51 protein-coding genes, 1 tRNA gene, 2 pseudogenes and 2 riboswitches (1 of these 56 running past the window's edge) are annotated in these 57,671 nt (G+C 35.7%); of the genes and pseudogenes, 32 read left to right on the top strand and 22 right to left on the bottom strand.

The features are described 5' to 3' along the window. Nucleotides 1-164: 164 nt before the first annotated feature. Nucleotides 165-1,526, bottom strand: coding sequence for a sodium-dependent transporter (locus tag A9G40_RS08500; protein WP_218057109.1), 1,362 nt, complete (start codon nt 1,524-1,526; stop codon nt 165-167). 308 nt (nt 1,527-1,834) lie between these two features. Between A9G40_RS08500 and ubiG the strand changes: the two genes are divergently transcribed. Together ubiG and guaB are read left to right on the top strand one after the other, a co-directional pair. Beyond that, nucleotides 1,835-2,533, top strand: coding sequence for a bifunctional 2-polyprenyl-6-hydroxyphenol methylase/3-demethylubiquinol 3-O-methyltransferase UbiG (gene ubiG, locus A9G40_RS08505; RefSeq protein ID WP_065582699.1), 699 nt, complete (start codon nt 1,835-1,837; stop codon nt 2,531-2,533). Nucleotides 2,534-2,708: 175 nt separating this feature from the next. After that, entirely contained in the window at nt 2,709-4,175 is a 1,467-nt protein-coding gene (gene guaB, locus A9G40_RS08510; RefSeq protein WP_065582700.1) for an IMP dehydrogenase, read from the top strand. A gap of 369 nt (nt 4,176-4,544) precedes the next feature. Here guaB and pssA read toward each other — a convergent pair whose 3' ends face one another. Next, nucleotides 4,545-5,903 carry a CDP-diacylglycerol--serine O-phosphatidyltransferase gene (pssA, locus tag A9G40_RS08515; RefSeq protein ID WP_442902722.1) on the bottom strand — a complete coding sequence of 453 codons (1,359 nt, stop codon included), beginning with the start codon at nt 5,901-5,903 and terminating at the stop codon, nt 4,545-4,547. Nucleotides 5,904-6,099: 196 nt separating this feature from the next. Further along, complete coding sequence (gene ydiK, locus A9G40_RS08520) at nt 6,100-7,152, bottom strand: AI-2E family transporter YdiK (RefSeq protein ID WP_065582702.1); 1,053 nt, start codon at nt 7,150-7,152, stop codon at nt 6,100-6,102. 104 nt (nt 7,153-7,256) lie between these two features. Here ydiK and eco point away from each other — a divergent pair, with 104 nt between their 5' ends. The 6 genes and pseudogenes from eco to ribB all read left to right on the top strand — a co-directional run bounded on the left by eco (nt 7,257) and on the right by ribB (nt 13,728). Further along, on the top strand, nt 7,257-7,751 hold the full coding sequence (gene eco / locus A9G40_RS08525) for a serine protease inhibitor ecotin (protein WP_065582703.1): 495 nt from the start codon (nt 7,257-7,259) through the stop codon (nt 7,749-7,751). 339 nt (nt 7,752-8,090) lie between these two features. Next, nucleotides 8,091-9,200, top strand: coding sequence for an extracellular solute-binding protein (locus A9G40_RS08530; protein ID WP_065580074.1), 1,110 nt, complete (start codon nt 8,091-8,093; stop codon nt 9,198-9,200). Nucleotides 9,201-9,300: 100 nt separating this feature from the next. Continuing rightward, nucleotides 9,301-10,437: a putrescine ABC transporter ATP-binding subunit PotG gene (potG, locus tag A9G40_RS08535; protein ID WP_218057107.1), complete on the top strand. Its 1,137-nt coding sequence runs from the start codon at nt 9,301-9,303 to the stop codon at nt 10,435-10,437. Nucleotides 10,438-10,755: 318 nt separating this feature from the next. Further along, a pseudogene (gene potH, locus A9G40_RS08540) lies at nt 10,756-11,628 on the top strand (putrescine ABC transporter permease PotH); the annotation flags it as partial. Nucleotides 11,629-11,871: 243 nt separating this feature from the next. Beyond that, on the top strand, nt 11,872-12,630 hold the full coding sequence (locus A9G40_RS08545) for an ABC transporter permease subunit (RefSeq protein ID WP_081302218.1): 759 nt from the start codon (nt 11,872-11,874) through the stop codon (nt 12,628-12,630). Between the two features lie 110 nt (nt 12,631-12,740). Beyond that, a riboswitch (FMN riboswitch) is annotated at nt 12,741-12,920 on the top strand. A 163-nt stretch (nt 12,921-13,083) separates the two neighbouring features. Next, on the top strand, nt 13,084-13,728 hold the full coding sequence (gene ribB / locus A9G40_RS08550) for a 3,4-dihydroxy-2-butanone-4-phosphate synthase (protein WP_065582704.1): 645 nt from the start codon (nt 13,084-13,086) through the stop codon (nt 13,726-13,728). Nucleotides 13,729-13,836: 108 nt separating this feature from the next. Here ribB and A9G40_RS08555 read toward each other — a convergent pair whose 3' ends face one another. Genes A9G40_RS08555 through A9G40_RS08565 form a run of 3 tightly spaced genes read right to left on the bottom strand, consistent with a single transcriptional unit; the run spans nt 13,837 to nt 16,068 of the window. After that, nucleotides 13,837-14,937, bottom strand: a complete 1,101-nt coding sequence (locus A9G40_RS08555; protein WP_065582705.1) for an amidohydrolase — start codon at nt 14,935-14,937, stop codon at nt 13,837-13,839. Between the two features lie 14 nt (nt 14,938-14,951). Beyond that, nucleotides 14,952-15,419, bottom strand: coding sequence for a YjiG family protein (locus A9G40_RS08560; protein WP_065582706.1), 468 nt, complete (start codon nt 15,417-15,419; stop codon nt 14,952-14,954). After that, a complete protein-coding gene (locus A9G40_RS08565; RefSeq protein WP_065582707.1) occupies nt 15,412-16,068 on the bottom strand; it encodes a nucleoside recognition domain-containing protein in 657 nt (218 codons plus the stop codon). The genes A9G40_RS08560 and A9G40_RS08565 overlap by 8 nt, the downstream gene beginning before the upstream one ends. Nucleotides 16,069-16,630: 562 nt before the next feature. Here A9G40_RS08565 and A9G40_RS08570 point away from each other — a divergent pair. Together A9G40_RS08570 and A9G40_RS08575 are read left to right on the top strand one after the other, a co-directional pair. Further along, complete coding sequence (locus tag A9G40_RS08570; RefSeq protein WP_218057698.1) at nt 16,631-16,954, top strand: DMT family transporter; 324 nt, start codon at nt 16,631-16,633, stop codon at nt 16,952-16,954. Nucleotides 16,955-16,980: 26 nt separating this feature from the next. Continuing rightward, nucleotides 16,981-17,295: a DMT family transporter gene (locus A9G40_RS08575; protein WP_065582708.1), complete on the top strand. Its 315-nt coding sequence runs from the start codon at nt 16,981-16,983 to the stop codon at nt 17,293-17,295. A gap of 83 nt (nt 17,296-17,378) precedes the next feature. On the opposite strand, the gene A9G40_RS08580 is transcribed toward A9G40_RS08575, so the two are convergent. Continuing rightward, nucleotides 17,379-17,981 (bottom strand): peroxiredoxin C, encoded by a 603-nt coding sequence (locus tag A9G40_RS08580; protein WP_065567255.1) that lies wholly within the window; start codon nt 17,979-17,981, stop codon nt 17,379-17,381. 118 nt (nt 17,982-18,099) lie between these two features. Further along, nucleotides 18,100-19,410 (bottom strand): ATP-dependent RNA helicase SrmB, encoded by a 1,311-nt coding sequence (gene srmB / locus A9G40_RS08585; protein WP_065582709.1) that lies wholly within the window; start codon nt 19,408-19,410, stop codon nt 18,100-18,102. Nucleotides 19,411-19,759: 349 nt separating this feature from the next. On the opposite strand from srmB, the gene trmA reads away from it, so the two are divergent. The 3 genes from trmA to A9G40_RS08600 all read left to right on the top strand — a co-directional run bounded on the left by trmA (nt 19,760) and on the right by A9G40_RS08600 (nt 23,295). Continuing rightward, a complete protein-coding gene (gene trmA, locus A9G40_RS08590; protein ID WP_065582710.1) occupies nt 19,760-20,857 on the top strand; it encodes a tRNA (uridine(54)-C5)-methyltransferase TrmA in 1,098 nt (365 codons plus the stop codon). A 361-nt stretch (nt 20,858-21,218) separates the two neighbouring features. After that, nucleotides 21,219-21,905, top strand: a complete 687-nt coding sequence (locus A9G40_RS08595; protein WP_065567284.1) for a heavy metal response regulator transcription factor — start codon at nt 21,219-21,221, stop codon at nt 21,903-21,905. Then, a complete protein-coding gene (locus A9G40_RS08600; protein WP_081302209.1) occupies nt 21,883-23,295 on the top strand; it encodes a heavy metal sensor histidine kinase in 1,413 nt (470 codons plus the stop codon). Before A9G40_RS08595 ends, A9G40_RS08600 begins: the two co-directional genes overlap by 23 nt. On the opposite strand, the gene A9G40_RS08605 is transcribed toward A9G40_RS08600, so the two are convergent. The 6 genes from A9G40_RS08605 to A9G40_RS08630 form a co-directional block, all read right to left on the bottom strand. Continuing rightward, nucleotides 23,288-23,488 carry a YaeP family protein gene (locus A9G40_RS08605; RefSeq protein WP_065580077.1) on the bottom strand — a complete coding sequence of 67 codons (201 nt, stop codon included), beginning with the start codon at nt 23,486-23,488 and terminating at the stop codon, nt 23,288-23,290. The two genes, A9G40_RS08600 and A9G40_RS08605, sit on opposite strands and share 8 nt — an antisense overlap. A gap of 23 nt (nt 23,489-23,511) precedes the next feature. Beyond that, entirely contained in the window at nt 23,512-24,474 is a 963-nt protein-coding gene (gene rfaC / locus A9G40_RS08610; protein WP_065582712.1) for a lipopolysaccharide heptosyltransferase RfaC, read from the bottom strand. Beyond that, on the bottom strand, nt 24,474-25,523 hold the full coding sequence (gene rfaF / locus A9G40_RS08615) for an ADP-heptose--LPS heptosyltransferase RfaF (protein WP_065582713.1): 1,050 nt from the start codon (nt 25,521-25,523) through the stop codon (nt 24,474-24,476). Before rfaF ends, rfaC begins: the two co-directional genes overlap by 1 nt. Before the next feature lie 15 nt (nt 25,524-25,538). Then, complete coding sequence (gene rfaD, locus A9G40_RS08620; RefSeq protein ID WP_065582714.1) at nt 25,539-26,465, bottom strand: ADP-glyceromanno-heptose 6-epimerase; 927 nt, start codon at nt 26,463-26,465, stop codon at nt 25,539-25,541. A gap of 110 nt (nt 26,466-26,575) precedes the next feature. Then, nucleotides 26,576-27,346: a methyltransferase domain-containing protein gene (locus A9G40_RS08625; RefSeq protein ID WP_065567263.1), complete on the bottom strand. Its 771-nt coding sequence runs from the start codon at nt 27,344-27,346 to the stop codon at nt 26,576-26,578. Between the two features lie 3 nt (nt 27,347-27,349). Continuing rightward, nucleotides 27,350-28,081 (bottom strand): 1-acylglycerol-3-phosphate O-acyltransferase, encoded by a 732-nt coding sequence (locus A9G40_RS08630; RefSeq protein WP_065567264.1) that lies wholly within the window; start codon nt 28,079-28,081, stop codon nt 27,350-27,352. Nucleotides 28,082-28,169: 88 nt separating this feature from the next. Here A9G40_RS08630 and mnmD point away from each other — a divergent pair, with 88 nt between their 5' ends. Next, nucleotides 28,170-28,883 carry a tRNA (5-methylaminomethyl-2-thiouridine)(34)-methyltransferase MnmD gene (mnmD, locus tag A9G40_RS08635; protein ID WP_065582715.1) on the top strand — a complete coding sequence of 238 codons (714 nt, stop codon included), beginning with the start codon at nt 28,170-28,172 and terminating at the stop codon, nt 28,881-28,883. Nucleotides 28,884-28,934: 51 nt separating this feature from the next. Here mnmD and tamB read toward each other — a convergent pair whose 3' ends face one another. The 5 genes from tamB to dapB form a co-directional block, all read right to left on the bottom strand. Then, nucleotides 28,935-32,756, bottom strand: coding sequence for an autotransporter assembly complex protein TamB (gene tamB, locus A9G40_RS08640; RefSeq protein WP_065582716.1), 3,822 nt, complete (start codon nt 32,754-32,756; stop codon nt 28,935-28,937). Nucleotide 32,757: 1 nt separating this feature from the next. Beyond that, nucleotides 32,758-34,473 carry an autotransporter assembly complex protein TamA gene (gene tamA, locus A9G40_RS08645; RefSeq protein WP_065582717.1) on the bottom strand — a complete coding sequence of 572 codons (1,716 nt, stop codon included), beginning with the start codon at nt 34,471-34,473 and terminating at the stop codon, nt 32,758-32,760. 17 nt (nt 34,474-34,490) lie between these two features. Then, nucleotides 34,491-35,030 carry a hypoxanthine phosphoribosyltransferase gene (hpt, locus tag A9G40_RS08650; protein WP_065567268.1) on the bottom strand — a complete coding sequence of 180 codons (540 nt, stop codon included), beginning with the start codon at nt 35,028-35,030 and terminating at the stop codon, nt 34,491-34,493. Nucleotides 35,031-35,162: 132 nt separating this feature from the next. Beyond that, complete coding sequence (tadA, locus tag A9G40_RS08655; RefSeq protein ID WP_065582718.1) at nt 35,163-35,660, bottom strand: tRNA adenosine(34) deaminase TadA; 498 nt, start codon at nt 35,658-35,660, stop codon at nt 35,163-35,165. A gap of 7 nt (nt 35,661-35,667) precedes the next feature. After that, nucleotides 35,668-36,489 (bottom strand): 4-hydroxy-tetrahydrodipicolinate reductase, encoded by an 822-nt coding sequence (gene dapB / locus A9G40_RS08660; protein WP_065582719.1) that lies wholly within the window; start codon nt 36,487-36,489, stop codon nt 35,668-35,670. 130 nt (nt 36,490-36,619) lie between these two features. Here dapB and A9G40_RS08665 point away from each other — a divergent pair, with 130 nt between their 5' ends. After that, a complete protein-coding gene (locus A9G40_RS08665; RefSeq protein ID WP_065582720.1) occupies nt 36,620-37,849 on the top strand; it encodes an MFS transporter in 1,230 nt (409 codons plus the stop codon). A 60-nt stretch (nt 37,850-37,909) separates the two neighbouring features. On the opposite strand, the gene A9G40_RS08670 is transcribed toward A9G40_RS08665, so the two are convergent. Beyond that, nucleotides 37,910-38,521, bottom strand: a complete 612-nt coding sequence (locus tag A9G40_RS08670) for an FKBP-type peptidyl-prolyl cis-trans isomerase (protein WP_065582721.1) — start codon at nt 38,519-38,521, stop codon at nt 37,910-37,912. Between the two features lie 208 nt (nt 38,522-38,729). On the opposite strand from A9G40_RS08670, the gene bamE reads away from it, so the two are divergent. Next, nucleotides 38,730-39,152, top strand: a complete 423-nt coding sequence (gene bamE, locus A9G40_RS08675; RefSeq protein ID WP_065580089.1) for an outer membrane protein assembly factor BamE — start codon at nt 38,730-38,732, stop codon at nt 39,150-39,152. Between the two features lie 53 nt (nt 39,153-39,205). On the opposite strand, the gene A9G40_RS08680 is transcribed toward bamE, so the two are convergent. Further along, on the bottom strand, nt 39,206-39,574 hold the full coding sequence (locus A9G40_RS08680) for a DUF5362 family protein (protein WP_065582722.1): 369 nt from the start codon (nt 39,572-39,574) through the stop codon (nt 39,206-39,208). A 767-nt stretch (nt 39,575-40,341) separates the two neighbouring features. Between A9G40_RS08680 and dusA the strand changes: the two genes are divergently transcribed. From dusA to dinB, 16 genes and pseudogenes are all read left to right on the top strand, one after another. After that, nucleotides 40,342-41,304, top strand: coding sequence for a tRNA dihydrouridine(20/20a) synthase DusA (dusA, locus tag A9G40_RS08685; protein ID WP_065582723.1), 963 nt, complete (start codon nt 40,342-40,344; stop codon nt 41,302-41,304). 131 nt (nt 41,305-41,435) lie between these two features. After that, nucleotides 41,436-43,451, top strand: a complete 2,016-nt coding sequence (rep, locus tag A9G40_RS08690) for a DNA helicase Rep (RefSeq protein WP_065582724.1) — start codon at nt 41,436-41,438, stop codon at nt 43,449-43,451. A 70-nt stretch (nt 43,452-43,521) separates the two neighbouring features. Further along, nucleotides 43,522-43,773: a hypothetical protein gene (locus A9G40_RS08695; protein WP_065582725.1), complete on the top strand. Its 252-nt coding sequence runs from the start codon at nt 43,522-43,524 to the stop codon at nt 43,771-43,773. A gap of 216 nt (nt 43,774-43,989) precedes the next feature. Then, a complete protein-coding gene (locus A9G40_RS08700) occupies nt 43,990-44,292 on the top strand; it encodes a hypothetical protein (protein WP_141675233.1) in 303 nt (100 codons plus the stop codon). A gap of 235 nt (nt 44,293-44,527) precedes the next feature. Further along, nucleotides 44,528-44,604: transfer RNA gene (locus A9G40_RS08705), tRNA-Arg, on the top strand. A 1,494-nt stretch (nt 44,605-46,098) separates the two neighbouring features. Next, a complete protein-coding gene (locus A9G40_RS08710; RefSeq protein WP_065582727.1) occupies nt 46,099-46,782 on the top strand; it encodes an endonuclease in 684 nt (227 codons plus the stop codon). A gap of 192 nt (nt 46,783-46,974) precedes the next feature. After that, nucleotides 46,975-47,640, top strand: coding sequence for a hypothetical protein (locus A9G40_RS08715; RefSeq protein WP_065582728.1), 666 nt, complete (start codon nt 46,975-46,977; stop codon nt 47,638-47,640). A 251-nt stretch (nt 47,641-47,891) separates the two neighbouring features. Then, nucleotides 47,892-48,116, top strand: coding sequence for a phage holin family protein (locus A9G40_RS15880; protein ID WP_081302210.1), 225 nt, complete (start codon nt 47,892-47,894; stop codon nt 48,114-48,116). After that, nucleotides 48,076-48,612: a lysozyme gene (locus A9G40_RS08720; protein ID WP_065582729.1), complete on the top strand. Its 537-nt coding sequence runs from the start codon at nt 48,076-48,078 to the stop codon at nt 48,610-48,612. The genes A9G40_RS15880 and A9G40_RS08720 overlap by 41 nt, the downstream gene beginning before the upstream one ends. Before the next feature lie 67 nt (nt 48,613-48,679). Further along, nucleotides 48,680-48,847 carry a hypothetical protein gene (locus A9G40_RS15015; protein ID WP_176700467.1) on the top strand — a complete coding sequence of 56 codons (168 nt, stop codon included), beginning with the start codon at nt 48,680-48,682 and terminating at the stop codon, nt 48,845-48,847. Nucleotides 48,848-48,956: 109 nt separating this feature from the next. Further along, a pseudogene (locus A9G40_RS15505) lies at nt 48,957-49,118 on the top strand (transposase); the annotation flags it as partial. Between the two features lie 333 nt (nt 49,119-49,451). After that, nucleotides 49,452-50,642, top strand: a complete 1,191-nt coding sequence (locus A9G40_RS08725; protein ID WP_141675234.1) for a hypothetical protein — start codon at nt 49,452-49,454, stop codon at nt 50,640-50,642. Between the two features lie 498 nt (nt 50,643-51,140). After that, nucleotides 51,141-51,251, top strand: a riboswitch (TPP riboswitch). Between the two features lie 40 nt (nt 51,252-51,291). Next, nucleotides 51,292-52,296 (top strand): thiamine ABC transporter substrate binding subunit, encoded by a 1,005-nt coding sequence (gene thiB, locus A9G40_RS08730; protein ID WP_065582731.1) that lies wholly within the window; start codon nt 51,292-51,294, stop codon nt 52,294-52,296. 14 nt (nt 52,297-52,310) lie between these two features. Then, nucleotides 52,311-53,900 carry a thiamine/thiamine pyrophosphate ABC transporter permease gene (gene thiP / locus A9G40_RS08735; RefSeq protein WP_065582732.1) on the top strand — a complete coding sequence of 530 codons (1,590 nt, stop codon included), beginning with the start codon at nt 52,311-52,313 and terminating at the stop codon, nt 53,898-53,900. Beyond that, nucleotides 53,878-54,582, top strand: a complete 705-nt coding sequence (thiQ, locus tag A9G40_RS08740) for a thiamine ABC transporter ATP-binding protein ThiQ (protein ID WP_065582733.1) — start codon at nt 53,878-53,880, stop codon at nt 54,580-54,582. The genes thiP and thiQ overlap by 23 nt, the downstream gene beginning before the upstream one ends. Nucleotides 54,583-55,324: 742 nt before the next feature. After that, nucleotides 55,325-56,380, top strand: a complete 1,056-nt coding sequence (gene dinB / locus A9G40_RS08745) for a DNA polymerase IV (RefSeq protein WP_065582734.1) — start codon at nt 55,325-55,327, stop codon at nt 56,378-56,380. Between the two features lie 80 nt (nt 56,381-56,460). Here the strand turns inward: dinB and A9G40_RS08750 are convergent, their stop codons facing one another. Then, on the bottom strand, nt 56,461-57,671 hold the 3' portion of the coding sequence (locus A9G40_RS08750) for a 6-phospho-beta-glucosidase (protein ID WP_065582807.1). It continues 226 nt past the right edge of the window; 1,211 of the gene's 1,437 nt are visible here — the last part of the coding sequence; its start codon lies beyond the right edge, outside the window; it ends in the stop codon at nt 56,461-56,463.

Genomic DNA, 57,671 nt, shown 5'->3' on the forward strand with positions numbered 1-57,671 from the left:
ATTTTTTCTGGTGTCGCTGGAGTTGGTTTTTTTAGCATAGAAGAACTTCTCTTATAGTGGACTCCTCTCTATTAGATCAAAGAACTCGCCAAAAAGCGAGTTCTTTGTCATCAATCTGAAGCCTTGAATATATCAAGGCTTTTAACTGGAGTTATAATGGCTTTTTAGACGAATCCATAAACCAAAATTATGATAACAGCTACTGGCACAACATAACGAGTTAGTATTGTCCAAATGTTAAACCAAAAATCGTTTAAATTTAACTCTTCACGAATGCGTTTTTGATTCATCATCCAAGCACCAAATACAACCGTACCTAATCCAGTAACTGGCAACATGATTTTACTTGTTAGGTAATCAAGTAAATCAAAAATATTTTTACCAAATAGTTTTACTTCGGCCCATTCATTAAATGACAAAATACAAGCAATACCTAATGCCCAGATAACTAGGCTACTTAAAATCGTTGCTGACTTTCTACCTAATGGTGTTTTTTCTTCTAATAATTCAACCGTTGGTTCAAGTAATGAAATAGAAGAAGTTAGTGCTGCAAAAGTTAGGAAGATAAAGAAAAATACCCCTAAAATAGTGCCACCAGCCATATTTCCAAATGCAATTGGTAGGGTAACAAAAATAAGCCCAGGTCCTTCACCTGCTTGTAAACCATTTGCAAAAACCAGTGGAAATATAGCCATACCTGATAGCATTGCGACAATAACATCTAAAATTACCACTGTGCGGGCGGTAGATAGTAGGTTAACATCTTTTCCTAAGTACGAGCCATAAGCCATCATAATGCCCATACCTAAAGATAAGCTAAAAAATGCATGCCCAAGAGCGGCTAGCATAGCAGTGCCATTAATAGCCGAAAAGTCTGGCGTGAATAAAAATCTAAATGCTTCACCAAAAGATGGACCACTGACATACGCTGCGTATCCAACTAATACTAACAACAAGATACCTAGTCCTGGCATCATAATTTTACACGCTCTTTCTAAACCAGCACCAACGCCCAGTGCTACAATAAATGCGGTAGCAGCCATAAATACAGTGTGCCAAGTTAATAAATGGCTCACATTGCCAAGGAAGTTACTAAAAATTTGTTCTGTAACTTTGCCATTAGCGCCTTCAAAAATCCCTTGACCAGCTAAAATAATGTAATCGGTCGCCCAACCACCAATAACACTATAAAATGATAGGATTAAAAATGATCCTACTACGCCAATAATACCAACCCAACGCCATGATTTAGAACGATTTTCAGAAACAGCAACATCTTCCATGGTATGAATAGGATTTTTTTGTCCACGACGACCAATTAACCATTCTAAAACTAAAATCGGCAAGCCAATAACAAACATAAAAAGCAAATAAGTGAGCACAAATGCTGAGCCCCCCATTTCACCTGCCATATATGGAAATTTCCAAATGTTACCCAACCCAACAGCAGAACCAGCCGCAGCAAGCATAAATCCCATGCGCGAGCTCCATTGTGAGTGATTTTCCTTCATAGTACCCGTACTCATGAATATTTTTTTCCTTTATTCTTAATTGGTTAATCCTAGTATAAGCTAATGCTTAAAAACGTTTTTATTAGAGATAAGATGTTAAATCATGCCATGAAATAAGCATGGAAACAAGAAATCATTAAAACTATTAATATAAATAACAATTTGACTATTAAATTTTATAGTAACTTGAATTCAATTTGTGACAAGCTAATAACTAAATATTAACAGCAGGATAAATTTATATTTTGCCCTTTTATTGATAGTAGTGATGCCTTAAAATGTATGATTATGAATTTAGGCTGTGCTTTATAGGAAAAGTTATTATGTCACAAAATGTTGATTTTAATGAAATAAATAAATTTTCACAATTAGCTGCTCAGTGGTGGGATCTTGATGGCAAATGTAAACCTTTGCATATTATCAACCCATTACGTGTTAATTATATACAACAACATTGTGGATTATTAGATCAAAAAACGGTATTAGATGTGGGGTGTGGTGGTGGTATTTTATCTGAAAGCTTAGCGAAGCTTGGTGCTAATGTGACAGCCATTGATCTTGCTGATGAGCCACTCGCTGTGGCAAAACTGCATGCTGCGCAAAATGGTTTATCTATTGCCTATGAAAAACAGACCGTAGAAGAGCATGCAGAGCAAAATCCTATGCAATATGATATTGTAACGTGTATGGAACTGTTAGAACACGTCCCCGATCCATTTTCAATTATTGATGCTTGTGCAAAATTGCTTAAACCAGGGGGTAAATTATTTTTATCGACGATTAACCGCAATCATAAGGCAAAATTGCTATTAATTTATGGAGCAGAATATATTGCTCGGCTAGTACCTAAAGGTACACATGATTTTAATCGCTTTATTCGTCCCTCAGAATTAATGTCGCTTGTTGAGCAAGCAGGTCTCACTGTTGGTGATGTGATAGGCATGGAGTACCACCTATTGAGAAACCAATTTAAATTAGGACCTAATATTGATGTCAACTACATCTTAATGGCAAACCGTTAGGAAAATAAAAGAGCAATGTGTAGGTTAAAACAAATTGTCTATATAATATGCATATAATTTTATATTATCTTAATAAATCGTATCTAATATAAATATCACTGGTTTTTTTAAGTAAAAGTAAGTAAAATGCTTTGGCAATATTTTATCAACAATCCAACCAATGGTGAATATTGTCATGTCTCGTATAGTTAAAGAAGCACTCACGTTTGACGACGTGCTATTAGTTCCCGCCCACTCAACGGTATTACCGAACACAGCTGATATTAGTACGCAACTAACCCAAACCATAAAACTTAATATTCCAATGCTATCAGCAGCAATGGATACAGTAACCGAATCAGATCTAGCCATTGCGTTAGCACAAGAGGGGGGAATTGGTTTTATTCACAAAAATATGTCAATTGAAAATCAAGCCAATCATGTAAGGCAAGTAAAGAAACACGAAAGTGGTATAGTTCAAGATCCTGTATCTGTTTTACCTACTGCAACCATAAAGCAAGTTATTGATCTAGCTAAAGAGTATGGTTTTGCTGGATTTCCTGTTGTGACTGAAACCCAAGAACTGGTTGGAATTATTACTGCACGAGATGTACGATTTGCCACCGATTTATCTTTACCTGTTACTGCCGTTATGACGCCTAAAGATCGCTTAGTTACCGTCAAAGAAGGTGAGCAACGTGAAATCGTACTTCAAAAAATGCATGAGCACCGTATCGAAAAAGTGCTTGTTGTTGATTCACGCTTCCACCTAAAAGGTATGATTACCGTTAAAGACTACAACAAAGCCGAGCAAAAACCCAATGCCTGTAAAGATGAAAAAGGGCGCCTGCGTGTGGGAGCTGCTGTTGGGGCCGCGCCAGGTAATGAAGAGCGCATCGCCGCATTAGTTGAGGCTGGCGTTGATGTGTTGCTAATTGACTCTTCACATGGCCATTCGCAAGGTGTACTTGACCGTATTTATCAAACTAGAAAGAATTATCCTAATTTACAAATTATTGGCGGTAATGTTGCCACCGCTGAAGGTGCCAAAGCCTTAATTGAAGCTGGAGTTAGCGCTGTTAAGGTGGGGATTGGACCAGGATCTATTTGTACAACACGCATTGTAACAGGTGTTGGTGTGCCACAAATTAGTGCGATTATGGATGCAGTTGAAGTCGCACAAAAACATAATATTCCTGTTATCGCTGATGGTGGAATTCGTTATTCAGGCGACATAGCCAAAGCCATTGCTGCAGGAGCATCTTGCGTTATGGTCGGTTCAATGTTTGCAGGCACAGAAGAAGCACCAGGCGAAATCGAATTATTTCAAGGTCGAGCCTATAAATCATATCGTGGCATGGGATCGCTTGGAGCAATGGCAAAAGGATCGTCTGATCGCTATTTTCAAACCGACAATGCTGCAGATAAACTGGTACCAGAGGGAATAGAAGGGCGCATTGCCTACAAAGGACAATTAAAAGAAATCGTTCATCAACAAATGGGAGGATTAAGATCTTGTATGGGGCTAACTGGTTGCGCAACGATTGATGCATTAAGAACTCAGTCTAAATTCTATCGAATTACTGGCGCAGGCATGAAAGAAAGCCATGTGCATGATGTACTTATCACCAAAGAGCCACCTAACTATAGAGCGGGCGCGTAAAAAAGGGGGGGGAACCTCCTTTTTTTTTGCAAATAAAAAAACTTCAATAAAATCAATGACTTTTCTGAACCGTTTTTATAGAAAACGTACTGTTTTTATAACGTCAAAAGTTATTTTAGGGGGAGTATTGGGGGGAATGTTTTATTCTTTTGGTGCCCAGAATAATTGATGCCATCACGCCTGAATTGGGAGATTTAGTTCTGAATTCTCTCTCAACCCTAACATAAGGCTGCAAAACATGATTTTGGGTTATTCCACCTTTTTATTTAATTTTAATGAGTTGTTCCTGATAAAGCATAGCACTGCCCCAGCAAACAAGGGTATTTGGCTAGGCAGTGCTTATTTTAGTTATCTAAAATATCAATAACTTCATAGCAATCGTTTAATAATTCTATCCACTTTTATACGGCTGAGTCGCTTTATTAATTTATGCACTTGGCTAGGATAAAATTGGCTTGCCTGTATTTGTTGAAAATGAGTGACCAAGGTAGTTTTTTGGCGTATAGCGTTTAGTTCTTGGGTGAATTTGTCACTCAATTCTTGTTTTGGATCATGTATTAATATGCCATTTTCAAGATCTAGCCGCCACGCTCGCGGATTTAGATTGTTGCCTGTTATAAGCACCCATTTATCGTCTACCCAGATACCTTTAAGGTGGTAGCTTTGTTGTTCATCCTTCCATAAGCGGATAATCAGTTGTTCTTTGTCAATAAAGAGTTGCAGGCGCTCGATAAAGCTTCTTAAGTTGATTTCGTATAAATAGGGTAGCCCACCCGATATGTTAAAAGGTTTATCTGGTGGAATGTAAAAATCGTTAGCTTCTTTGTCACCAATAATCAGTTCCACTTTCCGTCCTTTGCGTAACAGACGGATAATGTCGCGGACTAAAATACTTGGTAAATTAAAGTAAGGCGTGCAAAAGATTACTTTTTGTTCGGTAACGTTTATTAAGTGATGAATAATTTTATTTAAAGCATTATTGCGCCCAAGCCCCATTATTGGTGCAACTGATAAAGTTTCATTGTCAGTATTGGCGCTGTATTGGTAGTTTGCATCCATTAAATGTTGGCGCAGGGCTTTGATTTCAGATTTGATCTGTTTGCGGGTTTTATGCGTGCCCAAATTAAGCAATTGCAATGCTTGATATGGTAAAAAATGCTCATGAATAAATTGCACCATGCTATCAGCTAATACTGGATTAGTAATAAAGTGGTAGCGGTCATAACGGTATTTATCGAGTTTGTGTAAATAGACATTATTAATGCTTGCACCGCTGTAAATAACCGTATCATCTATAATAAAACCCTTAAGATGCAATACACCAAGCACCTCACGACGATTAACTGGTACACCATAAATTGGAATGTCAATTTCTGGATTCTTTTGTTTTAATTGGTAATAATAATTGGCGTTAGTATGCGCTTTATCTTCACCAATTCTTCCTCGCTGTGCTCGATGCCAGTCAACAAATATTTTGATATCTAAATTTGGACGTTGCCGTTTAACTTGATAAAGCTCATTAAGAATTTCTTGACCTGCTTCGTCTTGTTCTAGATAAAGTGCGACAATATAAATACGTTGCTGAGCGTTTTTTATCTTGTCAATTAACGCTAGTCGATATGCTTTTGGACTATTGAATATCTCATATTGTTCGGCATTTTGTTGAATTTTTGCTAATTCATCTAGATGCTTTTGGTGATTATATTTTATAAATGGTATTCGCATGATTTATTTATCATTATAACTGGTAAATTACTTTAGGCTAATGATAGTTAAAAGTAATGTAAATAAGACCAGTAAAAATAACACTCCTTTTAAAATGTGCGCATTTCGATTAAGTTGCTTTAGGCTAAATACGCCATATCATTATGCTTATTGACCTTTAGCAGCATGTTTATGCTTTATTGCTAGGATGATAAATGGTTTAAGACTGCTCATCAACCCATGTTTCAATTATTTTGTAAGTTAATGCAAGTACTACTGGCCCAATAAACAATCCCATTATACCAAAACTAAGTAAACCACCAATTACGCCAAATAAAATGAGTAAAAATGGTAAATTAGCTCCTTTTTTTATTAAGTAAGCACGCATTACGCTGTCTAAAGTGGTTAAGATGATGGCAACAACAATTAAACAGATACCCTCAATGGTATGACCTGACCAAAATTGCCAAGCGATGCAGCCAAGCATAACCACTACAGGGCCAATTTGGGCTACACAACAAATAAATAAAATGAGTGTCAGTACGCCTGATAATGGCATATTGGTGAGAAGAAAACTCAATCCGCCGATTAACGCTAAGGTGATGGCGGTCACCACAACGCCTAATGCCACTGCACGGATAGATTGTCCTGCTAAAGTAACGGTGGTTGCACCGTATTGCTTAGAGAGTCGATTAGCTAGTAAGTAGACATATTTAGTGATGCTTTCGCCTTTTAAAAAAAGTAATAGACTAAAAATAATCATGACGCCAGCATGAAAAATAAATATACCAATGTTAGTGGCTTGTTCAAGTAGCCAACCTATCATGGTACCAATATAAGGCTGGATGCTTGACACTAAATCGGTACCATCGGTTTGAATCAGATTTAACCATTTTTGATGTAACTCGGAACCAAAGGTCGGTATGTTTTCCAGCCAGTCAAACGTGGGTAGTGTTTGATGTTGTAACGTTTTAGCCCATTCAATAAGATGGTGACCATTTTGTGCTACAGAGCTAATAATTAATATAAATGGAATAATGCAAACAAATGCAAGTATTAACGCCATAACAAGCAACGATAACCAGCGCTTGTTAAACAGTTTTTTTTGAATTTTTATCATTAATGGCCAAGTCGCAATGACTACCATTACCGCCCAAAAGAATCCAAACAAGAAAACTTCAACAATACGATAGGTAATAATGATTAGCAACCCAATAATTAATAAGTTTAAAATCAACTTGAGTAAATCGGTAGTATTTTTTTCTGCTGGCATTTTAACACCATATTTATTAATCTATATTGTGTTATTATACGCATTATCAATTAAAATTAATATGATGTATCGATGATTCATTCTTTCATACTGGAGATTTAAAAATGAAAAAATTATTATTATTGGCATTATTAGGTGTGTCATTAACGGCGTGTGCCAACACACCAAAAATTAAACCTATTGCACAAAATGCTAATGATACAGCACCATTCCCAACGGCTCAAGAGGGCGTTACACGTTATGCTATTCATCTGCCAGCTATTGCTGACGAAAACAATGCAAAAGTTGAAGTAATAATTGGCAAGGAAATGAATGTTGATTGTAACTTACACAATATTGGTGGTACTGTTAAGCAAGAAGAGCTTAAAGGTTGGGGATATTCGTACTATGTGGTTGAAAAGGCCGCAGGTAATATTTCAACTTTAATGGCTTGCCCTGAAGGAAGCAATAAAAATCAATTTGTGACCCTTAACCACAATTTAGGCTTATTTAACTATAACAGCAGTGTACCATTAGTTTTTTATGTGCCTAACGATTTGCAAGTTAAATACCGTGTTTGGCAACCTAAGGATAAAATTCTAGAAGCTAATGCAGAATAATCTGTATTTATGAATTGTTAATTGGTTATCAATTATCGATTGAGTGGTCAAAATCTGTCCACTCAATCTTGAAACTTTCAATATTTGATTTTTTAAGTGGACATCTTTGAAAAAAAAGGTATTTTATCCCTTGTAATGCAAGGTTAGCTCTACATGTTCATTTATCATTATTAATGACTTGTGATTGCCTGATTACCTCGGTTTCGCTTGGCGGTGTTACATTGGTAATTTATATCATTTTCTCAACGTCGATGGCAAAATTTGGGGGTCCGTTGTTTCTTTGCAATGGGCTTGTGTCTAACATGTAATATCCCTACAACTAGAGGAGAAGTGGTGAGCATGTTTACTCAACGTAAAACAATTCTTTCAATCGTGGCTGGTGTTTCACTAGCGTTATCTCAACCTGCTATTGCTAAAGATCGCGTCGTGCATTTTTACAATTGGGCAGGGCAAATCGGCTCTAATACAATTACTGATTTTGAAAAATCAACAGGTATTAAACTTGTTTATGATGTGTATGATTCAAATGAAGCACTTGAAGGTAAATTAATGGCAGGCCATTCTGGTTTTGATGTGGTTTCGCCATCAGATAGTTTTTTAGCTAGACAGATTAAATCTGATATCTATCTTCCATTAGATAAAAGTAAATTACCTAACTGGAAAAATCTTGATCCTAATTTAATGAAATTAATGGCTACCCATGATCCTGATAATAAATATGCCATCCCTTATGTATGGATGACAACAGGCATTGGCTATAACATTGATAAAGTTAAAGAGCGTTTAGGTAGCGATGCGCCAGTTAATAGCTGGGATCTAGTATTTAAGCCTGAAAATATGGAAAAATTGAAAGATTGTGGCGTAGCGTTTTTAGATGCCCCAACCGAAATTTTCGCAAGTGCTCTTCAATATTTAGGAAAAGATCCGAATAGTACTGATGCTAAAGATTACACAGGTGCTGCTTACGAGTTGTTAGAAAAAGTTCGCCCAAATATTCGTTATTTCCATTCTTCACAATATATTACTGATTTAGCAAATGGTGATATTTGTGTGATTTTAGGATGGTCGGGTGATATTTTACAATCACGCGATAGAGCTGATGAAGCAAAAAATGGTGTGCATGTGGGCTATCAAATTCCAAAAGAAGGGGCATTAGTCTTTTTTGATACTTTTGCCATTCCAAAAGATTCAGCTAATCCTGACGAAGCACACGAGTTCTTAAATTTTGTCATGAAACCTGAAATTGCAGCGCAAGTGACTAATGATGTTAATTTTGCTAGCGCCAATAAAGAAGCAAACGACAAATTTGTAAAACCAGATGTGAAAAATGATCCTGCGGTTTATCCAAAACCAGAAGTAATGGAAAAATTATTTACCTTGAAGGTTAAAGAACCCAAACTTGAACGTGTTATCACACGTACGTGGACAAAATTAAAAACTGGTAAATAAGCAGTAATTATCTAATTATTTATTGGTCTATTCTAGACGGGGAGATTAATTTGATCTTTCCGTCTCGTTTTTTTTGGCTTGTTGTTATGAGGAAAAAAGAGTGAATAATAAAACAACAAATCAGGTACAGCCTAAAAAAAAGATGATAACTCCGCTATTGGAGATCAAAAATTTAACGAAAGTTTTTAATGATGATTATTATGCTGTTGATGATGTCAATTTGACTATCTATACTGGCGAAATTTTTGCTTTACTGGGCGCATCAGGAAGCGGTAAATCAACACTACTACGTATGCTTGCTGGTTTTGAACAACCAACATCAGGTCAAATAATTCTTGATGGTAAGGATTTATCACAAGTTCCACCTTATAATCGCCCAATTAATATGATGTTCCAATCGTATGCTCTATTTCCTCACATGTCGGTTGAGCAAAATATCGCCTTTGGTTTAAAGCAAGACAAGTTAAGTCATAATGAGATTAAACAGCGTGTTGAAGAAATGTTAGCGTTAGTGCATATGGAGCAATTTGGCAAACGCAAACCCCACCAATTATCAGGAGGGCAAAGACAACGTGTGGCATTAGCTCGAAGCCTAGCTAAACGACCAAAATTATTGTTGCTTGATGAACCCATGGGTGCACTAGATAAGCAACTACGTGATCGTATGCAACTTGAAGTGGTGAGCATTTTAGAGCAAGTAGGAGCAACTTGCGTAATGGTAACCCATGATCAAGAAGAAGCCATGACAATGGCAGGTCGTATTGCCATTATGAACAAAGGTCAATTTGTTCAAATTGGTGAGCCAGAAGAAATTTACGAACATCCAAATTGCCAATACAGTGCTGAATTTATTGGCTCAGTTAATATATTTGATGGTATTTTACAAGATACATTAGAAGACGGCTTAATTATCAGTTGCCCTACCATTAAACATCCATTAAAAGTCGATTATGATTCACCAGCGGTAGAAGGTGTACCAGCTAAGATTGCCTTACGTCCAGAAAAAATCCAATTATGTGACCAACTCCCTGAAGATGGGTATAACTGTGCTACAGGTGAGGTTGTCGAAATTGCTTATTTAGGTGATCTATCGATTTATCATGTGAAATTGCCAAGTGGCCAAATTATCATTGCACAATTGCAAAATGAACACCGCTATCGTAAAGGTATGCCAACTTGGGGAGATATTGTTAACTTAAGTTGGGAAGTTGATAGCTGTGTTGTGCTTACCGAATAAACAAAAGAGGATATAGTGATGCGATCCATTTTATTGGGATTGTTATTAAATGCATTTGTGTTACTCAATGTTTATTGGCGTTTTGTAACAACAGGTGCTTTTGATAACTTATTTTTAGATGCGCTATTTACCGCAATGACATTGAGTTTTTTGCTGTCATGTTTAGGTTTATATTTAGTTAATTACAAGCCATCTAAATTCGCCTATCGGTTAATAATTGCTGGTAGCATAGCGTTTATTCCTGTTGGGTTTGTAGTAATTTATTTTGCTTATAAAAAAATGCGCCAACAGCATAGCGATTCAGATTTGATGACGTTATATGGTAGATTAGTGGTCATTGCCATTCCTTACTTATGGATGTTGCTACTATTTTTATTGCCATTTTTAATTGTATTTAGAATCAGCTTTTCAGAAATGGCTTTGGCTGTACCACCTTATACTGATTTACTCAGTTATGATGATGGTATACTTAATATTGCGCTAAATTTTGGCAACTATTTAAATCTAATTAGTGATACTATTTACATTGATTCCTATTTGCAATCACTTAAAATTGCAGCCATTTCAACCATACTGTGTATTTTGATTGGCTATCCATTGGCATGGGCGATTTCACAATGTAAACAGTCAACCCGTAACATTTTATTATTATTGATTATTTTACCTTCGTGGACATCGTTTTTAATTCGTGTTTACGCATGGATTGGTATTTTGAACCCTAATGGACTGTTAAATCACTTTTTGATGTGGTTAGGCGTCATTGATCAGCCATTGATTATTATGAAAACCTATTTTGCGGTATATATTGGTATTGTTTATTCGTATTTACCCTTTGTGGTATTGCCAATTTATACATCGTTAAGTAAGGTCGATTCGACATTAATTGAAGCGGCACTAGACTTAGGTTGTAAACCAATTAAAACGTTTTTTAAAATTATTGTACCTTTGACTAAAAATGGTGTTATTGCTGGGGGAATGTTGGTGTTTATTCCTGCTGTAGGTGAATATGTGATCCCTGAATTATTAGGGCCTTCTGAAGGCATTATGATTGGTACCCAGCTTTGGACCGAGTTCTTTAACAATCATGACTGGCCAGCAGCTTCAGCCGTTGCAAGTGTGATGTTGATGATATTAATTGTACCAATTTACTATTTTAATAAATTCCAAAATCGACAAATGGGGGGTAAATAGATGAACAATTTACCTGTTATTACACGATCCGCCCTGATTGTATTTATCTCCTCTTTGCTAGGTGCAATTTTATTGAGTATTTTGATTTCATCATCGGGATTAGCGCTTTTGGGGCAAAGTGGCTTTTATTACGGCTGTATTACTTTTAGTTTTATACTTACGGTTTTAGTTACTATAGCGCTGTTTTTTCGATGCTTGAAGGGGCTTATCTTTTTAGTTGTCTTTTCGTTTTTATATATCCCCATGATCATTTTGATTGTTTATTCGTTTAACAGTTCTCGGCTAGTAACAGTTTGGGCGGGTTTTTCAGTCAAATGGTATTTTGAGCTAATTCACAATGAAACACTACTTAAAGCTGTCGGATTAAGTCTATCTATTGCTGCATGCGCTGCTACTTTTGCTGTTGTGCTCGGCACATTAGCCGCTTATGCAATTATCCGTTTTAGGCGATTCCGTGGGTCTAATTTGTTCTCATTTATGACAACAGCGCCGTTAGTTATGCCTGATGTTATTACTGGTTTGGCATTGTTATTATTGTTTGTGGGTATGGGGCAGGTCTTGGGGTGGCCAAAAGATCGAGGTGCAATAACTATTTGGATGGCACATGCGACTTTCTGCACTGCCTATGTTACGGTAGTCATTAGTGCAAGGCTTCGTGAACTTGATAAATCTATTGAAGAAGCGGCTTTAGATTTAGGTGCTAACCCATTGAAAGTCTTTTTTGTTATTACATTACCAATGATTGCACCGGCATTAGTTTCTGGCTGGTTACTTGCATTTACCTTATCACTTGATGATGTCGTAATTGCTAATTTTGTAACAGGGCCAGGCGCAATGACATTACCTAAATTAATATTTTCAAAAGTACGTTTAGGGGTCGATCCACAAGTCAACGCTTTAGCCACAATTATATTACTCATTGTCGGGATTATCGGTTTTATTTCGTGGTTATGGATGCGTCAGTCTGAGCGACGTCGCATTCAAGAAACACATAAGCACTAAATCCTGCCTCTTATCTCAATATTGCCGCATATTGCGGCAATATTACGTTTTAAAATCTCCGTGTTTTTTCCATCATTTTGTATTATAGTGTGAATGGTCAATTTATTTGGCTAAATTCTCAGGGCGGGGCGTAATTCCCCACCGGTGGTATAGCCCACGAGCGCTTAATATTTTAGATTTTAATGGTCTGTTTATTTTATTAATAACAAACCATCTAAATATATTAAGGTCAAGCAGATTTGGTGAAATTCCAAAGCCGACAGTTAAAGTCTGGATAAAAGAGAGTTGCTTATCTTTCTCATGTTTGCTGAAAGGCAAAGTCATACTGGTCAAGCACAGCCCTGATTCTGGTATTTTATTTATTTGTACTTAATTAATTTGATGCATCAATAATGATTCAAATTTAATTAAGTAAATAATGAAATGAGCAAATTAAAAATATAGGTATTTACCATGAATCAGTTTAATCTGAATGAGTTTGGAACTCCAATCGAACGAGTCAAAAAGGCCATTGCATCAATTCAAGCCGGTCAAGGTGTGCTAGTTTTAGATGATGAAGATCGTGAAAACGAAGGCGATATTATTTGGGCTGCTGAGTCAATCACTCCCGAACAAATGGCTATTACTATTCGTTATGGTAGTGGCATTGTTTGCTTATGTTTACCGCCAAAACGTTGCGAAGAATTGGAATTGCCTATGATGGTGGCCAATAATACCAGTAAAAATAATACTGCGTTTACTATTTCGATTGAAGCTGCCGATGGTGTAACAACGGGGGTATCTGCTGCCGACCGCGTCACGACCATTAAAGCTGCGGTTAATGATAACGCTAAACCTAGCGATCTTAATCACCCCGGGCATGTCTTTCCATTAGTTGCTAAAGAAGGGGGGGTATTGGTTCGCCGAGGTCATACCGAAGCATCAATTGATTTAGTGACATTAGCGGGTTTAAAACCTGCTGCAGTCCTGTGTGAGTTAACAAATGATGATGGCACAATGGCAAGAGCACCTGAAGTGGTAAAGTTTGCAAAACAATATCATATGCCCGTTGTGACCATTGAAGATATTGTTGAGTATCGTAAATCGTTAGCAGTGTAGTACTAAAAAAGAGACTTTAACTAATTATACTAAATAATAGCAATATTGAAATGTTGTTTGCAGTATATACCATTTTCCGCCGAAAGCATCGGCGGATAGGAGTCGAAATCAACCAAGTACTTTTAATGCACAGACTTTTGTTATTTTAACGCCATTTTCTAATGCTGAAGTGTCGAACTTCATTTCTGGGTGATGTAATCCTGGGGTTAAATCAGCTCCTAACCCCCAAAAACCAGCTTTGACATTGCGTTCACATGGATAGTTGAAAAAATCTTCTCCACCTGGGGTAAAGATTGGATCTTTTAAGCCCTCTTTTCCAAGTACATCAACAATAGCTTCGGCAATAATTTGGGTGACATCGTTATCAATTTCAGCTGCAGGGATCTCTTTAGTTACATTGATATCCACTTTTGCACCGATAGATTCAATACTGAGTTTTATTGCATTTAGAGTTTTGGCTTTTAGATCATGCATAGCTGAATTTGTTGAGGTTCTTAGATCCCAACATACATAAGCTTCAGATGGAATGGCATTAGTTACCCCTGCATCACAAATGCAACGTGTTGCTTTGATGCTATAAGTTAAACTTGGTGTCAGTTGAATGGTGTTAACTGCTTGAATGGCAAGTGCAGCTGCATCAAGCGCATTAATGCCTAAATGTGGGCGAGCACCATGCGCAGGTATACCATGAATGTTTGCTTCAATTGTAGTGGATGCCGAATAGTACATTGCCGCTGCGGCAAAGCCTTTAGGACATTCGTCTTTAGGGCGTAAATGTAGGCCGATAATCATGTCAACATCATCAATAATGCCACCTTTAATCATGGCTAAAGCGCCTGAACCAAGTTCTTCAGCTGGCTGGAAAATCAGTTTTAATCGCCCTTTTTTGATACTGCCTTCTTGAATTAATTCTTGTGCTGCGGTTAATAATATTGATGAGTGTCCGTCATGACCGCAGGTGTGTCTTGCACAATGCTTACCATCAATGATATGACCCAATGCGTCCATGTCAGCCCGTAAAGCCAGAACTGGGCCTGGTTTTCCGCTATCGTATTGGGCAACAATCCCAGTTGTGTTATTAATATTGCGACTTACTTTATAACCGACTTGTTCAAGCTGTTGTGCAATATATGCCGACGTTTTATGCTCCTCAAAGCCTAACTCAGGAATTTGATGTAAATAACAATAATGCTCTAATACGTTTGACATTGGTATCTCCTTTCTCAAGCAATAAATCGCATAATAATCATTGCAATCAGTGCATTGAAAATGCTGTTTAACATCAATAATGGCCAGTATTTTTTAGGTACATCGGCAACGCCTAATAAACGCCCCATATATTGTAATTGTGATCCCATTAAAAAAATAGCGGGAGTCAAAATAGTTATTGCTGTCGTATTAAGTATGCCACTAGTGAGCAAATTGACGGCAACACCAGTGCCAGCAGATGCGGATAACCAAGCGGTGAGTAATACGGTAATGGCTTCTCCAGGTAAGCCAAAAACTTCCATCATTGGCGCACAATAAGTTCCGATTAATTGCATTAAACCTAAACGTTTTAGCATTTCGGCAATCACAAATGCCATTAAGATGTTAGGCATTAAATTGTTAATCGCAATATTGAATCCTTTGCGTGCACCAATTACAAAAATATCTAAAGGGTTATTTGATTGGTTTTGTGAATTACTCATTGATAAACTCCTTTTTATAAATTGAGTTTAATATCAAGCGAACTAGTATTGCCCCCATAAATTTAAGTACAAGCATAATGACAAGAGGAATAAAAATAGCCACTGTCATTGACGCAAATAATGCTGAGCCAATAGAAAAGTAGTTATTGATTAAACCTGCACCAGAATATTGCCAAGCGCTAATGATGATAAGATCTTTTTTAGTAATTTGCTTTTCATCATATAATTCTTTAGTTAATACTGCGCCAGCATCAGTGCTTTGCAAGTCAGTAATTAACGCAAGACCTGTTTTACCAGGAACGCCTAATATCGGTTTTAACAGTGGCGTTAGCAATTTATGTGCCGCACGAATTGTGCCGTAATGGGTAAAGATTTCTAATACACCTAATGCCAACATAACCGTTGGGATAAGCGATAAAGCAAAAATAAATCCAGCTCTTGCACTAATACCACCTTCGCCTACAAAAGTATTTTTTTCTGGGTGGATCATGGTACCAAATTTACCGCTTAAGCTAGTAAAATCAAATGCACCTAACCATGCTTTACCTTCGACATTAAAAAATAAGCCTGAAAAAAACAAAATTGCCACTACAAGTGATACATAGGCTTTTATGCCTACTTTAAATTCATTGTCTGATTTTTTTGACATGCTACTTTCCTTTTCTTATGCTTAACCTACTTAACTATCCTATAAGTAGCGATACTAGATAAGTATGATAACGCCTACTTTAGATTTATAATAAAAAACGGTTTAAAAACACTATTTTATTATTCTATACTCATTTAAAATTAAATTAAAAAAGTATAACTATTTTTATTTTTTTCTATCAATTTATCTATTTCTTTTATATCTTTCTAAAAGCATACGATATGGTATGATATGGAATAGGCAGGCTAACTTACATAAATCGTAATGCATTGAATTATAAAAATTTGCTCTTGCTATTGATGATTATTCATTATAGAATTACCTACCTTATTGAAAAATAATAATAAAACTTGTGGTAAGGTATCATGAAGGTTAGTTGCTTTGACTTATTCGTTTTTTTGACTTAGTAGTTAAAAACATACAGTAATTAAGCTCTTTGGGTGGCAAATGTTCTGTTTGCGAACCATCTTTTATTTTGTCGTTGTTTATCGACAATAAATCATTATCAAGTGCTATATAAAATAGGTTATGACAAAAAATAAAGTAGCAAAACGAGGTAGCTATGTTAAGCGTGAATAAAGAGTGGGCATTTGTAGTGCTGACTTGCTTTTTTGAGTTATGTTGGATTTTAGGGTTTAGCGTTGCAACCGAGCTATGGCAGTGGGGTATCATTGTGTTGCTAATTGTTGTCGATTTTACTTTTTTAACCAATGCTTGTAAAACAATACCCACAGGTACAGTGTATGCCATATTTTCAGGCGTTGGTGCAGTTGGTGCGACAGTGATTGACATGTTGCTTTTTGACAAAGAAATTAAATTAATTCAACTTTTTTTTGTGGCACTTATCATTATTGGTGTTGTGCAACTTAAACGTGCGGATAGTTAATATTACAATAAAGGACAAATTTAATCATGGGATGGCTATTGATATTAATTGCAACTGTTTTTGAAGTTCTTGGGGCGATTGGTCTTAAGTTATATGCAGAGCAAAAAAGTCTGCTTAGGCTTGTTTTATATTGGGGAGGATTTTCTGTTTCTTTTATGCTTTTTTACTTTTCTCTCCATTATCTTGAATTGAGTATTGTGTATCCTGTTTGGGTTGGTCTTGGAACATCGGGGGCGGTGTTAGCTAATATGTTATTGTTCAATGAGCCTAAAAACTTTTCTCGATTATTTGGTTTGAGCATTATTATTATTGGTGTTGTTGGTTTACATGCTACTTTATAATCAGTTTTGATTATACTGGCAAAAAAACCGGAGATAATCTCCGGTAAAATATAATGTAAGGTTGAATAAAAAAAGAAATTAAATTAAATTTCGTTAGCATGCTCTTTTAAGAAACTTGCAACACCTTTCGGGTTTGCTTGCATGCCTTTTTTACCTTTTGTCCATTGTGCAGGGCAAACTTCTCCATGCTCTTCATGGAATTGGAACGCATCAACAATACGAATCATTTCGTCGATATTACGACCAATTGGTAAATCGTTAATCGTTTCATGGCGTACAATGCCTGATTTATCAATGAAGAATGATGCGCGTAATGCCACACCAGCTTCAGGATGTTCAACACCATATGCTTGCATAATTTCGTGTTTGATATCTGCAATAATCGGGAATTTTACTTCACCAATACCACCATTGTCTCGAGGTGTGTTTCGCCAAGCGTTATGTACATATTCAGAGTCCATTGAAACACCAATAACTTCAACTCCTCGCTTTTTGAATTCTTCTAGGCGGTGATCAAATGCGATGATCTCTGATGGACAAACAAAAGTAAAGTCCATTGGCCAGAAAAAAACCACAGCATATTTACCATGAATATGTTGTGATAAATTGAAATTGTTAACAATTTCTCCAGATCCTAAAACTGCTGCTGATGTAAAATCTGGGGCTTTGCGAGTGACTAATGTCATAGTGTTTCTCCTTGCTAATTAAATGTAAATCATATCGTGAAGCATTATAGCAATTAAAATCGATTGTCCAAGTTGTTATAAACAATCGGTATCATAAGTTTAAGCTATTAACTGTTGATTATTGTTCGGTATTATTTATTAATTTTTTAGGTTTACCTTTATTTTTGGTATCTCGATGACGCTGTTTTATCTTTTTCTTCTTGGCATCTTCTTTTTTGCGAACACTTTTTAATTTTGCTTTTTGCGATGGTTTTTTCTTTGTTGCTGGCTTTGGGGCTTTTGTTTTTGGTCGCAATTCATCAATGGTTCTTAGTTTTATTGGTTCTTGGATATAGCGCTCAATTTTTTGTAGTAATTCGTTATCATGAGCTTCAATTAGCATAATTGCCGTACCTTTTTTACCTGCACGTGCAGTGCGACCAATGCGGTGCAAGTAAACATCTGCGGTTTTCGGGGCATCAAAATTAATAACGTGGGTGATATCGTCAATATCAATTCCACGCGCTGCAACATCAGTTGCAACCAGTACATTAACAGTATTATTGCTAATTCTTTTGATCGCTTCGTTGCGTTTTGCTTGTACCATTTCGCCTTCTAAATAGCAACTGTGGATGCCAGCTTGATGCAGCAGGTTAACTAATTCGTGCACACGTTCACGTTTACGAACAAATACAATGGTTTTTTTTAATTCTTGTTGTTTTAATAAGTGAGTAAGCAGTGCCACTTTATGGGGTAAGTCGTCAGCACGATAATAGAATTGTAGGATCTTTTTTCGCTCTTTACGCGATGGATCGGCATTGATTTCAATTGGTGCATTTAAAATGCGACTGGCAAAATTATGCAGTCCTTCGCCTTCAAGTGTAGCTGAAAATAATAAAGTTTGCTTACGCCAACGAGTTTCGGCTGATATGGTTTCGACATCTTGCGAAAAACCCATGTCTAGCATGCGGTCTGCTTCGTCTAAAATCAGCATCTCAACCGCTCGGCAATCAAAATTTTCTTCTTTTATATACTGTAATAATCGACCTGTTGTTGCAATAACAATATCTTGATTTTTGCTAAATACTTCAGCGTGATTCATATAAGCAACCCCACCAGTAATGGTTGCGATGCTTAGTGGTGTCGATTCGGTTAATAATTTGGCTTGCTCGGCAATTTGCATGGCGAGTTCACGCGTTGGTGTTAATATCAAAATACGTGGTGGCCCAGATTTACGACGAGGGAAATCTAATAAATGTTGCACAGCAGGAATTAAAAAAGCGAGTGTTTTACCCGTACCAGTTGGTGCTGAGCCTAAAATATCTTTGCCATCTAGAGCAACAGGAATCGTTTGTGCTTGGATTGCTGTCGGGGTGTTTATATCCTGCGTTTGAAGATTGTGAATTAATATATCATCTAGCTCTAAATCAGAAAAAGTGTGTACTGTCATAATGATCTTTTCATCTAAAATTATAAGACACATTATAACGGCAATTACTATAACTACAATCAATAAAAGTGTGATGGATTATTATTCGCTCTTTATACGTTATTTGCTTACAGATAAGTTATCTTGAAGAGAATGTCAACTTGTGTGCCTAAAATCTTAACGATTTATTTAAGCAAAACTTATCATCTTTGAGTGTTTATGGTAAGATTAGGTAAATTATTACAGCATGTAAAATGGTGATTGGGTTATTCCGTTGCGGTTTAACGCTTAATCAATTTGTACCTTAATACAAGCTGGTTCAAAATTTCCTATTAAATAATATTTCTATAATAACCATCAGATAATAACTATGACTGAATGTTTTTCGATTGATAATTATAATAAGCAATTAGAACGGAAAGTAGATATTTTAAAAACATTATTATCAGACTTTTCTCTTCCCGAATTAACAGTCTATTCATCGCCAATTAGCCATTATCGAATGCGAGCTGAGTTCAGAATCTGGCATCATGGTGAGGAGCTTTATCATATTATGTATGACAAAAAGACAAAAAAACGGGTACGCGTTGATGAATTTCCTATTGCGACTAAATTAATAAATCAAGCGATGCAAACTATTTTGCCTTTATTACAGCATAATCATCTACTTCGGCATTTATTGTTTCAAATTGATTATTTTTCAACCTTAAGTGGTCAGTTATTAATTACGCTTTTATATCATAAAAAGTTAAATGATGAATGGATAATTGAAGCAAAAAAATTAAAAATGCAATTAGCTAAACAAGGCGTAAATGCGAGTATTGTCGGGCGCGCTAGCAACCAAAAAATTGCAATTGATGTCGATTATGTTGATGAGATTTTACCCGTAATGGGTAAAATGTTTACTTATCGTCAAGTTGAAAATAGTTTTACCCAACCCAATGCGGCGGTGAACATTAAGATGTTACAGTGGGCTGTATCAGTCACTAAAAATTTGTCGGGTGATTTACTAGAGTTTTATTGTGGTAATGGTAACTTTTCAATTGCACTGGCACAAAACTTTCGAAAAGTATTGGCCACTGAAATTGCTAAAGCGTCAGTTTATTCTGCTCAGCATAATATTGCCATTAATCATATTGATAATCTTACTATTGTCCGATTGTCGGCTGAAGAGTTTACCAGCGCAATTAAAAGAGAGCGTGAGTTTAATCGTTTAAAAGGAATTCATTTAGATGATTATCGGTGCGACACGGTACTGGTTGACCCGCCTCGTGCAGGATTGGATTTAAATACTATTGATATATTGAAATCCTATAAAACTATTATTTATATTTCGTGTAATCCTAATACATTGCGCGACAATTTGCAGTTATTGAGCAAAACGCATTCAATTCAACATTTTGCAATGTTTGATCAATTTCCTTATACCGATCATATCGAAACAGGCATAGTATTGTGTAAAAAGTAAAAGGATCTGATATTCAAAACAGGATATTTTTGCTACAATAAGCCCAATTTATGTGTGACTAATTATTGTTTTCAGTATATATACAGACTTGCGCCAAATTAGATAAAAAAAACCCTAGATAAACTAGGGCTGCATTAAATTGCAAGGAATGGATGAAAGGAAATAAAACAATGAAACAATAATGTCTAGCCTCATGAATCATTGTGTAGCTACTATAGCAAAGACAAACCAACTGATTGGTGACATAAACATTACAAAATGGTCATTAATATATCATGATTGATTTAATGTTTATCATTTATTCTATAGCAGTATTATGCAATTTCGACAATCAGGCAAACAACAAAGGAAGTATTCAAATATGAAATTGTTAGTAGTTGAAGATGAGCAAAAAACAGGTGAGTATCTTCGTCAAGGTTTAGTTGAATCTGGATTTGTTGTTGATCTAACAAACAATGGTCTTGATGGTTATCATAGAGCGATGACAGAAGATTACGATTTAATTATTTTAGATGTCATGTTACCTGACATTGTGGGTTGGAAAATTGTTCAGTCACTGCGTGAGGCTGGCAAAGATACCCAAATTATGTTGCTCACTGCTATGGGCAGTGTTGAGGATAAAGTAAAAGGCCTTAACTTAGGTGCAGATGATTATTTGGTCAAACCTTTTTCGTTTGCTGAATTACTGGCTCGGGTTAAATCCTTGCTTCGACGTAATGTCCCACAGGTTAATAATTCTCAATTGAGTATTGCTGATCTAGTCATGGATCTTCCTAAGCGTACGGTAACACGTGGCGATAAGCGCATTGATTTAACCAATAAAGAATTTTTATTATTAGAGTATTTTTTACGTTACCCAGGTGAAGTATTACCACGTTCCTTAATCGCTTCTCAAGTTTGGGATATGAACTTTGATAGTGATACCAATGTCATTGATGTCGCAATTCGACGCTTACGTAATAAAATTGATGCCGATTTTGAGCCTAAATTAATTCATACAGTCCGCGGAATGGGGTATAAGTTAGATGTCTTGGATGAACCCGAATAAGTTAATCTCATTACGTTTGCCTCTTATTGTTTGTTTAATAACGTGTGGTTTACTTTATTGCTTCAGCTTTCTAATTGAACGTTCTTTTGAAAAACTTTCAATTCAGCAAAATGTGTCCGAACTTAATTCGGTTATTGACTCTATTGAGCGTGAGCTTGTTTATTATTCTCCCGACGAGAACCGTGATGAGTTTATTCAAAATTTGTTATTAATTTTGACAGGGCACCATCGGTTATTTGTTTATATTATTGATGATCAGGGAAAAATAGTCTACCGAACTCGTGGACCCAATCTAGCTTTTGCTAAAACTCAAATTGATTTTGATAACATTGTTGAAAATCACAGAACAGATATTTGGAATCAAGATAAATCATCATATCGAGTTGCGGCCTCATATGTTGCCATTGAAAATGGCAAGCACTATACCACAATCGTTGCTATTGGTCGTGATCTACAGATTGAATTTATTCGACGTTTACGTGACGGTTTAGGTTTACTTATTGGTATTGCTTGTATTTTGGTATTAATTGGTTCTTTTATTAGTATCTATTTTACCCAAAAACCGATTAATCGATTGATTAAAAAGATTGAAAAAATTAACCTTAAAAGTTTGAATTACCGTATCCCTACTTCTTTAGTGCCAATTAAATACGTAAGTTTGGTCAAAGCATTTAATGATATGCTTAATCGTATGGAGGATGTGTTTCATCGGCAACGCAATTTTACAGCGGATATTGCCCATGAAATGCGAACTCCAATTACTAATCTAACTACTCAAACGCAAATTGTGCTCAATAATGCTAGAACGACAGATGAATATCGTGAGATTTTATACTCTAATTTGGAAGAATATGAAAAAATGTCACAGATGATTTCCGATATGCTGTTTTTGGCTCAAGCAGATAATCGCCAATTGGTGCCTAATTTAATTGATATTGATTTACATAATATGATCACATTAATGTGTGAGTATTTTGAGCCACTGACTGACGAGAAAAATATCACTTTCAACCTTGATGGTAATTGTTCTCATATTCAAGGTGATAAAATGATGTTGGGACGAGCAATCAGTAATATTTTATCTAATGCTATTCGTTATACTCCAGAAAATCAGGTAATAACCATAACATTAAAGCAAGTGAATGAAAAACGTGTGCAAATTGTTATTTCTAACCCAGGTAAAAAAATTGACAGTAAGCATTTGCCACATCTTTTTGGCCGATTTTATCGCGTTGAGGAATCACGCCATCGTAACGGAAATGATAGCGCGGGCACTGGAATAGGGCTTGCGATAGTTAAATCTATTATTGAAACGCATAAAGGTACGATTTCTGCCGAATCTGACGAGCAATCGACACGCTTTATTATCAATTTACCAACTGCTATTTAACATCAAAGTCACTAATCAATAAATTAGCTGCTGCATAAGCAGCTTTATCTTTTAGTTCTTGTGGTACAAGGTCGTTAAGCACAACTTCATTTAACACTTGCATGACAGCACCTAAGGCATCTTCAATATAACCGAGATCATTACTGCCAATTTGTGCGTATTTTTCATAAATAAGATCGCTATATTTTTTCATTAAATTCGCTCCTTGAGGTGCCGTTATAAAAAATTAGTCAATTGTTGGTAAACTTGCTCGGCTTGAATAGTTTGCATCATTTTTTCGTTTGAAATAATGCTAAATTGGTTTTTTCCATAACCACCAATCAAATTTGGATCAGTTTCACCAAATAAAGTGATATTTGGGCGATCTAGTGCTGCGGTTAGATGGCTTAATCCGGTGTCTACTGAAACCACTGCTTTTGCCCCAGCAATAATGGTTGCTATGTCGGAAAGCGATAGTTTGGGTAGCACTTCGACGTGTTTAAACCCGTGAGCTAGTCGAATTGCCCGTGCTTGCTCATGTGGCGCTCCCCAAGGTAATTTTATTTTTAAGCCTGTTGGTTCAACCAGTTTGATCAAATTTCGCCAGGCTTCTTCATTCCAATGCTTTTCATCTCGCGTTGTTGCGTGTAAAAAAATCAAGTATTGCTGATTATCATTGGGTAATGAAGATAAAAAATGTTGAGCAATTGCATAATCGCCAATTGAGTCAGGCTGTTTGTATTGTAGGCTTTGTGCAAACAATAATCTAATGCGCTCAATAGCATGCATTTGTTTCGGTATGCTGTGTTTTACATCATAAAACCAACTTGCAATGGGTTCTTTTATGCTTTTTCGATCTAAACCATGTTTAATGCCACGTGCTTTGCGTGTGATTAAAAAAGCACTCTTAATTAACCCTTGTGCATCAATTATACAGTCATATTCTTGCTGGCTAAGTGTTTGGATAAATTTATGGCGTTCTTGACGAACATTTTTAGCAAACCAATTTTTTCGCCAACGTCTTATCGCAACAGGAATTACTCTATCGACGGCAAAATGCCAGTTAGGTATTTGAGTAAAATTTTCTTCAACTACCCAATCAAATGTGATGTTAGATAAGCTATTGGCTGCATCGGTCAAAGCTGGTAATGTATGTAGTACATCACCCATTGAAGATGTTTTAACAATTAATGCACGCATTATTCATTACTCTTTTGACAACGCATAATAAGATTCATTAATGTTTCAAAAACACTATCTGGCTTAATATCAATTAAACTTTGATGATAACCTTGCTCGGTATCACCTCTACGAACACGATGGTATCCAGTCATTAAACGGATAATTTCTGCCTTATCTGATAGCGGCGGAGTAAAATCAGGGCTACTTGGCCCATAAAGAGCCACCAATGGTTTATTTAACGCAGCTGCCACATGCATTAATCCAGAATCGTTAGTCACAATTGCTTTACAAGCTGCAATTAAACTAACGGCTTGTTCTAATTGAGTTTGACCGGCCAAATTAATGCATTTATTTGCATAGGTCATTTTTGCCATAATCTGTTCACCTACATTTTTATCATTTGCTGAACCAAAAATAATAATTTTGGCATGCTGTTTAACAAGCATATCGGCAAGTGTAGCGTAATGATAATCAGGCCAACGTTTGGCAGGTCCAAATTCAGCACCAGGGCAAAAACCAATTAAAGGCTCTTCTTGAGTTATTGAAAAGGTTGATAGAGCTTGAGTTATTTCATCCTGCTTGACATTGAGCTTTGGCCACAATAGCGGATGTGGTAAATCGGAAGCTGAATGAATTTGATCTTTAGGATAAGCAAGCGCAATATAGCGTTCAACCATTAATGGAAAAGCTTGTTTATCAAGTTTACGTAAGTCGTTTAATATTCCATAGCGCATTTCGCCTTTCCAACCAGTGCGTTTAGGAATTTTTGCAAAAAAAGGTATCAATGCTGACTTGAATGAATTGGGCAATACAATGGCCTGATCATAATGATTATTTCGCAGTGATTTACCTATCTCACGACGTTTTGTTAAAGCAAACTCACCATGACCCAATGGCATTGTAATTGCTTGATTCACCTCTGGCATTCTATTTAATAGTGCAGAGCACCAAGCTGGTGCTAGCACATCAATTTCGTTACTGGGATCAAGTTGTTTTAATGTACGATATAGGCTTTGCGACATCATCATATCGCCAACCCATGAAGGGCCGATAATGAGTGTTTTCATTTGATCAGATCCTTTTTATTGCTCATTTAGCCATTTCATATATTCTGCGGTGCCTTCTGCAACAGTTTTAAACTCGATTGGGCATTTTGTCTGCCTAAATTTAGTTAAGTCAGCCTGCGTATAGCTTTGATAGCGTCCTTTTAGGTGTTCAGGAAAAGGAACATAATCAATTTCATCTTTTTTACGGTAATTAAGCACTGCATCGGCAACAGCTTGGAATGATTCTGCTCGGCCTGTTCCACAGTTATAAATCCCCGAGATTTTATTTTTCCAAAACCATAAATTGACCTCAACCACATCACTGACGTAAATAAAGTCACGTTTAAAATTATCGCTACCAGTAAATAGTTTCGGTTTTTCGCCTTTATTAATTTGTTCATTTAAATGAAATGCGACACTGGCCATACTGCCTTTATGTGATTCGCGAGGTCCATAGACATTAAAATAACGGAATCCGCAAACTGGCGAGTTAGCTTGTGGTAATAGGCCTCTTACATACTGATCAAACAAGAATTTAGAATACCCATAGACATTTAATGGTTTTTCATAAGCGCGATCTTCAATAAAGTTATCACTGCGCCCGCCATAAGTGGCGGCAGAGGAAGCATACAAAAATGGAATGTTGAAGTCTAAGCAGTAATGCAATAAATCTTTGGAATAGTCGTAGTTATTTTCCATCATAAACTTGCCATTCCATTCAGTGGTTGATGAACAAGCACCTTGGTGAAATATGACATCAATATCAAGATCTTCATGACTGATAATGGCTGTAATAAATTCATCTTTATCCATATAATCAGCAATATCTAAATCAGTCAAATTGGCAAATTTTGTGCCATCAGTTAAATCATCAACAACCAAGATATTTTTATATCCTTGGTCGTTTAAACCTTTAACAATATTACTACCAATAAATCCGGCGCCGCCTGTTACCACGATCATGTTTATTTTCCTTAACCAATAAAATCAATCCGCTTATGATACCGATTTATGGCAAAATTTTCGAGTAATCATTTTAAAAAACGTGAATGAAAGCCAGACTATTTAGAAAATTATCTTAATTTTGCTGTAACCAGAATATATCTGGCCAAATTAAGATAAGGCTCAGTTTGGCAGTACTTTTGTTCAAGTTCTAATAGTTGCTCAAAGTGAGTTTCAGCTTTGGCTTTATTGGCAAGATAGTCGTGGAAAATACGAATGCCTGTTTTTTGTAGGATGGTAAAATCGATTTGATTAAGCCATTGATATACATCAATGGGTTCTCTTGGAAAGTCGGGCGAAAGCGTCTTTTTTTTGCGCTTAGCTAAACCTGCTTGTGTATAGCCAAAATTGCCTAATGTGACAGTTTTAAATAAAAGGGCATGATAGTTATAAAACATTAACGATAAGTAGCCATCGGGTTTAAGATGTTTTTTTAATGCTTTTAATAATGCAATTGGTTCAGCGATCCATTCTAATACAGCATGACAAATAACTAAATCAAAAGGTTGGTTAATTAAGCTATCAAGCTGCTGAATCGGGCAGCAAAGACAATTTATCTTTACGTTTTCCATCTGTGCTTTTTGTTTAGCAAGTGCTAACATTTGTTCTGAGATATCGCAAAGTGTGACTTGATGCCCAAGTTTTGCAAGACGGCAGGCAATTTGACCTTGCCCTCCGCCCGCATCAAGTATGGTTAGTGGCCTATTAGGTGGGTAGGTTGCTAGGATCTCTTCTAGTGTTTGCCAAACTATCGCTTCGCGAATTTTACCTTTGGTTGTGCCATAAATGTTTTGTGCAAACTTGTTGCTGATATCATCAAAATTGCGATCTTGTTTATTCATAAGTTATTTTTGATTGTTCAACTGTTTTGCTTCATCATTTATTTGTGCTATTTTGTTTGCCATCTTCGTGTAGCATTGTTCCATTAATGCTCTAGCATCTTCTTTGCATAGATTTTTGGTTTCAATTGGTTCTAGCATTTCAACAATCATATGGCCATTATTTAAACGGTTTAATTTAATGTCATTGGTTTGCGATACACAAATTGGCACAATTGGTACACCAGCAGCAATTGCTGCTTTAAATGCACCTGTTTTAAATGGCAATAGTCCTCGACCACGGCTACGAGTGCCTTCAGGAAACATCCAGATAGATATACCGCGTTTCTTAATTTCATTGACGACTTTTCCGATTGTATTGCGCGCTTTTGATTTATTGTCCCGATCAATAAGAATATTGCCTGTAAGATAGTAAAGTTGCCCAAAAAAAGGAATCCAAGCTAAGCTTTTTTTACCTACGGTAACCGTTTTGGGCTGTAGTACATTAGCGGCTACGATTACATCGTAATTATCTTGATGATTAGCGATATATACGCAACTACCTAATTTATCAATATCAGGGTAGATGCGAGTATCAACTTTTATACCCATTATGGGTTTAAAGACAAACCCAAACAAATGAGCAAATCTTGCTACATTTTTGGGATTTCTTGGGTTAAGTAGGCAAAAAATGATGCCTAAGACACAAATGATAATACCAATTATTACAACGCTAATTAAGCGAAAAAGAAATACCATAATTTACCTCATAAGTTGATTTGGCGTATTATATACATAATCTGAGTTAATATACAGTTTGTTAAAAAACAGTTATTCAAGGAGGTTTATGCATAAATCGACTATTATTTGGGATGAAAATCAGATACCTGTTTCTACTTATTTTGATGATGTGTATTTTAATACGCAAGGCGCAATTGATGAAACAAAATATGTATTTATAGATGGTAATAATTTACAGCAACGCTTTGTTGAGCATAACAAAGATACCTTTGTTGTTGGCGAAACAGGCTTTGGCTCTGGATTGAGCTTTTTGATCTTATGGCAATCTTTTTTGCATTTTAGGCGTCATAACCCAGAACATATACTTAAATACCTTACTTTTTTTAGTATCGAAAAATACCCACTATCGTTAGATGAATTAATAAAGGTTCATGATAGTGTGATTTCTAAAAATACCCCCCTATTTTTGTTAGCTAGGCGACTTCAAAACGGTTTAATTAACTCTTCTTGCCAGTTTGATAACGTCAGTTTAGCGATATGTTATGCTGATATCAGCCATTTTTCGAAATTTTTAACTAAACAAAAGGTACTTGTTGATGCTTGGTTTTTTGATGGGTTTTCGCCAGCAAAAAATCCAGATATGTGGACAGAATCCTTATTTAAAGATTGTTATGCATTAACTGCCTTAAATGGCTCATTTGCCACTTTTACTGCGGCTGGATTTGTGCGGCGAAATTTGCTTAATGCAGGATTTAACGTGCTTAAACGTAAGGGGTATGGGGTTAAGCGTGAAATGTTAATTGGTTATAAAGATAAGTAGCCTTGCCAAAGAGTTTAGCAAGGCAAAATGGTTATTCAAGTTTTATTCAGCTTAAAAATCAAATTGATAAATTAGATCTAATGTTTGCGCTAAGCTTGATGTGGCATCTAAATAGAGGCTCGGCATTAAACGATAACGTAAAGTAAATGTAGCTAATGAATCAAATATACCAACGCCATATTTGAGTTGCAAATTAGGTAATATATAACCGCTAACCACAACTTTAGAGCTATTGCCTGCGCCTTGTGTATCAAGTGTTAGATTTTTGATACCAAATAGGTTACCGATATCGCCAACATATTTACCTGTTTTTGCTGTGCCAATACCAACTAGCAGTGCTGTCATCATGTCGCTATCACTTTGTTCTGTGCTATCAAGCCCTTGACCGCGAATTATGTAGGAAAGGGCTTCTTGTTGTGACATAGCTGGGTCTGAGAATATTTCAATTTTAGGTGATTGAGACGATCCAGTAACGCGAATTCCCGCCATGATATTGCTATTATCCATTGATTCAGGATTGCGTATAGCTTCAATATCAAGCCTAGCTTGATCTGCCGATCCTGAGAATGTGATAATGCCTTTATGAATAATTAAATCTTGCCCATAGGCGTGGAACCGACCTGTTGGTATCAACACTTCTCCATGCAGATCAAGTCCTTTATTGGTTTGTGTCGCAATCAGATTACCTTTAAGAGAGGCATTTAACCCAAATGCATCAACAGTGACTTTATCTCCAATATTGATCTCAAGATGGCTAAAGATGTTCATGCCAAATTTTTGTGGTTTAATTTCTTTTCGATTTGTATCAAGCATAACTTCATCAGGAGATACATCAATGCTTGATGGCGGAAGTGATTCAACCGTTATTTTCCCTTTTGGTATGTTAACTTTACCTAATAATGTTAATTCGTCTTGTGTCGCATTGATTTTAATATCTGGAACAATGGTCATAACAATCATTGGCGGCACCGAAACTTCCATAGCAGCCCCATTCACGGTTAACGAAGCTTGCCATTTGTCAAAGGTATTCCAGCTGGCATTACCATTAATATTAACATTGCCTGCTTGCGTAGCTAAAATACCTTTTAATGTGGATGATTTTCCATTGAAATTGATATCAACTTTGGCTGATTTAATATCAATGGGTAATTGACTTGACTTTATTTCGCTATGTTTTAAGGCAATACTTCCAGTTAGTAACGGATCATTTAGTGATCCAGAAAATTTAACCGTGCCATTAATAGCGCCTTTAGCATAATCTTTGCTATCCAATAACGGATTAATAATTGCTAAAGCTAATTGATTGATATTTAATTGACCACTTAATTTTTTTTGTTTTACTGGATCAGTGATAACAAGGTTACCATTGATTTTTCCTAGCTTATTTAAACTAAAATGCCAATCGAGTTTGGCTTGTTGCTCATTAAACTCAGCCTCTATTTTAAAAAGATCGAAAGGTAGAGGCAGCGCTTTTGAGGTAAGCATTTGTTGAATATAAACATCAGAGCTAGTTATATTGGCTTTGATTGATGGTAGCATACTATCATGATTAAATTGTATGATGACTTTACCATTAACATTACCTGCAAGTTTGGTTTCACCATCGGTTGGAATGGGCAATTTAGACAGATTAATCTCTTTTAAGGTAATGCTTGTATTGGTATTATTAGTTAATGATAATTGTTTATCAAGACAAATACTTGACTGATTATTATTCCAACAGTGGGCATTAATACTGGGCACTTGATGGGCTACATCATAAGATAAGTCCACTGATTTAGTGAGCTGCCAATTGTTATTATTGCCTAAGTGAAGTAGGGCATGAGGAATCGTTCCGTTCCATTTTGTACGCGCTTTATTCAGTTTTCCTATTAACGAAGTTTTCAATGATGCTGGTTCACCATCAATATCAACCGTTAAAGTATGAAGGTTTTCACTGCCAGATAGTTCAATATTGGCTTTTTTGATTGTTTGACCAGGTAGCTCTATTGTTTGAGCCGTTAACTTCATGTTGCCACTGGCTTGGTTTTTATATTCCACTTTGCCTGTAACATTGGCTTTAGCTATTTTTATTGTATCGAAAGATAGTGAATTAATGGTTAAATTCGTGTCTACGATTGCATTATCAGATGTGCCATTGAGTTTTATATTTCCAGCAATAGATCCTTGCATACCATCAACTAATAGCGGTAATGATTCAAGATTCAATTTTGCTAACAAGTTGCCTTTATCGTTCGCCCCATTTAAACCTATCTGATTTTTACCCCATTTAATTGCAAGATTATTTGCAGTAACTTTATTTTCAGAATTACTAGACATACTACCAGATGCAAAAAAATCAGCATGATTAATATTACCTTTTAACTGTACGTCGGGTAAATTAAACGCCCATTTACCCTCTTCAAGCTTACCAGTTGTTTTTAATAGACCATTTAATCGAATAGGATAACTTGGTAGCTCGTTAGTGAGATCGACATTATTTAGCTTTATGCTTGTATCCCATTGTAATGCTTGTAGCCAACTTATATTTCCCGCTACATTAATTTCCCCATGCGGTAATTTTATGTTGGCACGCTCTATCATTGCGTCTTGGTTGGTTCCTGTGCCCACAATCTCAAACTTGGTATTGGCTAGTTCTTGTCCCTTTATATTACCTTTGGCTGACAGTTGATACTGTTTTACATTCCCCTTTATTGATGTTGAAAAATCATCTAGCTGGTATTGCGCTGATCCCTCAATTGGCCATTGAATATGCTTACCTTCAAGTTGAGCCATTATAGGTAAGTATTTTTCAATAAAATTAAGGTGCCCACTCATAGCCATTTGATTTAAACCACTCATCTTTATATTAGCTAATAGTTCGCCAAGCAATTTTCCTGAAAACTGAGCATTTAATTGGTTTTGTTCAGTATTCGCTTTAATTAATGCTAGTACAGGCCAGTTATCGTGTAATGTAATTTCGCCCGAGGCAGAAGTATGTCCATTGGCATAAGGGGTGCTAGCATCAAATTCCACTTGTTTTACAATAATGTGACTATTGACAATATCGGTTTGAATAGCAACGTTATTAAATCGATAATCTTGTCCACCAATATGTAATAACCAATGATTACCGGTTAAACTTGTGACATTAATATCTAATGGGATATTAACTTGGGGCAATGAATCAATTAGCGGTTGATTAAAAATCTCGGTAATTTTTTCATTAAGTGCAATGTCTTTGTCTGTTGTTGTTACGGTTTGATTTGTCAGTGTTTTATCCGCAAAAATAGCACTTAGATCTGTTGCAACAGCAGGGTAAACATAAATCTGATTATTTACCCATGTGGCTTTCCCTGTAAAGTCTGACATGCCAAATTGCATATCATCAACAATAACCTTGACATCCGTTAGGTGGGTCTGTTTAAGATCTATCGGTAATGGTGTTTTGAGCTTGAAGAGGTTTTCTTCATTAGGTTCACTTGTTGGCTCACTTGATTCACTTGGCGAACTGCCAATTTGTTCGGTGTTAATGGAAACTTTTACCCCATTGGCATTAAATTGATCTACACACACTTCTGTTTTTAGTAAGCAAAGCCCAGAAAGTGACAATGAAGCCTCATTGACTTGAACATTAACACCTGGTAATTCAAGGGAGAACCCTTGTATATGTAGATCATGAAACGTACCCTCAACTTGGGCAATTTTTAGCTCGGGTAAAAATTTATTTAAAACATAAGTGGTTATTTTGACACCTAAACTTGTGTAGATAAGTAGAATAGTAAAAACAGTGAGAAAAACGATAACTGATAAAATGGCAACGCTTCGTTTTTTCCATTTACGTATCAGTTTTAATTTTTTTACTTTTTTAATTCTAGCCGTGTTGTTATTCATTTTATAATTCACTTCCTAAACCAATATATAGGTGAATAGAACCGCTTTTTTGGTTAAGTGGCGTTGCTAAATCGACTTTTATTGGGCCAACAGGTGAAGCCCAGCGAATGCCGATCCCCGTTCCTGTATAGAATTTAGTTCTATCAACTTTGTCAATAGCTTCTCCTGTATCGACAAATGCGGCTCCCCACCATGAGCCAGATAAATTATATTGATATTCAAGTGAGCCAGTGATAAGTTTTGAAGCTCCTTTTAACTTGCCTTTTTTATCTTTAGGTGAAATAGATTGATAACTATAACCTCGAATACTACGTTCACCACCAGCAAAAAATCTAAATGACGGTGGAACACGGTCAAAATTGTTTGCTTGTATAATGCCAAAATTCCCACGAGCTATAAATCGATGGGATTTTTGTAACGAGCGAATCCATGCGTGTTGTGCTTGAAAGCGCATCAGATTAATATCAGAGCCTAATGATTCACCAGCAGCTTCAAGCGAATAACGTTGAGAATCTCCCCACATTGTTAATAAATTACCGTCAGAACGAATTCTAGATAAGCTAAGTGATGGATAATATAAAAATGTTCTAAAGCTAGCATCGCCTTGGGTAAAATCATCACGTAATACATTAAAACCTAAAGCGGTTTGCCAACCATAAAAATTATCCCAGTTGCGTAAAGCGCCAAACGTATAAGATTGTGAGTAAGTATCATTATTATCAATCTTTTTATAACCCCCTTGAATGGTGTAATACTGTTCAAGTGGTGATTTTTTTAAGGGAATTTTATAACTCATCGTAACCAATTGTTCTGGCGAGGATAGCGATAAATTGCTTTGAAAACTCTGCCCACGGCTATTGAGCCATGGTTTGTTCCAGCCAATTTTTCCGTGCACACCGTTATCTGTTGAAAATCCTAATCCAAGATCCATATTATTTTTCTTTCTAGGCGATGTATCGACATCAATTGGGAGTATTTTACCTTCTGTTAAATGAGGAAAGTCAGGCACAACTACAACTGAGTTAAACCAGTTTGTTGAGGTAAGGCGCCTATTTAATAATGACAACTGCTCTGCCGTATATTCTTCGCCCTCTTTAAATGGCACAATATTAGCTAAATAATCTTTACGGATTTTGGTATTATGAAAAGTGACTTTACCAAATCGATAGCGTTTACCTGTTGTATAATCAATATTCCAAAAAGCTTGATGTTCAGACAGTAAAACCGCTAACTGATGCTTGGGCATATTGGCATCAAAGTAACCTTTTTTTAGTGATAAATCTTGCAGGTTTTTCTTAAATGATTCATAAACACCATGATTTAATATATCACCGATTTTGGGTAAGTTGTTTTTTTGTAAATATTCAAAATCGGGATCGTGTTGACCTTCACCAGTAATATTCACATTGAGTTGCTTAACGAGCACAGGCTCGCCTGGTGATATATTGACAACAAGAACTTTAGGATTTTGCGCGTTATACTCGAAAGTCGGTGAATAATAACCTAATGCACGAAGCGATTTTTGCACTTCATTTTCAAAATAACGCTTAAAATTGGGCGTATCATCAATTTTATTGGGGGCGATTAATGATATACGAGCATCGACATTGTCAGCAAGTTCACCTGATAATCCCTTAATTGATAACTTCATATCAGCATAACTTGATGTAGCGCATATCACTAAAAGCAAGCCTAATGACCAAGAAAATCGTGACACATACACCTCGATATTTGTTAAGATTCAAGTAATTTTATATGTCCAATATAAGGCAAATGGCGGTAATGTTGTGCATAATCAATACCATAGCCAACCACAAACTCATCAGGAATGGAAAATCCAATATATTTTACGGGTACGGCTACTTCACGACGTGACGGTTTATCTAATAACGTACAAATTTCAATGCTACGCGGATGACGTAATTTTAAAATCGCCATCACCTTACTAAGCGTATTACCGGTATCAATAATATCTTCGATAACCAACACATCTTTATCACGGATATCTTCATCTAAATCCTTTAATATTTTGACGTCCCGATTACTTACCACCGCATTACCATAACTTGATGCTGTCATAAAATCGACTTCGTGTCCAACGGTAATGGCTCGGCTTAAATCTGCCATAAAGATAAATGAACCACGTAAAAGTCCAACTAAGATTAGCTCATTTTGGCTATGTTGATAATCTTTACTGATTTGTTGACCTAACTCGATTACTCGTTTTTGGATATCATCTGATGATATCATCATGCTTAATTCGTGTTTTTTCATTAATAATGCTCAAGTTAATTTTCAAAAAAATTTAATTAGATTCTAGCAATTTTCCTTGATAAAAAGAATAAGCAAACTTACTTTTTATCAAACTATGGTAAGAATGAATTTTAATATTTTATACTGAAATGCTTAGTTACCTAAAACCGTCTGACCACTCTCTTTAACTTTCTTTTTTTGTAAACGCCGTTTTTTAAAAAAATCACTTAAAATAGTACTACATTCATTAGCCAGCACTCCGCCAGTAACTTCAGCATAGTGATTGATACTTGGATAAGCAAGAATATCAATAAAAGAACCTGCGGCGCCAGTTTTGTAATCGCTTGCACCATAAACAACACGTTTAATACGACTATGAATAATGGCACCAGCACACATAATACAAGGCTCAAGCGTGACATAAAGAGTTGTATTGATTAGGCGGTAGTTAGTTAAAAGTTTTCCTGCTTGCTCGATAGCCATAATTTCAGCATGAGCCGTAGGATTATGTTTACTTATGGGTTGATTATAGCCTTCACCCATAATTTGATTATGTTCATTAACAATTACCGCACCTACAGGTATTTCGCCTATAGATTCGGCATGTTTAGCAAGCATTAATGCATGTTGCATCCAATATTCATCTAACATTTTACGACTATAGGTTATTGAGATTTAACACATCACGCATGTCATATAAACCAACGGGTTGTGTGGCAAGCCATAGTGCTGCACGCACGGCACCATTGGCAAAGGTCATTCTACTCGACGCTTTATGGCTAATTTCAACCCGTTCGCCAATGTCTGCAAAGATAGCGGTATGTTCGCCAACAATATCACCTGCTCGAATAGTAGCAAATCCAATAGCGCCTTGTGGTCTTTCGCCAGTATGACCTTCACGACAATAAACAGCACGATCGTTTAAATTGCAATTAAGTGCATCGGCAATCGCTTCGCCCATGGCTAATGCGGTGCCTGATGGTGCATCGACTTTATGGCGGTGATGGGCTTCAATGATTTCAATATCAGTATAATTACCCATGATTTTGGTTGCTTTTTCTAATAGTTTTAGCACTAGGTTAACGCCAACACTAAAGTTTGCAGCAAAAACAATAGCAATTTTTTTTGCTGCATCGGCAATCGCTTGTTTACCTGCCTCATCAAAACCGGTGGTGCCAATAATCATCATTTTTTTATTTTCGACACAAAATGCTAAGTGAGTCAGCGTACCTTCTGGGCGGGTGAAATCAATCAATACATCAAACTGATCTTTTGCTTGTTGTAAATTATCAGTAATTTTAATGCCACAAATACCGATTCCAGCCAGTTCACCTGCATCACTACCAAGCAACGATGAGCCTTCGCGCTCAAATGCTGCACCTAAAGTCACGCCTTCGATTTGTGCAACGGCTTGGATGAGCTGTCGTCCCATTTTTCCGCCGGCACCCGCAATTGCGATACGAATCATATTTGTTGACATATAACTTTCCTTAACTTTTTATGGCTATAGATAAATAAATATTATAGCGGAAAATAAGCAACTTATACATAATGTCAAATTTAAATACTACAAATTTCGAGCGCTTTTTATTTAAAAAGAGGTGAAAATTATGATGCGATCTCCTTGGTATTTTGGTTGGAATATTGTTATTGCAGCCTCGCTTTTAACGTTGCTTTCTAGCGGATTAAGGATGAGCATGGGCGTATTTTTTCTTCCCATTGCAAACGATCTTGGTTTTAGTCGCAGCGTACTTTCTGGCATTATTGCTATTGGTATGCTTTTTTCGGGTATCGCCACGCCAATAGCGGGATATTTAGAGAGTAAATATGGCACTCGCTTTGTGCTCATATTAGGATCAATCATTATTATTGCCTCAACGGTTTGGTCTGCGAACTCTCATGATTATTGGAACTTTTTCTTGTCTTTTGGTATTGCGTTATCTTTTGGTACTTCTTTTGTCGGTTCTGTCAGCTTTACGCCTATTGTGGCGCGTTGGTTTATCAAACGAAGAGGGTTAGCATTATTTATTCTATCAACAGGCAGTATGGCTGGCATGGCGGTGATGTTACCTGTTTTTGCTTTCTTCATTCCAATTTATGGTTGGCAAACCACACTAGTTTCGTTTGCGGTGATCTTCATGATTATGGCATTGCCTATTGCCTTTTTTATTATGAAAGATAATCAATCTGAAATTGCAACACCGAATATAGATCCTGTTATCAATCAAAAAACAGATGATAGCATCAAACTTATGGACGTATTAAAAACACGTCCATTTTGGCAGCTAAGCTTTGGGCTTTTTACCTGTGGTTTTAGTATGAATTTATTAGGAACACATGGTGTTCCAATGCTCGTTGATCACGGATTTGATTCAATCACCAGTTCTAACGGTATAGGTTTAATCGGTTTAGTCGCTATTTTTAGCACCCTAGTGTTGGGGTATCTTTCTGATATAGTGCAACGAAAAAATATTTTAATGATGGTTTATTTAATCCGAGGATTAGGTTTTATTGCTCTTATTTTAGCATCAAGCAAATGGCAGCTTTTTACTATCGCAGCAGTAGGAGGGCTGGTTTGGGCGGGCGCTTTGTCATTATCGGGCATAATTACCGCTGATATTTATGGAGTAAAGCTTGTCGGATTACTTTCTGGATTAACCTATTTTTTTCATCAAGTGGGCGCAATGATTGGCTCATGGCTTGGTGGATGGGCTTATGATAATTTACATACCCACTTAGTTGCCTTTGGTACGGCTAGCATCTTATTGTTGATGGCGGCTGTGACTGCTTATTTCCTTCCTAAACAATTACCGCTTGTCGCAAAACACGCAAAACAATAGCTTAAAACAGATGGACGTCAAATTGCGTCCATACCTATCTATAAAATTTTTAGATAACTTTTATAAAACTTTTAATAGTTCAACATCAAAAATTAATGCGCTGTATGGTGGAATTGATGCGCCAGCACCTTGAGCTCCATAGGCTAATTCTTGAGGAATATATAAGCGCCATTTTGACCCTTCAGGCATAAGTTGTAGCGCTTCTACCCATCCTTTAATTACACCGTTAACTGGGAACTCAGCAGGTTGACCACGCTCTACAGAGCTATCAAATACCGTGCCATCAATTAATTGCCCAGTATAATGAACTTGAACGTGATCGGTCGCTTGAGGTAAAGCACCGTCGCCTTGTTTAATGATTTCATACTGTAGACCAGATTCAGTTGATTTAATACCATCTTTTTCAATGTTTTTAGCAAGAAAATCTTTACCTGCTTGAGCCATTTTTTCGGCTTGTTTGGCTTTTTCTTTCGTTGCTTGTTCATGCACATGGCGTAATGCATCATGTAGTTCTTGTAAAGGCAGGGCAGGAGGGTTACCCGCTAAAACATCTTCCATTGCAAGTTTTAATGCATTAAGCTCTAAATTATTTAATCCTGAGTCTTTTAATTGTTGCCCAATTTGTAATCCAATAGCATAACTTGCTTTTTGCTCTGTTGTCTCTAATTTCATTTTTTACCTTTTATTATTAAAAATAATGTTTATTGTGACGCTATTAAGTTGGTTGATACCACAACAAAAGTCAAGCAATAATTCGCATGATGGTCTGATGTTAGCTTAGCTTATTAGCTAATTGTGAAAGAATTTATCAATTTGGCTAGCACTTAGATAAAATATCAGCGATAATATAAATTATAATTTTTTTTATGGATAATTTTAGATGCTGTTTCGTAAATTTACCGCCTTTGCAATTGTAGCAAGTGTTTTATTAACGGGATGTTCAGTTGTTGAACGTTGGGTATATAGACCAGATATCAACCAAGGTAATTATGTAACACCAGATGCTATTGAGCTATTACAAGTTGGTCAAAGCAAAGAACAGGTTGTCTTTATTATGGGCTCACCAATGTTAACTTCTGTTTTTGGTGATAACATTTGGTATTATATTTTCCGCCAGCAACCACAACATGGTGGCGTTAGCCAAAGAAATTTTGCTATCTATTTTGATGAAATGGGCATAGTAAAAGATATCAAAACCACCGAATTAGCCGGTTCTAAATCATTAGAAGAGATGAACAAACAAGGTATATCAGATCCAATTGATGTCAAATCTGATGATGAGAATTTGACCCCTGAATCTTAAAAAATAAAAGCCTCGTTAAATAACGAGGTTTTATTTTATAACAAAAGATTAAATTAATAGTAATAGTTATTTAAAACAGCCATGATAATGACAATATATATAATAATAAATACGATAGACGCTATAAATGCAATTAGAGCGTATTTCCAATAACTATAAAGGTGCTCAATAGCACTAACGATATCATATTCTTGTTGAGTATTGGCAACTAAACTAAATGAACTTCCCGATTTAAACAGCTTAACGCCAGCGATGATTTGTGGAATACCCACAATAGCGGAAATAATACCTAAGCAGAGAAATGCACCAGCAATTATAGAAATAACACCAAAAATCTGTTGCATAACAGAAATAAACCGCATGTGTTTCTTTAATAATTCAGATGCTTGAAAAGTTATAGTATTTGTTTGATTTGTATCCATTTTTATTCCTTATATTATCGCTTCATTTAAAAGCGACGGATAGCATAAAAGCTTTTTAATTATTGTCGAAGTATTTTTGTATATGCTCCAATAGGGTACAAACTATAATGGTTATATAACAGCAATGCTTTTCCTAGCTAATTTTCACTCTAAAAATCAGTCAGAAAAGCCATTGATTTTATTGAAGTTTTTTGTTTTGTTTTTTTTAATAAAAATCAAAGCGTTGTTACCCAAGCCATGTATGGATTGGGCGATTTGTATAAAGTCGTTCCTTTAGTTTTTTTTTAAATTCCGCAAAACACCAGTCAAGATTTTTTTATTGCTTACGCTGTTATCGATTAAAAAACAAGCTACATAAAAGATCGATTAAGACAAAAATTTAAACGTTAGCTTGATTTTAAGCTTGTGCCAACGCTTTTAAATTATTCTATCTTTGATATCAGGTTTATAATCTATGTTCTTGCGATTTGTTATTTGTTAACTATTTGTTGATTACTAACCATTGATTGTTTGTTATTGGCTAAATGTTTTTGACTCTTGATGTAAAACCTTACCTTTTGATTTAATTACAACGGTGCAACGATATCAAGGCGTTCTATCTGCACGAGCTTGTTCCCTATGATATAATAAGCCATCGTTTTTATCTTATTTAGTTTTTTCCGATATGCTGGGAACTTGAGTGATTCCCGATAATGGAAAAATATAGTAAAGAGCAAAAATAATATTGATTTAAATTCAACAAAAGCGTTATAAACACGGATATATCAATGAATTCAACCCTTAACAAATTTTCCATTGCTCCTATGCTGGATTGGACCGATAAGCATTGTCGCTATTTTCATCGAATTTTAACTAAGCAAACATTGCTGTATACCGAAATGGTAACAACAGGGGCAATTTTATTCGGTAAAGGCGATTATTTAGCGTTTAATCATGAAGAGCACCCAGTCTGCTTACAATTAGGCGGGAGTGATCCAAAAGCTTTAGCGCAATGTGCGAAATTAGCACAAGAGCGTGGTTATGACGAAATCAATTTAAATGTGGGTTGTCCATCCGATCGTGTACAAAATGGCATGTTTGGTGCTTGTTTAATGGGAAAAGCTGATTTAGTTGCAGACTGTGTTGCACAAATGCAAGATCAAGTTGATATTCCAGTCACAGTAAAAACCCGAATTGGCATTGATGATTTTGATAGCTATGCTTTTTTATGCCAGTTTATTGAAAAGGTGATGCCTTATACTAATACATTCATTGTACATGCGCGTAAAGCCTGGTTATCGGGATTAAGTCCTAAAGAGAATCGTGAAGTGCCACCGCTTGACTACGACCGTGTTTATAAGCTCAAACAAGATTATCCTCATTTAACCATAGCTATCAACGGTGGTATAAAAACAATGGATGAAATAAAACACCACTTACAATATGTTGATGGCGTAATGGTAGGGCGAGAAGCATATCAAAACCCTTGGTTATTGACTGAAATCGATTCGAAAATTTTTGGTGAAAAGCCCTCTGTTATCGCCCCGATATTGGCTATTCGTGCTCTTTATCCTTACATTGAACAGCAGTTAGCACAAGGCGCTCAGCTTAACCACATTATGCGTCACACTTTAGGCCTCTTTAATGGGTGTAAAGGTGCAAGACAATGGCGACGTTATCTTAGCGAAAATGCGCACAAAAAAGGAGCTGGAGTCGATGTGGTAGAACAAGCTTTAATGTTTATAGAATAGTTTTTATCGAATAGTTTTTATAGAATGGTTTTCCTAAAATTGTCATTATATTCGCTTATAATGACAACAATTGCACGCAGTTAGTGTATCGTTATATACTAGCCCACAATTTCTCTAATGGTTTTTATCTAGTGCGTTTAAATTCAAGTCAACAAAAAGCGGTCGAATATGTTTCAGGTCCTTGCCTTGTTTTAGCGGGGGCAGGATCAGGAAAGACGCGGGTTATCATCAATAAAATTGCCTATTTAATTCGGGTGAAAGAATATTTACCCCGTCATATTGTCGCAGTAACTTTTACTAATAAAGCAGCACGTGAAATGAAAGAACGTATTGCCCAATCGCTTAGTAAACAAGAGGCCAGAGGGCTGAAAATTTCCACATTTCATACTCTAGGATTAGATATTATTCGCCGAGAGTACAAGCATTTAGGTATAAAATCTAACTTTTCATTATTTGATGATCATGATCAAATAGCGCTACTTAAAGAGCTGACTCATCAATGGTTAGAGGGTGATAAGGATCTGATAAATCAGTTACGTGCAACAATCTCAAATTGGAAAAATGATATTGTTGACTCCACTCTTGCTATGGCCCGAGCGCAAACCAACAAAGAAAAGCTATTTGCCCATTGTTACCTGCTTTATGAAAAACAGCTAAAAGCATGCAGTATTTTAGACTTTGATGATCTGATTTTAATGCCCACACTGCTATTAAAAAATAACGAACAAGTGCGGGAAAAGTGGCAAAATAAAGTGCGTTATTTATTGGTTGATGAATATCAAGATACCAATACAAGCCAATATGAATTTATCAAATTGCTGGTTGGTAGCCGAGCTAAATTTACCGTTGTTGGTGATGACGATCAATCTATCTATTCTTGGCGTGGCGCAAGACCAAAAAATTTAGTATTACTCAAACAAGACTTCTCCCATTTAGAAGTGATTAAACTAGAACAAAATTACCGATCATCAGGTCGAATTTTAAAAGTAGCAAATATTTTAATTGAAAATAATCCACATATTTTTGAAAAAAAACTGTTTTCCGAACTGGGTTATGGTGACGTATTAAAAGTTATTTCTGCCGATAGTGAAGAGCACGAAGCCGAAAAAGTGATTAATGACCTTATTGGCCATCGCTTTGCTAATAACAGCCAATATGGCCAATATGCCATATTATATCGTGGTAATCATCAGGCAAGACTGATTGAAAAAATGTTAATGCAATACCGAGTGCCATATCGAATCTCTGGTGGTACATCGTTTTTTTCGAGAATTGAAATTAAGGACTTGATGGCCTATTTGCGTTTATTAACTAATCCTGATGATGATAATGCCTTTATTCGCATCATTAACACACCCAAACGAGAAATAGGTCCTGCAACCATTCAAAAACTGGGCGAATGGGCTAATCAGCGAGGAGTGAGTTTATACCAAGCAAGCCATGATATGGGCTTGACCGAGTTTCTATCTGGCAAACGCATGGAATCATTACAAGTTTTCATTCACTGGTTTGATACACTTATTCAAAAAACACATACAGAACCCATGAATGCTATTTATGAACTACTGCATGGCATTCATTATGAAAGTTGGATTTATGAGACATCCGCATCACCAGCAGCAGGGCAAATGCGCATGCGCAATGTTGAACAGTTGATTAGTTGGTTAAATGATATGTTACAAGGCGATGATATTGATGAAGCGATGACGCTTGAGCAAGCAGTTGCCAGATTTACCCTGCGTGATATGTTAGAACGTAACGAGACTGAAGAAGAGCTCGATCAGGTTCAACTCATGACATTGCATGCCTCTAAAGGATTGGAATTTCCTTATGTTTATTTGATCGGCATGTCTGAAGGCTTATTACCCCACCAAACCAGTATTGATGAAGATAATATCGAAGAAGAGCGCCGTTTAGCCTATGTCGGTATTACTCGAGCACAACGTGAGCTCACCTTTTCATTTAGTCGGCAACGAAAACAATTTGGTGAAACACTGCAAGTTGAACCGAGCCGATTTTTATTAGAGCTACCACAAGACGACTTAGCCTGGCAAGATCAGCGTAATGCATTATCACCCGAAAAAAAAATGCAACAAGGACAAAGTCGGTTAGCGATGTTAAAGGCGCAAATAGCCAAAGCGAAATGATCAAAGGTCAATAATCAAAATTAAATAACTAAATAATTAAAAATCCTTATTATCTAAGGAACAATAAACGATGAAGTTTATCATTACAGCTATTTTAATTTTTACCTGTTGCTTTGCCAATGCGACAGAGTTAAAGTCTAAAACTTATAACCTGCGATTTTTTATCTTGCTTAAAAAATTTCAAGCCGAAAAAAACTTACCAAGGCTTGATACAGTAATAGGGAAAGAAATACTCAGTCAATTTACTGATCCTAAGCTTATTGCGGATTTGTCAAAAGATAAGCTAGAAGAACAACTGAATATCACCAATTATATTAATTGATTAGTTGAAACCTATTTAACTTTTTCACTCAATGAATTAAACACGATAACGGATTAAGATTTCACTAATAATCTAAAACGATTCCAACCCGAAGTTATTTTATTAAGTAATTTTAATATAGAATATTTTGCTACAATATCGCCATATGTTAACCAATTTTATGAAGAATTGCCAGATTCGGAAAAAAGTGCGTTAACACTACTTAGCGTTAACGCGATGCAATCTGAAATGCTAAAATATTATGCAGGCGGATTAATGTGGATGGATTTGCCAGACTGTTTAACCGACCAATCTAAACTGAAAATCATCACCATGCTAGCAAAATCTGTTGAAAATTATGCAAAATATATACCTGAATCAGAAAAGGCCAAAGTTATCGAAAATGCTGAAAATTTGATGACCAAACAACATCAATTTAAATCACAGTTATCACATATTATCGAAGTAATGAAAAAGAACGAATGTGAAACATTATGCCAAATAACCCCGCCAAATGAGAACAATATTTATATAAATTAAATAATTAAAACAGAAGGTTATTAATGAATAATAGGATAAATAATTTTTAAAGATACGATATGTTTTGGAAGATAAAAAATTAATCCTAAGTAATGATATTCGTTACCATGATCAAAATAATAAAAACTCAATTGGTGATATTTTGTTAATCTAATATAATAAACAATTAAAAATTATTGACGGATAGAAATAGCTTTATATAATACACATCGTCTAATCAACAAATCCTATCTAAGTCTCCTTAGCTCAGCTGGATAGAGCAACGGCCTTCTAAGCCGTAGGTCACAGGTTCGAATCCTGTAGGGGACGCCATTTAATTATTAAGACAATCAATAAGTTACGCTATGCTTTAAAATCTAAAGGAAATCTCACTGCTTAAGTTAGGCTAAAACGCTTATACTGTTATTTTTATTAATGTTGATTATTCTGTAATAGTCTTTATGTTTATCTATTTCAATGATCAACAGTTGGCTATTTGGCAGTGAAACCAGTCGAGTAAAACCCGAAATTAACACAGCAATTTCCTAATACTATTCCACCAGAACAACAGCGAATCCAGCAAGCGGTAAATGAAAGGATTTATCGAACAGGGGAAAGACATCAAGCGATTTATTCAAAGCTTCATCAGCAATTTAAAATTCCACGCTACCAAGATCTGTTAGTAAGTTTGATGAAGCTATAGAGCGGTTGGGTGGTGTATATTCTCGAAGCTGTTTATCTAATGAAGATTGGTATAAATTAAATCGACTATTATTTGTTGCTAATTATATGAGAGAAAAAATATAGTTAATTGAACCAGCAAGATTGATTGTCAAAAAGTAGACGATGCATATAATTACAAATCATTTTACTATAAGCAGGAATAGATTATTGCCAATTATCTGGCATAACTAACTAAAAATTATTCAGGAAACCAATTGATTTTATTTAATTTTTTTGAGTGATAGTGAAAGGTTAAATTAATGCTTTTACAACAAACCTACCTTATTTTAACTCTATGCCTAAAATTATTCATACACTAGAAATGGAGCTACAAATTATAGTAATAAAAAAAGCGTGAAATATACAATAAAACACTTGACTGTTTAAACGTTTAAATATATGATATGCACATGATGCGGTTTTAAGCGCACAGAATTTAAGTCCGCTAAAATAGTTGGGCTTTTTTTGTTTCCATATGTAAGTCATTTTATGAGAGCACGAGCATATAGACGACATCAGGCTAAGCGATGTTTAGATAACAGAAAGCATGATTTTCATTCTGGCAATACTAGAAAATCGCTTAAAAAGCATGTAATAACACCGGTAGCCTGTTCTTGTTGGATGTGTGGTAATCCAAGAAAATATCATAAATCATTAACTTTACAAGAGCATCGCTCATTATTGAATTTAAAAGAAAGCCTCATCTAGAGGCTTTTTACTATTTAGACAAAACTTTATAGATAAAACCTCATAGACAAAGCTTTACAGTATCAACCATAAATTAAACTTGCAAACTATCTAAGTTTTCACTTGTTTACATTAATTAATGCAATCTTAACCACCTTGATTTTTTAAGATTTTATTGTTATAGTTAAGATCAAAAGCGGGGTTCTCCTCGCCTTTGATACTACTAAAAAGCTGGAAACTTAAAAGGAGTAGAAGAACAATGATTAGTATTTTCATTTTTCTTCTTATCCCAACTTAGATCGAGGGTTTACTTTCTCAAGTTTCTTGCTTGGTACTTATAGTTAATTGAGTGCGATGATTTTTAATTAGAACGCTCGATATTTTTATTTATTTTGGAGTTGTTTTTTAAACGGATTTATGAAAAAGTTTATCATCTCGCTTGTGCTTGTTTCTTTTTTTGCTAATTCAACACAAAACTTTAATACAGCAAAAACCCAATTAACTAAATTGTATAAATCAAACCCAAAACAAACTGAGTTTTATTGCGCTTGCGAATTTAGCTTTAACGATAAAAAGGGCGTTGTTGATTTTGGTAAATGTGGTTACAAACCCAGAAAAAATGAAGCTCGAGCCTCTCGCATAGAATGGGAACATGTCATGCCAGCCGAAAATTTTGGACGCCATTTACAATGTTGGCGAGATGGTGGACGTAAGGCGTGTAAAAAAGATGCTACGTTTAATCTGATGGAAGGTGACATGCATAATCTACAACCTGCAATTGGCGAAATTAACGGTGATCGTTCTAACTACCGATACTCGCAATCCACTAATCAATTTAATCAGTATGGACAATGTCAATCTGCAGTTGACTTTAAATATCGTCAATTTCAACCACGTGACGAGATTCGAGGCATAATTGCACGCACTCATTTTTATATGTCAGATAAATACAACATTAACTTATCAGATTCTGAGCGCAAATTAATGACAGCGTGGAATAAAATGTATCCGTCTGAACAATGGGAATGCAAGCGCAATCAACAAATTAAACAAATTCAGGGTAATGATAACAAGTTTATTACAAAACAGTGTAATAAATAATTAGGTTTATCAATGGCGTGTTGATTTAAATGCGTTATATTTGCTGCAAATAGTTAGCTGTAAGCCCTATTAGAGATAACAGCGTTTTTATTACTTGGATTTTAAATAGCTATTGACTATTGATAATTAAGATTTTATCTTTTTTTTATTTCGGAGGATGAAATGAACGATTTGTATGTCGAGTGTTTAAATATGTTACCTGCTATCACACGGGGAATTATTGTAACAACTATTATATTAGTAATGTTAATACCAGAATTTGTAAAAAAAATAGCAATACCTGCCATATCATTTTTTTTAAATAAAATAATTAATAGAGAAAAAAGTAGAATATACGCAATTAGTAAAGATAATTCTTTAAATGAAGAAGTAGTTAAAGAATGTCATACAGAGTTAATGATTTTAGCGGAAATGGAACTAGTACAATCAGCAGATAGAAAGATTGGTGTTTATTTTTATGAATTAATTAACTTGTTAAAGCACATTGTGTCCTATAATAAATTTAAGCGATTATATCCTTATTTGTATTTTATAAATAATGAAATATTGATAAATGATAAAAAAATCAAAAATAAGCGGTATAGTAATTATTTATGGGCTGTATTCTGCTTTATTGGAATGGCTATTTTTTCTTTTTTATATATCTATTCTAGCACCAATACAAACATTCAATCGCCAGTTTTATTTAATATATTATGCCTACTTTTAATAGTGTTAAGTGAACTATCTGGCTTAATAACTTTAAATTTAGTAATAAAAAAGAAAGAAATAGATGAATTTAATCATATTAAGAACCTTTATCATGAAAGGGTTATAGTTAAACTAAATGAGAAATTTGGAAATATAGCAATTTTATAAAATTTAATTAATGTCGATATGGGAATTCCCCTGTTGCTTTTAAACCGCTTAATTGCGGTTTCTTTATATATAAATTTAACAAACTAAACATGTTGATGATATTGATGTCGTTGACATCTAGTAACCGTACCTAAACCTCTGTATATACACGTTTTGGGCATCCACAGAATCGACAGCAAAGCTAGACACGCACACAACTCAATATAGCTAGTACGCTGTCACCTTATTAACTCACATAAAGATATTTTAACATGGAAAGATACTCATCACCGATGTCTTATTTCTGGGGCGCTATATGCACGCTTTTAGGCGCACTTAGCTTAAATGATATTGCCATTATTGTAGGTATTATCTTATCAATAGCGACATTTATTATTAATTGGCTGTATAAGCGCCGAGATTTTTATCATAAAAAAAACTTGAGAGAGCAATACTATGCGAAATACCACAAAAATAGCGACGAGTGCGATTTGTAGTGTTTCGGTAATAATCGGTATTGTTATTACCAACTACTCAGATGACATAAGAACAAGCCAATCGGGTTTGGAAATAATCGGTAATGCTGAATCCTGCTTACGAGAGCCTTATTATTGCCCAGCTAACATATTAACGGTTGGGATTGGCTCAACGGGTAATCATATTGAACAAAAAATTTATACTGATGATGAGATAGCAAAGCGTTGGGTCGATGACATAAAAACGGCTGAACAATGTGTTAATCGCTATGCTAAAGGCTTTCATCTTCCCCAGTCTGTTTTTGACGCTGTGACCTCAATTACCTTTAACGTTGGATGTACAAAAATGCGAACATCAACAATGTATAAGCATCTGAACAACGGGGATTATAAGGCTGCTTGTAATGAATTCCCAAGGTGGAATAAAGCAGGTGGTAAGGTTCTAAAAGGTTTAGTAATCAGACGAGAAAAGGAGAAGGCGTTATGTCTATCTTATGTTTTATCATCGCATCAATAATGGCGGTTAATGATGTCAATGGCTGGGGTTGGTTTTTATTTGTCTCGTTATTGTTGAGTGATTCATCATGTTCAACGTATCAAAAGTAAATATCTTATTGATTAGTATGTTGCTATTTGCTTGTTATTTCGCCTGCAAATATCGGCAAGATGAAAAGCTTGCTGTGATGAGAGCAAATAAAGCTGAAGAAAAGTATGAAAAATACCTACAAGATAACAATGAAGTAAAAAAATAGAATCAAACATTATTGAGGCGATAAGAAATCGGTGTAACTAGCCCCCCCTAAAATAGTACAGCAAAAAAGTAGAAAGTTCTCTATGATAAAAGTAAAAGAGGATTCAATTATGAAAAAAATGACTGAACATCAAATCGTCGCTATTTTAAAAGAAGCTGAAGCAGGTATTCCTGTCAAGGAACTCTGCCGTAAATAGGGCATGGGTAATTCAACTTTTTATCAATGGCGGGAAAAATACGGCGGTATGAAAATTTCAGACATCAAACGCTTAATTTTGTTATGGATAAGCTGATGAAAAATTGATATCGATTCGTTTTCGAACATTCAGCGTAATAGGTGTCTTTTTTGCTTTAAAGCAAAATCATAAAAAAAACAATAAAATCAATGGTTATTTTAATTTCTTGTTGTTTCGCTCACAATGCTTTATTTGCTTGGTTGTTTACAAATAGAATTCTAATAAGATCAATGCTGATGTTGTTTTGGGATTTGGTGATAATCTTTTAGATCAAAAAATACCTAAAACACTAGCCAAGATTTTTTTTAACAGTTATACTTTCATCAATTAAAAAACAAGCTCACTAAGCGAGCAATTAATTATAAAAAAGTGAAACAAAACAAAAATTTACTTGACAGGTCAAACAAAATGCCGTATCATCTTAAACACCAAACACCAAACACCAAACACCAGCGCTGGCAGTCCTATGTCTTAAATCGTTCGATTAACGCTGTTGGTCGAGTTTGTCGCTTTAGTTCATTTATCCCTTCGGGGTCATCTCTTAAATTATTATCACAACTTGCTAAAAAACCGTTACAGGCGTTGTCGCTATTACTATTTTTGCTATATTCATGGCATTTATATGCATTACCTCGTGATAATAATCGCAGTGATGCAATCATGCTGCCACCAGCCCCCTTTATCATGTTTGCTTCCCCTCATCTTTCCCCTTATTCATTTACTAATAATTCCGATGGGTTCGGTCCTACACCCACCGCGCCAGGATTTGTCTACAATAAAGGATTTTACAACACCCAATCATATGCCTCTAATTTTCCTACCACAGGGGCTAATGGGTTGTATTTTGATTTAGTCCTAGGTGGCGATGCCAATGATTTGATATGGAATACACCCATTACACACGAAGGAATTACTGCCACTGTAACCAAAATAACAGCGAATGATTCTTGGGTTCATGAAGCTTGTTCGAGTGTGAGTGTGATTCCCTGTGAACCACAGTTAGAAGCAAAAGTATTTGTACGCGTCACTTTAAACGGTCCATTTGCCGATGATACTCAGATAAATTCTGATAATCCAGTTCCAGTCTCTAAGCCAAGTTTACCACAAACATTTGAATTAGTGGGTAGAAATAGACATAATGAAGAGATTGTAAAATATGGTTTTGTGTTGAAGCACTGGTTTGTCCACCGTGGTGGTAGAGAAGGTAACCAATCAGAGCAAACCGCATGGTGTAGTGCGATAAATTATCGTATGCCAAAAGTAGAAGATCTGACCAATGCGAAGTGTCGTCCCAACCCTCGCCCTCGCGACGATTTTCCTTGTAGAAATGGAATAGATGGTGCCTTACCCCAATCATCAGATTATAATACGTTATTACGTCATGTTGATGCTGGCTTTATAACCGAGTGGGGGTCTTTGCTTAGTAATGCCGGCTTCAAGAACGACCTCTACTGGACTAGCGATAGCGATTTCTTCGTAGACTCGGGCTATGGTAAAGTAAAAAATCCAAATTCAAATTTTGTTTCTAGTATCAATTATGGTATGTGCGTTCACCCTTAATACTGACTTCTTAATTCTTATATAAAAGAATATGCAACTTGACATAAATAAAAGGTAAAGCTGTTAACGCATAATGCTCAACGTTAGTTAGTTTAAGTCGCCAAGCGAGCTAACGTTAAGTGCGTTTGTACAGTCAGCATATGTTTTTAATGCTGGCGTAAAAGTATTATTTAAACATCAATAAAATCAATCCTTTTTCTGACTGTTTTTTTATTGATAGCGCATTCACATTTTATAAAAGCCAAAGGTTATTATTATTTATTCAGAGTTAGAAAGTGTTAACACCACCGTAGCTTGTTACGTTATGGATAAGCTGATGAAAAATTGATATCGATTCGTTTTCGAGCATTCAGCGTAGTAAGTGTCTTTTTTGTTTTAAAGCAAAATCATAAAAAAAAACAATAAAATCAATGGTTATTTTAATTTCTTGTTGTTTCGCTCACAATGCTTTATTTGCTTGGTTGTTTACAAACATAATCCTAAACACTACACTAGTCAATGTTCTCAACGGGGTGCCCAGTGGGGCTGAGAATGTTAGCGTTAGATTAGCGTAACCCGTCGAACCTGAACTGGATCATGCCAGCGGAGGGATTTGAGTTATTATACCTACTCAAACCTTTTGTCTTTTATTTGCTATTTTGGAGGCAAAATGTTTTGTAAAAAATTGTTATTATCTTTGGTATTATCTGCACTTTTTATGGCAAATATTGCAAATGCTACCAACATAAAACCTACCTTGATTGTGTATAGCTACAACTCTTTTATTTCTGAGTGGGGGCCAGGGCGGGAAATTGAAAAGGGATTTGAAGCGCAGTGTGGTTGCGAAGTTGAGATTGTTACATTAGGCGATGGCGTATCGATTTTAAATCGAATGCGTCTTGAGGGCGATAAGACCAATGCCGATGTTGTTTTGGGATTAGACAATAATCTTTTAGAACAGGCTAAACAAGCCAATATTGTTATTCCTCACCAAATCAATAAACCCGATAATTTAAATACCAACTGGTGGGATGATGATTTTGTGCCTTATGATTTTGGCTATTTTGCTTTTATTTATAATCAACAAAAAATCAGCAATCCACCACGCTCTATGCATGAATTAGTTGATAATAAAGCCAACTGGAAGATTATCTATCAAGATCCTAGAACCAGCACTCCGGGGTTAGGTTTATTATTTTGGATAAAGAATATTTATGGTGATGATGCCTCATCAGCATGGCAAAAAATAGCTAAAAACACCGTGACAGTAACTAAGGGCTGGAGTGAAGCTTATGGGCTATTTTTAAAGGGTGAAGCTGATTTTGTGCTTAGCTATAGCACTTCACCTGTTGCTCATATTATGAATGATAATGATTATCGTTATGCTGCGGCTATTTTTGATGAAGGGCATTATCGTCAAGTTGAAGTTGCTGGTATTACTAAATATAGTCAGCAACCCGAATTAGCACGGGCTTTTTTGCAATATTTATTGACCCCCGATGTGCAACGTCAATTTGCTGAGAAAAATACCATGTACCCTATTATTAATACATCGTTACCTGAAGCTTTTAAGCAAGTTAAGCCTATAAATAAAGCGCTTGAGTTTGATGCAAAGCAAGTTGAACATAATCAAAAAACGTGGGTACGAGAATGGCAGTCTGCCATTAGCAAGTAGTTTTATTTTACCTAATGTCGAAGTTAAGAATATTACTCCCAGGAATTAGCGCTGCTAGCCTGATCTTAATGATATTAGGCGCAGCACTCTTTGCGCTTTGTTTGACTGCGATTAAATTTAATAATTTAGTCGTCTATTTTGATGAGTATTTATTACATGTTATTTGGATAACTTTATTTCAAGCAACATTATCGACTTTATTATCTGTATTATTGGCAATTATCATGGCTAAAGCTTTGTCGATGATTGATTTTTTAGGTAAAAGATTATTATTGCGCATTATGCCAATTACCTTTATTTTACCGACACTTGTTGTAGTCACTGGGTTGTTGTCGGTTTATGGTAAACAGGGCTTATTAGCGACTGTTTTCGGTTATTTTGGGGTGCCTTTTATGACATCGATTTATGGGTTAACAGGCATTTTACTTGCACATGTATTTTTAAATTTTCCGTATGCTTGCTGTCTATTCTATCGAACGTTAAATAGTGCACCAGTTGAACACAAACAGCTAGCTGCACAATTAAACTTTTCAAGTTTTACTTACTTTAAATTGATTGAGTGGCCATTACTGCGTCGGCAACTGTTCCCGATGGCTGCGCTTATTTTTATGCTGTGTTTTTCTAGCTTTGCGATCGTATTAGCGCTAGGAGGTGGACCAAAATATACAACATTTGAAGTCGCCATTTATCAATCTATTCGTGATTTAGATTTAGCTCAGGCTGTGCTTTTAGCTTGTTTACAGTTTATTTGTTGTGTTTGTTTTATTTGCTTGATGCAAAAATTTACTCATAATAATAACCACCATCAAAAACCTAATACATGCTATGTTAGGCAAAGTTACCGTTTGCCTGTTTCAAATCATTTAGCCTTTTTATATATGATTATTATTGTTACTGGTGGGTTATTTATTTTGCTACCGATTATGACCCTACTCATTGGAGGGGGATATTTTTTTCAATGGTCATTTTTAACTGCGTCTTTTCAACAGGCAGTTATGTTTTCATTATTAATTGCTTTTGGCTCAGCTACTATTGCCATGTTGCTAGCATTGTTATTACTTTATACTAATAGCCGTTTGTTAATTAATCACAAAATACAGTGGAGCAACCAATTAATGTTAGTTGGATCGCTAATTTTAATTATTCCCAGCATGGTATTTTCATCAGGTCTATTTTTATTATTATTTCCCTTTGCGCATAGTTTTATCGTTGTTTGCCTTTTAATTATGCTATGTAATGGTTTAATGGCATTGCCTTTTATATTGAAAAATCTTGCTGTACCTATGTTTGATGTTGTATCGCGCTATTGGCAATTAAGTCAATCACTTAATATTAATGGCTTTTTTCACTTTTATTTGATTGAATATAAAGCACTAAAAAGATTAATTATCCAGAGTTTTGCTCTGTCTGCAATATTATCATTGGGTGATTTTGGTATTATTGCTTTATTTGGTGGGAAATCAGTGACCACATTACCGTATTATTTGTATGAACAAATATCAAGTTATCATTATAAAGAAAGTGCCGTAACGGCCGCATTATTGTTAATATTATCTTTTAGTTTATTGGTTGTGATGGATTATGATCGAACTAAATCAAATTAATTATCATTACGATAATTTTAAAATGCATTTTAATATCAAAATTGCAGCAAAAGAAAAAGTCGTCATTATTGGACGCAGTGGTGCTGGTAAAAGTACCTTGTTAAATTTGATTGCTGGATTTGTTTTACCAAACTCGGGGCAAATTTTACTTAATCATCAAAATATGACTCGCACCTTGCCAGGCAAACGCCCCGTTTCGATTTTATTTCAACGTAACAATTTATTTAACCATTTAACCGTTGAGCAAAATATTGGTTTAGGTATAAAACCTTGTTTAAAACTGAATGCATCTGAACGGCAAACAATAGAAGATATACTAGTTAAGGTTAGTTTAGCAGGTTTTAACAATCGTTATCCTAATCAGCTTTCAGGCGGGCAACGGCAACGTGTGGCATTAGCGCGTTGTTTAATTCAGCATCGCCCTGTTTTATTGTTAGATGAACCATTTTCAGCGCTCGATCAAGCTCTGCGTTTTGAAATGTTGGCGTTAGTCGATCAAATTTGTGATGATTTCAATTTAACTTTAATGATGGTATCACACTATCTTGATGATTCACTTAATTATTTTTCACGTTGTTTGGTGGTTGATAATGGCAACATTGTTTTTAACGATTTACCAACACAGCTTGCACAATCTAAACATAACGAAATTGCAAAAATGTTGGGTTTTAATTATTCTTAAAAAGGGTTGAAGCTTGGAAATAACACTTTTACCTGCCTATTTTATTATTCAATATTAAGTGAATTGTGATTTTATTGAGTTAAAAAATTACGATTAATTGATTAATTACAAATTTATTAATTAGATGTTTATAAATTGCACTATCTCTATTTTGTTGGTCAACGCTTAAGGTTTAATTAATCTATTTAGATTAAATTACCTTAATTATTAACAACATTAATTAATTATTTATGCAAAATGGACATACATGCCATAAGTTTAGTTGGTTAGTACTTAGCTCTGATAGCTTATTTTTCACTTATTTGTTTGTGCTTTACCGCTATATATTTTTATTTATGATCACGACGAAGATGTTTATCAAATACTATCCCAGAATATATTAGTAAGAAACGAGAAAACACTGACTTGAACTGTGTTTTCTGCTTTGGTTATTGCTAGCGTGAATATCAACGTATACAAACCATTATCAAACTATGTCAATCGAAAATTTAGCACATAAAACGTAATTCACACATGATTAGTTTTTACTGGATTAAGTGATAGCTTATATGTTACTGAAAAAATTTTAGTTAATCGGAAATTTTCCATGAATCGATCCGTTGGGTTGGTGATCCTTATGATAAAAAAGGGTTAATTGATTTTGATAAATTAGAAAAGTAGCTATCGTCGGTGTTTACACTGCCACTTAAGGTGTGATATTGTATATTTATACAGTTATATTTTATTTGCCGTAATACCGTTTATGCGAAAAATTATTCATGTTGATATGGATTGTTTTTATGCCGCTGTTGAAATGAGAGATAATCCCCGTTATCGTAATGTGCCTATTGCGGTGGGGGGCGATCCTCGTAAGCGCGGTGTGGTGGCTACTGCCAATTATTTAGCACGCCAATATGGTGTGCACAGTGCAATGTCAATGGCACAAGCTATAAAACTGTGCCCCAATCTTAAAATTATACCCGGTAGGCATGCGGTATATAAAGAAGTATCAAACCAGATCCACCAAATATTTAAGCGGTATACCCAAGCGATTGAGGCGCTATCACTTGACGAAGCTTATCTTGATGTGACTGATTGTAAACTATGTCACGGCTCGGCAACTTTGATTGCGCAAGATATCCGCCAAGCTATTTTTAAGGAACTTGAGTTAACCGCATCGGCTGGTGTTGCTCCACTGAAGTTTCTTGCCAAAATCGCTTCTGACATGAATAAACCTAATGGTCAATATGTGATAACACCTGATGAAGTTGATGGCTTTATTGAACAGCTCCCTTTAAAAAAAATTCCTGGTGTGGGAAAAGTGACTGAAAAAAAATTAGCTGATTTGGGATTATTTACCTGCCAAGATATAGTCAATTATGATGTGACTAAATTATTTAACCATTTTGGCAAATTTGGGCGAGTCTTGTATGAACGATGCCAAGGTATTGATGAGAGAGAAGTATGTAATGACAGGCAACGCAAATCGGTTGGTGTCGAGCGCACTTTAGTTGATGATATTCATCATTGGGAAGCGTGTTTATTACAGTTTGATTCATTATTTGAAGAGCTTGAAAAACGATTAAGTAAAGTGCGTTCTGATTTATCGATCGCTCGGCAGGGTGTCAAATTTAAGTTCGATGATTTTCAACTTACCACTCAAGAGCATGTATGGTCAAAACTAGATAAGGCCGATTTAATTAAACAAGCCCATAAAGTTTGGTTAGAACGTCGTAACGGGCGTGGCGTTCGGTTAATTGGTTTTCATGTCACGTTAATCGATCCACAAGTTGAAAAACAGCTCATTTTTCCATTTTAAGCTTTTTTCTTATAAAAAAAGAGGATGCAGGCAAAGCCTGTATTCATCCTCATAATCATTTATCAATTAATGGATAATTATCACTTTAAACTTGCACCATTGGTGCTAATAACTTTTTTATACCATTCAAAAGAATCTTTTTTATAACGCTTCATGCTACCGTTGCCTTCATTATCACGGTCAACATAAATTACACCATAGCGTTTTTTCATTTCACCAGTGGTAAATGACACCACATCAATAATCCCCCAAGCGGTATAGCCCATCACATCAACACCATCATAATCCATGGCGGTTTGCATCGCTTTGATATGAGCACCTAGGTATTCAATGCGTGGTTTGTCATGCACTTGGTTACCATTTTCTAGCTCATCAATGGCACCAAATCCATTTTCGACAATAAATAATGGTAACTGATAACGATCATATAAACGGTTTAAGGTATAACGTAATCCTTCAGGATCAATAGGCCAACCCCAGTCACTGCTTTTAATATAAGGATTTTCAACCGCATTAGGTAGCGCTCCGTTAACAATGTTATCGCGATTGTCATTTTTGGCATCTGCTTTTACAACCGTTGACATGTAGTAACTAAAACCAATGTAATCAACTGTACCTTGTTTTAAATAAGCAAGATCTTCTTGTGTAATATCAAGTTTATAGCCTTCACGTTCGAACTCTTTTAATGCATATGCAGGGTAATAGCCACGAACGTGAACATCAGGGAAGAAGAAGCGTTGATGCATAGCGATTTCTGATGCCATCATATCTTCAGGGTTACAAGAATATGGATAAATTGGCACATGTGACACCATACAACCAATTTGAAAATCTGGATTGATTTTTTTACCAGCAATCACCGCTTTGGCACTGGCTAATAGTTCATAGTGAGCAACTTGGTACAGAACTTCTTGCGGATTTTCGCCCGGTTTAACTTGGACGCCCGAATTCGTCCAAAAGAAGATAGGATTACTGGTATCCATTTGATTATTAATTTCGTTAAATGTCATCCAGTATTTGACTTTATTTTTATAACGCTCAAAACACGCAGTGGCAAAACGTTCAAAAAATTCCACTGTTTTACGGTTTCTAAAACCACCATAATGGCGAGCTATATGTAATGGCATTTCAAAATGTGATAGCGTGATAACAGGCTCTATGCCATGAGCAATGAGTTCATCAAAAACATTATCATAAAAGCGCAGGCCTTCTTCGTTTGGCTCAAGCTCATCACCTTTTGGAAAAATGCGTGTCCAAGCAATTGACGTGCGTAAACATTTAAGACCTAATT

Source organism: Gilliamella sp. Nev3-1 (genome assembly GCF_001690435.1).
Lineage (GTDB): Bacteria > Pseudomonadota > Gammaproteobacteria > Enterobacterales > Orbaceae > Gilliamella > Gilliamella apicola_C.

What these genes read in the sequence shown, in the direction of transcription:
- A9G40_RS08600 (WP_081302209.1), top strand. Translation starts at nt 21,883, where the DNA reads ATGTCTTGGATGAACCCGAATAAGTTAATCTCATTACGTTTGCCTCTT.
- A9G40_RS08680 (WP_065582722.1), bottom strand. Translation starts at nt 39,574, where the DNA reads ATGGATACAAATCAAACAAATACTATAACTTTTCAAGCATCTGAATTA.
- A9G40_RS08570 (WP_218057698.1), top strand. Translation starts at nt 16,631, where the DNA reads ATGTTAAGCGTGAATAAAGAGTGGGCATTTGTAGTGCTGACTTGCTTT.
- srmB (WP_065582709.1), bottom strand. Translation starts at nt 19,410, where the DNA reads ATGACAGTACACACTTTTTCTGATTTAGAGCTAGATGATATATTAATT.
- mnmD (WP_065582715.1), top strand. Translation starts at nt 28,170, where the DNA reads ATGCATAAATCGACTATTATTTGGGATGAAAATCAGATACCTGTTTCT.
- ubiG (WP_065582699.1), top strand. Translation starts at nt 1,835, where the DNA reads ATGTCACAAAATGTTGATTTTAATGAAATAAATAAATTTTCACAATTA.
- A9G40_RS15880 (WP_081302210.1), top strand. Translation starts at nt 47,892, where the DNA reads ATGGAAAGATACTCATCACCGATGTCTTATTTCTGGGGCGCTATATGC.
- ribB (WP_065582704.1), top strand. Translation starts at nt 13,084, where the DNA reads ATGAATCAGTTTAATCTGAATGAGTTTGGAACTCCAATCGAACGAGTC.
- tamB (WP_065582716.1), bottom strand. Translation starts at nt 32,756, where the DNA reads ATGAATAACAACACGGCTAGAATTAAAAAAGTAAAAAAATTAAAACTG.
- rfaF (WP_065582713.1), bottom strand. Translation starts at nt 25,523, where the DNA reads ATGAAAACACTCATTATCGGCCCTTCATGGGTTGGCGATATGATGATG.
- A9G40_RS08555 (WP_065582705.1), bottom strand. Translation starts at nt 14,937, where the DNA reads ATGTCAAACGTATTAGAGCATTATTGTTATTTACATCAAATTCCTGAG.
- A9G40_RS08580 (WP_065567255.1), bottom strand. Translation starts at nt 17,981, where the DNA reads ATGACATTAGTCACTCGCAAAGCCCCAGATTTTACATCAGCAGCAGTT.
- A9G40_RS08665 (WP_065582720.1), top strand. Translation starts at nt 36,620, where the DNA reads ATGATGCGATCTCCTTGGTATTTTGGTTGGAATATTGTTATTGCAGCC.
- A9G40_RS08565 (WP_065582707.1), bottom strand. Translation starts at nt 16,068, where the DNA reads ATGTCAAAAAAATCAGACAATGAATTTAAAGTAGGCATAAAAGCCTAT.
- A9G40_RS08500 (WP_218057109.1), bottom strand. Translation starts at nt 1,526, where the DNA reads ATGAGTACGGGTACTATGAAGGAAAATCACTCACAATGGAGCTCGCGC.
- A9G40_RS08695 (WP_065582725.1), top strand. Translation starts at nt 43,522, where the DNA reads ATGAAGTTTATCATTACAGCTATTTTAATTTTTACCTGTTGCTTTGCC.
- A9G40_RS08720 (WP_065582729.1), top strand. Translation starts at nt 48,076, where the DNA reads ATGCGAAATACCACAAAAATAGCGACGAGTGCGATTTGTAGTGTTTCG.
- A9G40_RS08670 (WP_065582721.1), bottom strand. Translation starts at nt 38,521, where the DNA reads ATGAAATTAGAGACAACAGAGCAAAAAGCAAGTTATGCTATTGGATTA.
- A9G40_RS15015 (WP_176700467.1), top strand. Translation starts at nt 48,680, where the DNA reads ATGTTCAACGTATCAAAAGTAAATATCTTATTGATTAGTATGTTGCTA.
- thiB (WP_065582731.1), top strand. Translation starts at nt 51,292, where the DNA reads ATGTTTTGTAAAAAATTGTTATTATCTTTGGTATTATCTGCACTTTTT.
- eco (WP_065582703.1), top strand. Translation starts at nt 7,257, where the DNA reads ATGAAAAAATTATTATTATTGGCATTATTAGGTGTGTCATTAACGGCG.
- dapB (WP_065582719.1), bottom strand. Translation starts at nt 36,489, where the DNA reads ATGTCAACAAATATGATTCGTATCGCAATTGCGGGTGCCGGCGGAAAA.
- A9G40_RS08575 (WP_065582708.1), top strand. Translation starts at nt 16,981, where the DNA reads ATGGGATGGCTATTGATATTAATTGCAACTGTTTTTGAAGTTCTTGGG.
- dusA (WP_065582723.1), top strand. Translation starts at nt 40,342, where the DNA reads ATGAATTCAACCCTTAACAAATTTTCCATTGCTCCTATGCTGGATTGG.
- hpt (WP_065567268.1), bottom strand. Translation starts at nt 35,030, where the DNA reads ATGAAAAAACACGAATTAAGCATGATGATATCATCAGATGATATCCAA.
- trmA (WP_065582710.1), top strand. Translation starts at nt 19,760, where the DNA reads ATGACTGAATGTTTTTCGATTGATAATTATAATAAGCAATTAGAACGG.
- A9G40_RS08710 (WP_065582727.1), top strand. Translation starts at nt 46,099, where the DNA reads ATGAAAAAGTTTATCATCTCGCTTGTGCTTGTTTCTTTTTTTGCTAAT.
- thiP (WP_065582732.1), top strand. Translation starts at nt 52,311, where the DNA reads ATGTCGAAGTTAAGAATATTACTCCCAGGAATTAGCGCTGCTAGCCTG.
- A9G40_RS08715 (WP_065582728.1), top strand. Translation starts at nt 46,975, where the DNA reads ATGTTACCTGCTATCACACGGGGAATTATTGTAACAACTATTATATTA.
- ydiK (WP_065582702.1), bottom strand. Translation starts at nt 7,152, where the DNA reads ATGCCAGCAGAAAAAAATACTACCGATTTACTCAAGTTGATTTTAAAC.
- guaB (WP_065582700.1), top strand. Translation starts at nt 2,709, where the DNA reads ATGTCTCGTATAGTTAAAGAAGCACTCACGTTTGACGACGTGCTATTA.
- A9G40_RS08630 (WP_065567264.1), bottom strand. Translation starts at nt 28,081, where the DNA reads ATGGTATTTCTTTTTCGCTTAATTAGCGTTGTAATAATTGGTATTATC.
- rfaC (WP_065582712.1), bottom strand. Translation starts at nt 24,474, where the DNA reads ATGCGTGCATTAATTGTTAAAACATCTTCAATGGGTGATGTACTACAT.
- tadA (WP_065582718.1), bottom strand. Translation starts at nt 35,660, where the DNA reads ATGTTAGATGAATATTGGATGCAACATGCATTAATGCTTGCTAAACAT.
- A9G40_RS08560 (WP_065582706.1), bottom strand. Translation starts at nt 15,419, where the DNA reads ATGAGTAATTCACAAAACCAATCAAATAACCCTTTAGATATTTTTGTA.
- bamE (WP_065580089.1), top strand. Translation starts at nt 38,730, where the DNA reads ATGCTGTTTCGTAAATTTACCGCCTTTGCAATTGTAGCAAGTGTTTTA.
- A9G40_RS08625 (WP_065567263.1), bottom strand. Translation starts at nt 27,346, where the DNA reads ATGAATAAACAAGATCGCAATTTTGATGATATCAGCAACAAGTTTGCA.
- rfaD (WP_065582714.1), bottom strand. Translation starts at nt 26,465, where the DNA reads ATGATCGTGGTAACAGGCGGCGCCGGATTTATTGGTAGTAATATTGTT.
- thiQ (WP_065582733.1), top strand. Translation starts at nt 53,878, where the DNA reads ATGATCGAACTAAATCAAATTAATTATCATTACGATAATTTTAAAATG.
- A9G40_RS08595 (WP_065567284.1), top strand. Translation starts at nt 21,219, where the DNA reads ATGAAATTGTTAGTAGTTGAAGATGAGCAAAAAACAGGTGAGTATCTT.
- A9G40_RS08700 (WP_141675233.1), top strand. Translation starts at nt 43,990, where the DNA reads ATGCAATCTGAAATGCTAAAATATTATGCAGGCGGATTAATGTGGATG.
- A9G40_RS08545 (WP_081302218.1), top strand. Translation starts at nt 11,872, where the DNA reads ATGATCATTTTGATTGTTTATTCGTTTAACAGTTCTCGGCTAGTAACA.
- A9G40_RS08530 (WP_065580074.1), top strand. Translation starts at nt 8,091, where the DNA reads ATGTTTACTCAACGTAAAACAATTCTTTCAATCGTGGCTGGTGTTTCA.
- dinB (WP_065582734.1), top strand. Translation starts at nt 55,325, where the DNA reads ATGCGAAAAATTATTCATGTTGATATGGATTGTTTTTATGCCGCTGTT.
- A9G40_RS08605 (WP_065580077.1), bottom strand. Translation starts at nt 23,488, where the DNA reads ATGAAAAAATATAGCGATCTTATTTATGAAAAATACGCACAAATTGGC.